General features: G+C 71.6%; 56 protein-coding genes, 1 pseudogene and 1 riboswitch (1 of these 58 running past the window's edge). Of the genes and pseudogenes, 19 read left to right on the forward strand and 38 right to left on the reverse strand.

The genetic code is table 11. From position 1 onward, the window contains the following. From VGH85_12475 to VGH85_12515, 9 genes are all read right to left on the reverse strand, one after another. On the reverse strand, positions 1-623 hold a 623-nt coding region (locus tag VGH85_12475; protein ID HEY2174614.1), incomplete at its 3' end, for an ABC transporter ATP-binding protein. Beyond that, positions 620-1,624, reverse strand: coding sequence for an ABC transporter substrate-binding protein (locus VGH85_12480; GenBank protein HEY2174615.1), 1,005 nt, complete (start codon positions 1,622-1,624; stop codon positions 620-622). The genes VGH85_12480 and VGH85_12475, both read right to left, overlap by 4 nt. After that, positions 1,621-2,436 (reverse strand): ABC transporter permease, encoded by an 816-nt coding sequence (locus VGH85_12485; GenBank protein ID HEY2174616.1) that lies wholly within the window; start codon positions 2,434-2,436, stop codon positions 1,621-1,623. The genes VGH85_12480 and VGH85_12485 overlap by 4 nt, the downstream gene beginning before the upstream one ends. Then, positions 2,433-2,717 (reverse strand): thiamine-binding protein, encoded by a 285-nt coding sequence (locus tag VGH85_12490; protein ID HEY2174617.1) that lies wholly within the window; start codon positions 2,715-2,717, stop codon positions 2,433-2,435. Before VGH85_12490 ends, VGH85_12485 begins: the two co-directional genes overlap by 4 nt. Then, complete coding sequence (locus VGH85_12495) at positions 2,714-3,406, reverse strand: thiamine diphosphokinase (GenBank protein ID HEY2174618.1); 693 nt, start codon at positions 3,404-3,406, stop codon at positions 2,714-2,716. The genes VGH85_12490 and VGH85_12495 overlap by 4 nt, the downstream gene beginning before the upstream one ends. Further along, positions 3,393-3,517, reverse strand: a riboswitch (TPP riboswitch). It overlaps the preceding gene by 14 nt. A 35-nt stretch (positions 3,518-3,552) precedes the next feature. Beyond that, a complete protein-coding gene (locus VGH85_12500; GenBank protein ID HEY2174619.1) occupies positions 3,553-4,530 on the reverse strand; it encodes a hypothetical protein in 978 nt (325 codons plus the stop codon). A 35-nt stretch (positions 4,531-4,565) separates the two neighbouring features. Beyond that, positions 4,566-6,518, reverse strand: a complete 1,953-nt coding sequence (gene dxs, locus VGH85_12505; GenBank protein HEY2174620.1) for a 1-deoxy-D-xylulose-5-phosphate synthase — start codon at positions 6,516-6,518, stop codon at positions 4,566-4,568. 348 nt (positions 6,519-6,866) lie between these two features. Continuing rightward, positions 6,867-8,138: a TRAM domain-containing protein gene (locus tag VGH85_12510; protein ID HEY2174621.1), complete on the reverse strand. Its 1,272-nt coding sequence runs from the start codon at positions 8,136-8,138 to the stop codon at positions 6,867-6,869. Then, positions 8,135-10,210: an APC family permease gene (locus VGH85_12515; GenBank protein ID HEY2174622.1), complete on the reverse strand. Its 2,076-nt coding sequence runs from the start codon at positions 10,208-10,210 to the stop codon at positions 8,135-8,137. The genes VGH85_12510 and VGH85_12515 overlap by 4 nt, the downstream gene beginning before the upstream one ends. A 96-nt stretch (positions 10,211-10,306) precedes the next feature. On the opposite strand from VGH85_12515, the gene VGH85_12520 reads away from it, so the two are divergent. Together VGH85_12520 and VGH85_12525 are read left to right on the forward strand one after the other, a co-directional pair. Beyond that, on the forward strand, positions 10,307-10,972 hold the full coding sequence (locus tag VGH85_12520) for a TrkA family potassium uptake protein (protein HEY2174623.1): 666 nt from the start codon (positions 10,307-10,309) through the stop codon (positions 10,970-10,972). After that, on the forward strand, positions 10,972-11,646 hold the full coding sequence (locus tag VGH85_12525; GenBank protein HEY2174624.1) for a TrkA family potassium uptake protein: 675 nt from the start codon (positions 10,972-10,974) through the stop codon (positions 11,644-11,646). Before VGH85_12520 ends, VGH85_12525 begins: the two co-directional genes overlap by 1 nt. A gap of 8 nt (positions 11,647-11,654) precedes the next feature. Here VGH85_12525 and VGH85_12530 read toward each other — a convergent pair whose 3' ends face one another. The 6 genes from VGH85_12530 to VGH85_12555 form a co-directional block, all read right to left on the reverse strand. Then, positions 11,655-12,305, reverse strand: a complete 651-nt coding sequence (locus VGH85_12530) for a DUF3159 domain-containing protein (GenBank protein HEY2174625.1) — start codon at positions 12,303-12,305, stop codon at positions 11,655-11,657. A gap of 68 nt (positions 12,306-12,373) precedes the next feature. Then, on the reverse strand, positions 12,374-12,769 hold the full coding sequence (locus tag VGH85_12535) for an OB-fold nucleic acid binding domain-containing protein (protein HEY2174626.1): 396 nt from the start codon (positions 12,767-12,769) through the stop codon (positions 12,374-12,376). A gap of 91 nt (positions 12,770-12,860) precedes the next feature. Continuing rightward, positions 12,861-13,643, reverse strand: coding sequence for an alpha/beta hydrolase (locus tag VGH85_12540; protein HEY2174627.1), 783 nt, complete (start codon positions 13,641-13,643; stop codon positions 12,861-12,863). Between the two features lie 10 nt (positions 13,644-13,653). Further along, entirely contained in the window at positions 13,654-14,298 is a 645-nt protein-coding gene (locus VGH85_12545) for a DUF3710 domain-containing protein (protein ID HEY2174628.1), read from the reverse strand. Beyond that, positions 14,298-14,816, reverse strand: a complete 519-nt coding sequence (dut, locus tag VGH85_12550; GenBank protein HEY2174629.1) for a dUTP diphosphatase — start codon at positions 14,814-14,816, stop codon at positions 14,298-14,300. Before dut ends, VGH85_12545 begins: the two co-directional genes overlap by 1 nt. A gap of 59 nt (positions 14,817-14,875) precedes the next feature. Further along, a complete protein-coding gene (locus tag VGH85_12555; protein ID HEY2174630.1) occupies positions 14,876-15,178 on the reverse strand; it encodes a DUF4193 domain-containing protein in 303 nt (100 codons plus the stop codon). 292 nt (positions 15,179-15,470) lie between these two features. Between VGH85_12555 and VGH85_12560 the strand changes: the two genes are divergently transcribed. The 5 genes from VGH85_12560 (at position 15,471) to VGH85_12580 (ending at position 20,089) form a co-directional block, all read left to right on the forward strand. Beyond that, positions 15,471-16,019, forward strand: coding sequence for a LytR C-terminal domain-containing protein (locus VGH85_12560; GenBank protein HEY2174631.1), 549 nt, complete (start codon positions 15,471-15,473; stop codon positions 16,017-16,019). Positions 16,020-16,143: 124 nt separating this feature from the next. Then, on the forward strand, positions 16,144-16,914 hold the full coding sequence (locus VGH85_12565) for an ROK family protein (protein HEY2174632.1): 771 nt from the start codon (positions 16,144-16,146) through the stop codon (positions 16,912-16,914). Positions 16,915-17,112: 198 nt separating this feature from the next. Then, positions 17,113-18,486 (forward strand): RNA polymerase sigma factor, encoded by a 1,374-nt coding sequence (locus VGH85_12570; GenBank protein ID HEY2174633.1) that lies wholly within the window; start codon positions 17,113-17,115, stop codon positions 18,484-18,486. Between the two features lie 277 nt (positions 18,487-18,763). After that, positions 18,764-18,949 (forward strand): hypothetical protein, encoded by a 186-nt coding sequence (locus tag VGH85_12575; GenBank protein ID HEY2174634.1) that lies wholly within the window; start codon positions 18,764-18,766, stop codon positions 18,947-18,949. Between the two features lie 87 nt (positions 18,950-19,036). Next, entirely contained in the window at positions 19,037-20,089 is a 1,053-nt protein-coding gene (locus VGH85_12580; GenBank protein ID HEY2174635.1) for a YihY/virulence factor BrkB family protein, read from the forward strand. On the opposite strand, the gene VGH85_12585 is transcribed toward VGH85_12580, so the two are convergent. Next, positions 20,073-20,405 (reverse strand): DUF3099 domain-containing protein, encoded by a 333-nt coding sequence (locus tag VGH85_12585; GenBank protein HEY2174636.1) that lies wholly within the window; start codon positions 20,403-20,405, stop codon positions 20,073-20,075. The genes VGH85_12580 and VGH85_12585 overlap by 17 nt on opposite strands. A gap of 72 nt (positions 20,406-20,477) precedes the next feature. Beyond that, complete coding sequence (locus VGH85_12590) at positions 20,478-21,065, reverse strand: HhH-GPD-type base excision DNA repair protein (GenBank protein ID HEY2174637.1); 588 nt, start codon at positions 21,063-21,065, stop codon at positions 20,478-20,480. A 78-nt stretch (positions 21,066-21,143) separates the two neighbouring features. On the opposite strand from VGH85_12590, the gene dtd reads away from it, so the two are divergent. Together dtd and sigB are read left to right on the forward strand one after the other, a co-directional pair. Further along, entirely contained in the window at positions 21,144-21,566 is a 423-nt protein-coding gene (gene dtd / locus VGH85_12595; GenBank protein HEY2174638.1) for a D-aminoacyl-tRNA deacylase, read from the forward strand. Between the two features lie 34 nt (positions 21,567-21,600). Continuing rightward, a pseudogene (gene sigB / locus VGH85_12600) lies at positions 21,601-22,776 on the forward strand (RNA polymerase sigma factor SigB). A gap of 52 nt (positions 22,777-22,828) precedes the next feature. Here the strand turns inward: sigB and VGH85_12605 are convergent. Next, positions 22,829-25,507, reverse strand: a complete 2,679-nt coding sequence (locus VGH85_12605; GenBank protein HEY2174639.1) for a GNAT family N-acetyltransferase — start codon at positions 25,505-25,507, stop codon at positions 22,829-22,831. Between the two features lie 2 nt (positions 25,508-25,509). Then, entirely contained in the window at positions 25,510-26,691 is a 1,182-nt protein-coding gene (locus tag VGH85_12610; GenBank protein HEY2174640.1) for an acetoin utilization protein AcuC, read from the reverse strand. Between the two features lie 98 nt (positions 26,692-26,789). Here VGH85_12610 and VGH85_12615 point away from each other — a divergent pair, with 98 nt between their 5' ends. Further along, on the forward strand, positions 26,790-27,422 hold the full coding sequence (locus tag VGH85_12615) for a hypothetical protein (protein HEY2174641.1): 633 nt from the start codon (positions 26,790-26,792) through the stop codon (positions 27,420-27,422). Between the two features lie 10 nt (positions 27,423-27,432). On the opposite strand, the gene VGH85_12620 is transcribed toward VGH85_12615, so the two are convergent. Beyond that, positions 27,433-28,266, reverse strand: coding sequence for a sulfurtransferase (locus tag VGH85_12620; protein HEY2174642.1), 834 nt, complete (start codon positions 28,264-28,266; stop codon positions 27,433-27,435). Positions 28,267-28,319: 53 nt separating this feature from the next. On the opposite strand from VGH85_12620, the gene VGH85_12625 reads away from it, so the two are divergent. Then, positions 28,320-29,009, forward strand: a complete 690-nt coding sequence (locus VGH85_12625; GenBank protein HEY2174643.1) for a metal-dependent transcriptional regulator — start codon at positions 28,320-28,322, stop codon at positions 29,007-29,009. A gap of 270 nt (positions 29,010-29,279) precedes the next feature. Beyond that, the gene (locus VGH85_12630; protein HEY2174644.1) at positions 29,280-31,256 is read left to right on the forward strand and encodes an alpha/beta fold hydrolase; all 1,977 of its coding nucleotides are present in this window, start codon (positions 29,280-29,282) and stop codon (positions 31,254-31,256) included. A gap of 30 nt (positions 31,257-31,286) precedes the next feature. Here the strand turns inward: VGH85_12630 and VGH85_12635 are convergent, their stop codons facing one another. Further along, complete coding sequence (locus VGH85_12635) at positions 31,287-32,333, reverse strand: DUF4192 domain-containing protein (GenBank protein HEY2174645.1); 1,047 nt, start codon at positions 32,331-32,333, stop codon at positions 31,287-31,289. Between the two features lie 193 nt (positions 32,334-32,526). Between VGH85_12635 and VGH85_12640 the strand changes: the two genes are divergently transcribed. Then, the gene (locus VGH85_12640; GenBank protein HEY2174646.1) at positions 32,527-32,868 is read left to right on the forward strand and encodes a hypothetical protein; all 342 of its coding nucleotides are present in this window, start codon (positions 32,527-32,529) and stop codon (positions 32,866-32,868) included. Here VGH85_12640 and VGH85_12645 read toward each other — a convergent pair. Beyond that, a complete protein-coding gene (locus VGH85_12645; protein ID HEY2174647.1) occupies positions 32,849-33,904 on the reverse strand; it encodes a Gfo/Idh/MocA family oxidoreductase in 1,056 nt (351 codons plus the stop codon). The genes VGH85_12640 and VGH85_12645 overlap by 20 nt on opposite strands. Positions 33,905-34,060: 156 nt before the next feature. Here VGH85_12645 and VGH85_12650 point away from each other — a divergent pair, with 156 nt between their 5' ends. Continuing rightward, positions 34,061-34,516 (forward strand): DUF1579 family protein, encoded by a 456-nt coding sequence (locus VGH85_12650; GenBank protein ID HEY2174648.1) that lies wholly within the window; start codon positions 34,061-34,063, stop codon positions 34,514-34,516. 182 nt (positions 34,517-34,698) lie between these two features. Here the strand turns inward: VGH85_12650 and VGH85_12655 are convergent, their stop codons facing one another. From VGH85_12655 to VGH85_12665, 3 genes are all read right to left on the reverse strand, one after another. Further along, the gene (locus VGH85_12655; protein HEY2174649.1) at positions 34,699-37,530 is read right to left on the reverse strand and encodes a vitamin B12-dependent ribonucleotide reductase; all 2,832 of its coding nucleotides are present in this window, start codon (positions 37,528-37,530) and stop codon (positions 34,699-34,701) included. Between the two features lie 102 nt (positions 37,531-37,632). Then, positions 37,633-38,091 (reverse strand): transcriptional regulator NrdR, encoded by a 459-nt coding sequence (gene nrdR / locus VGH85_12660; GenBank protein ID HEY2174650.1) that lies wholly within the window; start codon positions 38,089-38,091, stop codon positions 37,633-37,635. Positions 38,092-38,390: 299 nt separating this feature from the next. After that, on the reverse strand, positions 38,391-38,879 hold the full coding sequence (locus VGH85_12665; GenBank protein HEY2174651.1) for a LysM peptidoglycan-binding domain-containing protein: 489 nt from the start codon (positions 38,877-38,879) through the stop codon (positions 38,391-38,393). A gap of 451 nt (positions 38,880-39,330) precedes the next feature. On the opposite strand from VGH85_12665, the gene lexA reads away from it, so the two are divergent. Further along, positions 39,331-40,011 carry a transcriptional repressor LexA gene (gene lexA, locus VGH85_12670; GenBank protein ID HEY2174652.1) on the forward strand — a complete coding sequence of 227 codons (681 nt, stop codon included), beginning with the start codon at positions 39,331-39,333 and terminating at the stop codon, positions 40,009-40,011. Position 40,012: 1 nt separating this feature from the next. On the opposite strand, the gene VGH85_12675 is transcribed toward lexA, so the two are convergent. From VGH85_12675 to VGH85_12690, 4 genes are all read right to left on the reverse strand, one after another. Further along, positions 40,013-40,621 carry a phosphatase PAP2 family protein gene (locus VGH85_12675; protein HEY2174653.1) on the reverse strand — a complete coding sequence of 203 codons (609 nt, stop codon included), beginning with the start codon at positions 40,619-40,621 and terminating at the stop codon, positions 40,013-40,015. A 106-nt stretch (positions 40,622-40,727) separates the two neighbouring features. After that, positions 40,728-41,009, reverse strand: a complete 282-nt coding sequence (gene tatA, locus VGH85_12680) for a Sec-independent protein translocase subunit TatA (GenBank protein HEY2174654.1) — start codon at positions 41,007-41,009, stop codon at positions 40,728-40,730. Positions 41,010-41,124: 115 nt separating this feature from the next. Beyond that, positions 41,125-42,540 carry a GTPase HflX gene (gene hflX, locus VGH85_12685; GenBank protein ID HEY2174655.1) on the reverse strand — a complete coding sequence of 472 codons (1,416 nt, stop codon included), beginning with the start codon at positions 42,538-42,540 and terminating at the stop codon, positions 41,125-41,127. 54 nt (positions 42,541-42,594) lie between these two features. Continuing rightward, complete coding sequence (locus tag VGH85_12690) at positions 42,595-43,125, reverse strand: helix-turn-helix domain-containing protein (protein HEY2174656.1); 531 nt, start codon at positions 43,123-43,125, stop codon at positions 42,595-42,597. Between the two features lie 66 nt (positions 43,126-43,191). On the opposite strand from VGH85_12690, the gene VGH85_12695 reads away from it, so the two are divergent. After that, positions 43,192-44,514, forward strand: a complete 1,323-nt coding sequence (locus VGH85_12695) for an MFS transporter (GenBank protein HEY2174657.1) — start codon at positions 43,192-43,194, stop codon at positions 44,512-44,514. Here the strand turns inward: VGH85_12695 and dapF are convergent. Together dapF and miaA are read right to left on the reverse strand one after the other, a co-directional pair. Further along, complete coding sequence (dapF, locus tag VGH85_12700) at positions 44,433-45,332, reverse strand: diaminopimelate epimerase (GenBank protein ID HEY2174658.1); 900 nt, start codon at positions 45,330-45,332, stop codon at positions 44,433-44,435. The genes VGH85_12695 and dapF overlap by 82 nt on opposite strands. A gap of 35 nt (positions 45,333-45,367) precedes the next feature. Continuing rightward, positions 45,368-46,267 carry a tRNA (adenosine(37)-N6)-dimethylallyltransferase MiaA gene (gene miaA, locus VGH85_12705; protein ID HEY2174659.1) on the reverse strand — a complete coding sequence of 300 codons (900 nt, stop codon included), beginning with the start codon at positions 46,265-46,267 and terminating at the stop codon, positions 45,368-45,370. A 193-nt stretch (positions 46,268-46,460) separates the two neighbouring features. On the opposite strand from miaA, the gene VGH85_12710 reads away from it, so the two are divergent. Beyond that, positions 46,461-47,684, forward strand: a complete 1,224-nt coding sequence (locus VGH85_12710; protein HEY2174660.1) for a DUF349 domain-containing protein — start codon at positions 46,461-46,463, stop codon at positions 47,682-47,684. Positions 47,685-47,693: 9 nt separating this feature from the next. On the opposite strand, the gene miaB is transcribed toward VGH85_12710, so the two are convergent. From miaB to VGH85_12730, 4 genes are all read right to left on the reverse strand, one after another. Continuing rightward, on the reverse strand, positions 47,694-49,130 hold the full coding sequence (gene miaB, locus VGH85_12715; protein ID HEY2174661.1) for a tRNA (N6-isopentenyl adenosine(37)-C2)-methylthiotransferase MiaB: 1,437 nt from the start codon (positions 49,128-49,130) through the stop codon (positions 47,694-47,696). Positions 49,131-49,226: 96 nt separating this feature from the next. Continuing rightward, complete coding sequence (locus VGH85_12720; protein ID HEY2174662.1) at positions 49,227-50,087, reverse strand: amidohydrolase family protein; 861 nt, start codon at positions 50,085-50,087, stop codon at positions 49,227-49,229. Then, the gene (locus VGH85_12725) at positions 50,084-51,076 is read right to left on the reverse strand and encodes an aldo/keto reductase (GenBank protein HEY2174663.1); all 993 of its coding nucleotides are present in this window, start codon (positions 51,074-51,076) and stop codon (positions 50,084-50,086) included. Before VGH85_12725 ends, VGH85_12720 begins: the two co-directional genes overlap by 4 nt. After that, positions 51,073-51,915 (reverse strand): fumarylacetoacetate hydrolase family protein, encoded by an 843-nt coding sequence (locus tag VGH85_12730; GenBank protein ID HEY2174664.1) that lies wholly within the window; start codon positions 51,913-51,915, stop codon positions 51,073-51,075. The genes VGH85_12725 and VGH85_12730 overlap by 4 nt, the downstream gene beginning before the upstream one ends. Before the next feature lie 146 nt (positions 51,916-52,061). Between VGH85_12730 and VGH85_12735 the strand changes: the two genes are divergently transcribed. Together VGH85_12735 and VGH85_12740 are read left to right on the forward strand one after the other, a co-directional pair. Continuing rightward, a complete protein-coding gene (locus VGH85_12735) occupies positions 52,062-53,366 on the forward strand; it encodes an L-fuconate dehydratase (GenBank protein HEY2174665.1) in 1,305 nt (434 codons plus the stop codon). After that, positions 53,363-54,112, forward strand: a complete 750-nt coding sequence (locus VGH85_12740; protein HEY2174666.1) for an SDR family oxidoreductase — start codon at positions 53,363-53,365, stop codon at positions 54,110-54,112. The genes VGH85_12735 and VGH85_12740 overlap by 4 nt, the downstream gene beginning before the upstream one ends. Before the next feature lie 2 nt (positions 54,113-54,114). Here the strand turns inward: VGH85_12740 and rny are convergent, their stop codons facing one another. The 3 genes from rny to recA form a co-directional block, all read right to left on the reverse strand. Continuing rightward, positions 54,115-55,917, reverse strand: a complete 1,803-nt coding sequence (gene rny / locus VGH85_12745) for a ribonuclease Y (GenBank protein HEY2174667.1) — start codon at positions 55,915-55,917, stop codon at positions 54,115-54,117. Positions 55,918-56,281: 364 nt separating this feature from the next. Further along, positions 56,282-56,917: a regulatory protein RecX gene (locus VGH85_12750; protein HEY2174668.1), complete on the reverse strand. Its 636-nt coding sequence runs from the start codon at positions 56,915-56,917 to the stop codon at positions 56,282-56,284. Between the two features lie 4 nt (positions 56,918-56,921). Then, positions 56,922-57,671, reverse strand: the 3' portion of a protein-coding gene (gene recA, locus VGH85_12755) for a recombinase RecA (protein ID HEY2174669.1). 300 nt of this gene lie beyond the right edge of the window; the window shows 750 of its 1,050 coding nt (coding positions 301-1,050); the start codon falls outside the window, past its right edge — the gene reads right to left on this strand; the stop codon is at positions 56,922-56,924.

A 57,671-nucleotide genomic window follows, 5' to 3' on the forward strand; every position in this document is an offset into this window, starting at 1 on the left:
AGCACGATCACGCGGTCGGACAGGTAGATCGCCTCCTCGACGTCGTGGGTGACGAAGAGGGCGGTACGCCGGTCGGCGAGCCACACGTCCTGCAGCCAGGCATACATCCCGCGGCGGGTGATCGCGTCGAGGGCGCCGAACGGCTCATCCAGGAGAAGGACGTCCCGATCCAGCAGGAAGGTCCGCAATAACGCGAGGCGCTGGCGCATTCCGCCGGAAAGTTCTCCCGGCCAGGCCGCTTCGAATCCGGTGAGCCCGAAGCGCTCGAAGAGCGACCGGGCGCGGTCGCGGGCCTGATCACGGGGGGCCCCGGTCACCTCGGCGCCGAGGACCGCGTTGTCCAGCGCCCGGCGCCACGGCAGCAGCAGATCGCGCTGCGGCATGTAGGCGACCAACCCGGTCTGGTCCTCCACCGACATGCCGTGCACCCGCACCGCGCCTTCGGACGGCGGCAGCAGCCCGGCGATGACGCGCAGCAGAGTGCTCTTGCCACAGCCGCTCGGCCCCACCAGACTGACGAACTGTCCTTCTTCGACGGCGAGGTCGATCCGGTCGAGGACGAGCCGCGGCGGCCGCCCGCCGTAGCTGTGCCGGAGACCGTTGATCTCGACGGTCGTGGTCATTCGCCGAGAAAGCGGTTCGTGAAAGCCTTGCGCACGTCGACTTTTCCCTCCACCATTCCTGCGTGGCGCAGGAACGCCGTCATCCGGGTCCAGACTGCGGTGTCCTGCCAGCCCCAACGTGCAGCGTGATCGGCGTAGCGGGAGGCGAGGTAGTGGGCAGAGAGACGCACCAACCTGGGATCAAGGTCTGGCGCGGCCTTCAATAGCGCGCCGGCGGCCTCGTCCGGATGAGCCATCGCGGCCTGGTAGCCCCGCCGGGTCGCATGCATGAACGCCGACACTGTTCCGGGGTCGGCGTCGATCAGGGAACTGCGTGCCGCGATCAATGGCGTGTACCAGTCGGGAATGCAGCGCTGGTAGCGGATGAACGGGAAGCTGACCGTCTTCAGATGGTCGATGTGGTTGAACTGCAGGCCTTCCCATCCGTCGAAGGTCCAGACGAAGTCGTAGAAATGCTTCGTCAGGCCGACCCGGTAGTCGGCGTCGCCGACCTGCACATACTTGATCCGCGAAGCATTTCCCCCGTCGCATTTGACCATTGTCTGGACAAGGGCCTTTTCCAACTGACCCCCGAAGCCGCCGTAGGTCAAGGTCGCGAGGTCGCGGGGCCGGCGTACCCCGGACGACTGCAACGCAACGAGGCTCGACGTGTTGTGCTGCAGGATCGCGGCGACCGACTCGACGGGAAGCCCCTGTGCGACGGCCGGAGTCAAGTCCTCCTCCGTGCTGATCGCGAAGTCGGCCTTCCCGGTCGCCAGCATCTGCAGGACGTTGCTGTTCTGGCCCGGCTCGATGATCCGTACGTCGAGCCCAGCCTTGCGGTACCAGCCCTTCTCCTGGGCGAGGTAGATGCCGCTGTGATTGGTGTTGGGGGTCCAGTCGAGAAGCATGGTGACCTGCTTGCGGCCCTGTTGGTCGTGCTTCACCGCACCGGCGTCGGCGCAGCCGGCGAGGAGGACCGCGGCCGCGGCGAAGAGAGCGAGGATCCGCCGGCGTTTCACGGGGCGACCTCCCGATCCGCCGCGCCCGCGGCGTAGCGCCACGGCGACGCGAGCCGAGCGCCGAGCCCGACCAGCGCGAACAGCGCCATGGACAGCAGCGCGATGATCACGACGGCGACGAACACCCGGTCGACGCGGAACGACGCCTTCGACCGGTCGATGAAGATGCCCAGCCCGCTGCTCGCGCCCACCCACTCGCCGACCACCGCACCGGCGACGGCGTACGCCGCGGAGATCCGCAGGCCGGAGAAGAAGGCCGGTACGGCGGCCGGGACGAGCACGATCCGCAGGACCTGCAGGCGGCTGGCGCCCATGCCGCGCACCAGGTCCACCATCTCGCCGTCGACACCGGTCAATCCGGCCACGGTGCTCACCACGACCGGGAAGAAGACGATGAGCGCTACCACCACAACCTTCGGCGCCAGGCCGTAGCCGAACCACAACACCAGCAGCGGGGCGAGCACGATCATCGGCACGGTCTGGCTGGCGACCAGCAGCGGGTAGAGCGCCCGCCGCACCACCGGGGCGGCGGCGAGCGCGATCGCGAGCAGCGCCCCGACGGCGGCGCCGATCAATAGCCCGGCGACCGCCTCCTCCGTCGTGGTGAGCACGGGAGTCGCCAGCAGCGCCCGGGCGCCGACGAAGGCATCGAGGATCCGCGACGGTGCCGGCAGCAGGTAGGGCGCGACACCCCGGGTGGTGACCACCACCTGCCAACACCCGATCAAGGCCGCCAGGAGCACCAGTGCAGGCAGCAGACCGCGGACCCGGCGGAGCGCCGGGCGGGCCGGCGGCAGGGACGGGCGGGTCATGGCCGGAACTTGCGGGTCAGGTCGTCCATGCCCTTGCTGATGCCTTCGGCAATCTTGACCACCGCGATCGAGCTCTGCGCGCCGGCGGCGAGGCAGGCCTCGTGCGCCTGCCGCAGTACCGGCCACACCTCGTCGGGATCGCCTTCGAGCGTGGTGCCGAGCGGTCCGACCTCGTAGTGCAGTCCCGATGCCACGATGACCGCGATCGCGGCCTCGACGTGGGCGTGCGGATCGTCGGGACGCCCGGCCGGGGTGGGCAGGCACTGCAGTTCGACGATCATGGGGTCTCCTCGGGTGCGGTGCCGGCATCTCCCGGCCGTACGGCGATCAGCACGCCGCCGGTCAGCCGGACGTCGGCGCGGGTCTCGGTGAATTCGTTGCTGACCCCGCGGGTCGAGCCGGGCACCAGGTCCTCGCCCGCGAGCGGGTAGCGCAGGCCCACAGTCGTGACCCCGGTGGCGATTCCGTGCACCGGAAGCAGCGTGAGCAGTTCCCCCGGCCGTCCGGTCATGGTGAGGCTGCGCCGTACGACATGGACGGTGGCGGCGCCGAGGAAGGCGGACACGTCGAGCCGCGCGTAGGCCGGCGCGGCGAGCAGGAAGGCGGTGGCCAGCAGGTGGTCGAGCCGGCCGCCGGATCCGCCGACGACCACGATCCGGGCGGCTCCGGTGCGGACGGCCGTGTCGAGGGCGAGTTCGAGGTCGGTGGCGTCCTTGGCGGCCGGGTGTACCTCGACCGGGATGCCCGCGGCCTCGGCCGCGGCGCGGGCCGCCGGGCTGACCGAGTCGAAGTCCCCGACGGCATGGTCGACGGGCAGGCCCAGCGCGGCAGCATGGTCGAGTCCGCTGTCGGCGGCGATGACATAGGCGGGCGACGGCAGCCGGCCGACGACGGCAGCGTCCGGCGGGTCGCCGCCGGTGATCACCACGGCGGTGGGCCGGCACGTCGCCGGCCTCTGCCCCACGTCCATCGCATGCCTCCGCTGGCATTACCCAGGTCAGGTCGTGCGGGTCGGTGGCGCTGCCCGTAACGGGCCGGCCACCCTCTCAGCCCGGCTGCCCGAGCTCCCCGGCGTCATCTGCGCGGTCGACTGTACGCGCGCGGGGCGCGCCGGGCTCAGCCGGGCGAGAGGCGCCGGATGGGCGCGGGCGCGCGAAGCCTCCGGCCCGCCGCCGTACCGAGGTGGTAGGCGACCGGCCGTCCGTCCGGCCGTACGGCGAGCACCGTGTCGGCCGAGGTCCACACCGGCCCGGTCTCCGGCGCCCCGGTACCGCCGTCGAGCGGCAGCACCGTGAGGTCGCGTCCGCCGGCGGCGCTCACCCGGCCGACGATCAGCCGCGGCCGGACGCCGGTCCTCGCCAACGCAGCGAATGCCCGCCCGTCGGGCGCGAGGGCGCCCGGCCCGGCCGGTCGTACCGCCAACAGGTGCGGCAACCAGCGCACGGCCCGGCCGGGAAGATCGACGATCCCCAGCCGCCCGGCCCGGATCAGCAGTACCCGCCGGCCCGCCACGGCCAGCGCCACGCCGGCGGCGATCCGCCGTGAGCCGGTCGCCGAGACCACCCGGACGGCGTTGGCGGTCCGGGCATCCGCGGTGTCGACGACCAGCCCGGCCGCAGTCGCGCCGGCGATCCGGCTACGGGGCGGCAGGACTATGCGTTCACCGGTCGGACGACCGGTGGCGTCGACCGCCCGGGCGGCACCGGCCCGGATCAGCCACGCCCCGGTGCCGGCCGCGTCGGGCACGATGTCCTGCACCGGGCCCGATACCGGATCGAGCCGACGGAGCGTGCCGGCGGGCGCGCGACGATAGGCCGCTCCCGCGGCCCGGTCCAGCAGGAACAACGCCGCACCGGACGACGCGAGCACCGCGCCTGCGCGCACCCCGTCCGGGAGGCTCACCGCCCGCACCGTTCCGTGGTCGAGATCGATCAGCCGTACCCCGGCGGGGACGACGGCCAGCGCCCGGCCGCCGCCGGACACGCTGCTCCCGCCGGCCCGGACCGGGATAGATCTACCGCTCGCCGGCGCCGCGGGTGGCGGCTGGCCCGACGCCACGGCCACCGCGACCGCGACCGCCGTCGCGGCGAGCACGACGACCGCTCCCCCGCCAGATCGGCGGGGTGGGGTCAGGACTCGGCGGAGTCGTGCGATCGGAGCTCTGCGTCGACGGTCGACGACGACCCTCCGTCGATCCGGGACACCCACTCGACCACCTGACGGCCGATGTCCTGCGCTGTCAGGCCGACCTCCGCGCGGACGTCCGCGACCTTCCCGTGCGCCAGGAAACGACGCGGGATACCCACATCACGGGCGGGTACGTCGACGTTGGCGTCGCGCAGCGCCTGCGAGATCTGGGAACCGATGCCGCCGGCGCGACCGCTGTCCTCGACGGTGACGACCAGCCGGTGCCGGGCGGCCAGCCCGACCAGCTCCGGAGCGACCGGGATGACCCACCTCGGGTCGACCACGGTCGCGGCGATGCCCTGGTCGGCGACCCGGTCGGCCACCTCGAGCGCGAGCGGCACCGTCGAGCCGACGGCGACGACGAGCACGTCGCCGCGGCTGGAGCCGTTCTGCACCGCGGCGTCGGGGTGCGCGTCGCGCAGGACGTCGACCCCGCCGACACTGCGCACGGCCGGGATGTCGTCGGGAAGCGTCGTCTTGGAGTAGCGCAGCACCGTGGGCCCGGCCGACCAGTCGACCGCCTCCCGCAGCTCCGCCCGCAGGGTGGCCTCGTCACGGGGGGCGGCGACCCGGATCCCGGGCACCACACCCAGGATCGACAGATCCCACATGCCGTTGTGCGACGCCCCGTCGTCGCCGGTCAGGCCGGCCCGGTCGAGGGCGAAGGTCACCGGCAGCCGGTGCAGCGCGACGTCCATCAGCACCTGGTCGAAGGCGCGGTTGAGGAAGGTGGCGTAGACGGCGACCACCGGGTGCAGTCCCCCGGTCGCGAGGCCGGCCGCCGAGGTAGCGGCGTGCTGCTCGGCGATGCCGACGTCGTAGAGCCGGTCCGGGTAGGCCTCGGCGAATGCCGCCAGGCCGGTGGGGTGCAGCATCGCCGCCGTGATCGCGACGACGTCCGGCCGGTCGGCGCCGATGCGGACCATCTCGTCGGAGAAGACCGACGTCCATTTGCGCCCGCCGCTGGCCAGGAGCTGGCCGGTGAGCGGGTCGAACGAGCCCGGCGCGTGCAGACAGTCGGTCTGGTCGTTTTCGGCCGCTTCGTAGCCGTATCCCTTGCGGGTCAGGCAATGCACGATCACCGGGCTGCCGAATTCGTGGGCCCGCCGCAGCGCCGACTCGACCGCCTCGACGTCGTGCCCGTCGACCGGTCCGACGTATTTCAGGCCCAGGTCCTCGAACATGCCCTGCGGCGCCAGCAGGTCCTTCAGGCCGACCTTCGCACCGTGCAGCGCGTCGTACAGCGGCGCCCCGAAGACGGGAGTCCGGCCGAGCGCCTCCTTGACCATGGACAGCGCCCGCTCGTAGCCCGGGCGCAGCCGCAGTGCGGCCAGATAGTCCGCGAGGCCGCCGATGGTCGGCGAGTAGGAGCGGCCGTTGTCGTTGACCACGATCACCACGGGGCGGTCCTGGGCCACCGCGATGTTGTTCAACGCCTCCCAGCACATACCCCCGGTCAGTGCCCCGTCGCCGACGACGGCGACGACGGCCCGCTTCTCCCCGCGTACCGCGGCGGCCTTCGCGAGGCCGTCGGCGTAGGACAGCGCGGTCGAGGCATGGGAGTTCTCGATGATGTCGTGCTCGGATTCGGCCCGGCTCGGGTAGCCGGACAGGCCACCCGTCTGCCGGAGGGTGTCGAACCCGGCCTGTCGCCCCGTGACCATCTTGTGCACGTAGGCCTGGTGACCGGTGTCGAACAGGATCCGGTCGTGGGGCGAGTCGAAGACGCGGTGGATCGCCAACGTCAGCTCGACGGCCCCGAGGTTGGGTCCGAGGTGTCCCCCGGTGCGCGACACCTTGGCTACGAGGAAGCCCCTGATCTCCGCGGCGAGCGCCGGCAGCTGCTCTGGGTCGAGCGCCCGGACGTCGCCTGGAGAGCGGATCCCCGCGAGCAACCCCGGCTCCGCACCATGGGCACGCTGGTCTGGGTCTTGTCGCTGGTCTGCCACGGTCGCCACTCTAGCCGCGCCGGGCACCGGGACGGGGCGAGGACGCACCACATTCGCGAGGTTCGACGGGTCGTGATCTGCGCCTCATCGGCCGCTGGGAAGACACGCACGGTGTGCGGTTGATTCCGGCCCGGAGTATTCGGCGGCGGCGCGACCGGGTCGTACCCGGAATCACCACCAGATCGACCCATTTTCCCCGCGAGTCACATCAGTTTGTGGGCATCCGGTGGCCTTTTCGGCAACACTGGTAGGTGTCTCCGCGCCTCGGTCCCCCCATGCTGGGGCGCGGAGGCCTCACCTGCCCGTAGGCCGGTCGGCGGCGTCGTTCGGCGGAGCCTCGGCGGCCGCCGGCGTGAGAAGGGCGACGCACTCGACGTGGTGCGTTTCGGGGAAGAGATCGAACGCACGGAGCGCAGCCAGTCGGTAGCCGCCGGTGATCGCCGCTCTGAGGTCCCGGGCCAGCGCGGCCGGATCGCAGGCGACGTAGGCGACGGCCCGCGGCCCGGTGGCCAGGATCGCCTCGACGACCGGCGGGCCCGCGCCCGTCCGGGGCGGGTCGAGTACGACGAGGTCGGCGCTGACTCCGGACAGCGCGGCGGCCGTCACCGGTTCCTGGCGCACCGTCACCTGCGCAAGGTCGGCCAGGTTGGCGGCGGCGTCTGCGGCGGCGACCGGATCCGACTCGAGGGCGACGACCCGACCTCTCGCGCCGACCGCGACCCCGAGGACGCCGGCGAACAGGCCGACCCCGCTGTAGAGGTCGAGCACCGCGTCGCCGTCGTGCGGGCGGAGCAGATCGAGCACGACACCGGTCAGGGTGTCGGCCGCGGCGGGGTGCACCTGCCAGAACGAGCCCGGGGAGACCTGCCAGACGCGGTCGGCCGCCCGCTCGTGGAGCACCGGTCCGGTGGCCGGTACGGCGGTCCGGCGGCGCGTCCCGCGGACGTCGACCGCCACCTCCCCGGCACCGGACACCGCGACCTCGACGAGAGCGCGGGGTGGCCACGGCTGCGCCTGCACCGTCGCGTCGACCCCGGGCGTGACGAGCGGGCAATGGGCCACGGGGAAGACGTCGTGGGATCGGTGCCGATGCAGTCCGAGCCGACCGGCGTCGTCGACCGCGAACTGCGCGCGGGTGCGCCACCCGAGCGGACCGCCGGGCAGCGGTTCGACCACCACTTCGACGTCGGCGAGCCCGCCGATCCGCCGTAGCGCGTCGCTGATCACGTCGGCCTTCAACCGCCGCTGCGCGTCCGGTGCGGCGTGCTGCCAGTCGCAGCCGCCGCAGCGGGCCGGGCCGGCCGCCGGACAGGGCGCGGCGACCCGGTCGGGTGAGGGCGCGAGGATCTGCACGGCGTCGGCCCGGCAGAACGACCCGCCGTGGTCCTCGGTGACCCGCGCGATCACCTCCTCCCCCGGTAACGCATGTCGGACGAAGACGACCCGGCCGTCGTACCGGCCGACGCAGTGGCCGCCGTGGGCGGCGGGCCCGACGGTGAGCGGGATGTCGCGGTGGGCCAACGGCCCGTCGGGGCGCGGGCGGGAGGCCGATCGGCGACGGGTCACGATGGCGGTCGACCGCCGCGCGATCCGGTCGGGGCGGAATCGTCGTCGGAGTCGGGCGGGTTCTCGTCCGGTGCGGCCGACGCGCCACGGAACTCGGCGCGCATGGCGCGTCGCCACCGATCGCGGCGGTAGACCCGCTCCCGGGAGGCGACCTTCTGGCCGGTCGACTCGAGTTGCCAGGGAACGTTGGTGACCATCACGCCCGGCTCGAACAGCAGGCGACTCTTCAGCCGCAGCGCGCTCTGGTTGTGCAGCAGGTTCTCCCACCACTTCCCGACGACGTACTCGGGGATGAACACGGTCACCAACTCGCGCGGGCTGGTCCGGCGGATCGACCGTACGTAGTCCAGGACGGGGCGGGTGACCTCGCGGTAGGGCGAGTCGATCACGGTCAGCGGCACCGGCAGCCGGCGCCGCTCCCACTCGGCCTGCAGCGTCCGGGTGTCGGCATCGTCGACGTTGACCGTCAGCGCCGTCAGGGTGTCCGGCCTGGTGGCCCGGGCGAACGCGAGCGCCCGCAGGGTCGGCTTGTGCACCTTGGACACCAGCACCACCACGTGGTTGCGGGAGGGCAGCACGTCCATCTCGTCGGTGGGCTCGAGCTCACGCGCCACCCGGTCGTAATGAGACCGGATCCCGCGCATCGTCATGTAGATCACGGCCATCGCCAGGATCGCGATCCACGCGCCGTGGGTGAACTTCGTGATCAGGACGATGACCAGGACGATGGCGGTCATACAGAGGCCGAACGCGTTGATCGACTGGGACCGGCGCATCCGCCGCCGCACGACGGGGTCGCGCTCGGTGCGCAGCAGCCGGTTCCAGTGCCGGATCATGCCGGCCTGGCTGCAGTTGAACGACACGAAGACGCCGACGATGTAGAGCTGGATGAGCCGGGTGACGCTGGCGTCGAAGCCGATGATCAGGATGCTCGCGAAGAGCGCGAGCAGCAGGATGCCGTTGCTGAAGGCGAGCTTGTCGCCGCGGGTATGCAGCTGGCGCGGCAGGAAGCGGTACTGCGCGAGGATCGAGCCGAGGACCGGGAATCCGTTGAACGCCGTGTTGGCAGCCAGCACCAGGATGATGCCGGTCGCGGCGGTCACGAAGTAGAAGCCGAACGGGAAGGCGTGGAAGACCGTCTTGGCGATCTGCGCGATGACCGTCTTCTGCTCGTAGCCCGGCGGGGCGCCGATCAGGTCGGAGGACGACTCGGCGATCTTCACCCCGGTCGAATGGGCGAGCAGGATGATGCCCATCAGCATCGTGACCGCGATGAGGCCCATCAGCAGCAACGTGGTCGCGGCGTTCTTGCTCTTCGGCTGGCGGAACGCCGGTACGCCGTTGCTGATCGCCTCGACGCCGGTCAGCGCGGCCGAGCCGGAGGAGAAGGCGCGCAGCACGAGAAAGGCCAGCGCCAGCCCGGTGTAGTGGCCCTCCGCCCGGAGCCCGAAGTGCGCGGTCTCGGCGTGCAGATGGGAGCCGGTCGCGATCTGGATCGCGCCGTAGATGATCATCCCCAGGACACCCACGATGAACGCGTAGGTCGGGACGGCGAACCACGCGCCGGCCTCCCGCACGCCCCGCAGGTTGAGCGCGGTGAGCACGACGATGATGCCGAGGGAGATCACCACCTCGTGGCCGGTGAGCGACGGGACGGCGGAGGTCACGTTGGCGACGCCGGAGGACACCGAGACGGCGACGGTCAGGACGTAGTCGACCATCAGGGCGCTGGCGACGACCATCCCCCACCGCCGGCCGAGGTTGGTCGTGGCCACCTCGAAGTCGCCGCCACCGCTGGGATATGCGTGCACCGTCTGCCGGTAGGACGCGACGACGGTGAGCATCACCCCGGCAACGACCAGGCCGATCCACGGCGAGAAGGCGTACGCCGACAGGCCCGCGACGCTCAGGGTGAGGATGATCTCTTCGGGGGCGTAGGCGACCGAGGAGAGCGCGTCACTGGCGAAGACCGGTAGCGCGATCCGCTTGGGGATCAGCGTCTCGCCGAGCCGGTCACTGCGGATGGGGCGGCCGACGACCAGACGCTTGGTCAGTTGGGTGAACCAGGACACGGCGTAAGGGTAGGGCGGCGGGCAGACTTCGCTGCGAGCGCGGGGCGTGTACCGTCCCGCGAGAGACGCGGCAGAATGGCCTCAGGAGGGGCGAGGGTGCACATCGTTGTGATGGGCTGTGGCCGGGTCGGATCGGGTGTCGCCCGTCGACTCGAGCAGCTCGGCCACTCGGTCGCGATCATCGACCAGAATCCGACCGCCTTCCGACGGCTCGGTGCAGACTTCGCCGGCCGGCAGATCACCGGGGTCGGTTTCGAACAGCGGACGCTGATCGAAGCGGGCATCGAGGAGGCCGGGGCGTTCGCCGCGGTGAGCAGCGGAGACAACTCCAACATCATCTCCGCGCGGGTTGCCCGCGAGACCTTCGGCGTCGGCCACGTCGTCGCGCGCATCTACGACCCCAAGCGGGCGGCGGTCTACGAACGGCTCGGCATCCCGACCATCGCCACCGTGCCCTGGACCACCGACCGGCTGCTCCGGGCGCTGCTGGCCGAGGGCACCGCCGAGGACTGGCGGGACCCCTCCGGCGCGGTCGCCCTGGTGCAACTCGCCTTGCACGACGGATGGATCGGCCGCTCGGTCGGTGCGCTGGAGCAGGCGACCGGAGCCCGGGTGGCGTTCGTCACGCGATTCGGCGAAGGCACCCTGCCGACCGACTCGACGGTGATCCAGCACGGCGACCTCGTGCACATGCTCGCCACCGACGACATCCTGCCCGCGATGACCGAGGTCGCCGCCGCCGAGCCCGAGGAGGCGAACTGATGCGGGTCGCCATCGCCGGGGCCGGCAACGTCGGCTGCTCCATCGCCGGCGAACTGGTCGACAACGGCCACCAGGTGATGCTGATCGAGCGCAACCCCAAGGGGATCCGGCCGGACGCCGTACCCGGCGCCGAGTGGGTGCTCGCCGACGCGTGCGAGCTGGCCTCGCTGGAGGAGGCCGGGCTCCAGCGCTGCGACGTGGCCATCGCCTCGACCGGGGACGACAAGGTCAACCTGGTCGTCTCGCTGCTGGCGAAGACCGAGTTCGCGGTCAACCGGGTGGTGGCCCGGGTCAACGACCCGCGTAACGAGTGGCTGTTCAACGAGTCGTGGGGCGTCGACGTGGCGGTCTCGTCGCCGCGGGTGCTCGCCGCGCTGGTCGAGGAGGCGGTGTCGGTCGGTGACCTGGTCCGGCTGATGACCTTCCGGCAGGGGCAGGCGAACCTCGTCGAACTCACGCTGGCCGAGGAATCGCCGTACGTCGGACAGCCGGTGCGCGACCTGCAGCTCCCCCGCGACGCGGCGCTTGTGGTGATCCTGCGCGGCGGGCGGGTCATCGTCCCGAGTCAGGACGAACCGCTGGAGTCCGGCGACGAACTGCTCTTCGTCGCCACTCAGAACGTCGAGCAGGAGATCCGCGCGACGCTGGGCGACCCGCACACGCCGACCGACTGACGGCCGCCTCAGTCCTCGGCGATCCGTCCCGCCGGTTCTGCGGATTCGGACACCTCTGCGGGCTCGGCGGCCTCGTCGGTCGGCGGGGTCACCTTCCGGCGGGCGCGGCGGATCGCCCAGACGGAGATCACCCCGACGACCGCGAAGAGCGGATATCCCATCGCCAGCGATGTCGCGGCCAGCCACCCGGTGGCGTTGCGTTGGTAGAAGAAGTGCTGGACCAGGGTGCGGGAGAAGAAGACCGCGGCCCAGAGCAGCGTCGTGGCGGTGTAGGTGCGCATCATGGTGCGGTTGTGCCGCCAGGCCTGGCCGCGTCCTTCGAGGTACTCCCAGGCGAGACCCAGCAGCGGCCATCGCACGAGGACCGAGAGAAGGAACACCGCACCGTAGATCAGGTTGCGCCAGATCCCGAAGAGGAAGTAGCCACGCGCCTGACCGGTGCGGGCGGCGATGAACGCCGCAATCGCCACGGCGAGTAGGCCGCCGATGGCCTGCTGAACCGGTTCGCGACGCGCCAGCCGTACGACGAACAGCAGCACGCCGGCACCGATCGCCGACCAGATGGCCACCCGCAGACCGCCGATCGCGTTGGCCACGACGAAGACGATCACGGGGAGCCCGGAGTCGACCAGACCCCGCCAGCCGCCGATGGCCTGCATGATCAGCTGATGCCCCTGCCCTTCGCCCGCAGGGGTGGTCCGGCGGGAGTCTTCAGGGCGGTGATGACTCACGAAGAAGTCGGCTTCAGTTCGTACCAGGGGTTGAAGAGCACGCTGGTGCCGTTCTTCTCGGCCAGCCGGCCGCGGGCCACGATGACCCGCCCCGGCTCGATGCCGGCGATCTGCCGGCGACCCATCCAGACGAGGGTGACGCACCCGGAACCGTCGAAGAGCTCGGCCTGCAGCGTCGGCACGGTCTCGTGCGGCTTGAACATCACCGACTTCAGCCGGCCGGTGATGGTGACCTCCTCGCCCCGGCAGCACCGGGACACGGCCATCGCGCCGCTCTGCTCGACGTCGCTCTGCAGCTCCTCGGCGTCGAGATCAGCGTCGTCGGCGACCAGCCGCCGCATTGCGCGGGAGATCCAACTCCGCTCACGCGGTGCCTGAGCCTGGTCGGTCATCGACGACTCACTCCCTCGTTGCGCCGGCACCCTCGATCACCCTCCAGGGTAGCGGGCCGAGTCCAACCCTCTGGCCACCGTTCGGGGGTGCTCAGCGGTGCGCCCAGGCCTCCAGCTGGGTCAGGACGGCCGCCCACCCGGACGAATCCGGCTCGAGGAGCGAGAAGTGACCACCACCGACCAGCCGGAGATCGCACGAATCGCCTGCCAGTGCGGCCGCGTGCGCGTAGCGCTCGCTCTGGCCGACGGGCACCGTGTCGTCGGCCCGGCCGTGCACGCAGAGCACGGGGACGCCGATCGGTAGTCGGCGGATCGGTGACGCGCAGGCGTAGCGGTCCGGAACCACGTCGGGCGGCCCGCCGAGCAGGTCCTCGACGGCTCCCGCTCCGAGCCGGTCCCACGCCGCATCCTCCAGGTCCAGGACTCCGGCCTGCGCCACCGCACCCACCAGGCGCACCCGGGGTCGCGCCCCCGGCAGACCGGCCCCGAGGGTGTGCCGCGCCGCCGACCACACGGCGAGCTGCCCGCCCGCCGAATGCCCGACCGCGCTCACCTGGCCCAGATCAAGCGGCTGGGATGCGGCCAGGGCCGCCAGCTGGTCGATCCCGGCACCGACGTCGGCGAGCGTCGTCGGCCAACCGCCGCCCCCGCCGACCCGGCGGTATTCGAGGTTCCACGCCGCGAACCCGTGCCGCGCCAGGTCCCGCGCGAGCGGTGCGCCGAGTCCGCGGTCATACGCCGCCCGCCAGAAGCCGCCGTGCAGCACGACGACCACCGGATGCGGGCCCGCCCCGGCGGGCAACCAGAGGTCCCCGACCTGAGCCCGGTCGGCGCCGTACCGCTCGGTGAGAACGGGCCGGCCCCGCCGGGTCATCGGCGGCGGCTCAGTCCGGCGCGCCGTCGGGCAACTGCGCCTCTATCTGCTCGGCCACGTCGCGGGGAAGCTGAAGGGGGAGCGGATCGCGCACCGGCATCGGGTCCTGGCCGCGGGCGACGACGACTTGACGGAGCGCGTCCTCGAACTCGCCGGGCCGCCCACCCGCCTCCGCCGCCGGTCCGCTCACCACGGCGCGCAGGAACCATCGTGGACCGTCGATTCCGATGAAGCGGGCCGCCTGGTGTCCGTTCTGGGCGCGCACCCGGGTCGTCAACTCGCGGCCCCACGGCCCGTCCTGCTCCTGGCCGGTGCCGCCGTTGGCGGAGATCTCGGCGAGGATCTCGCGACGGACCGAGTCCCAGATCCCGCCGGTGCGGGGAGCGGCGTAGACCGCAAGCTCGATGGCTCCACCCCGCGACGTGATCGTGGCCGCGACCGGGATCCCCTCCGGGCTCATCCCGAGTTGCACCTCGCAGCCGGGCACCAACGGCACCTGCAAGGCGCCGAGGTCGAGCCGCTCGACGTCATCCGCCGGCGCATCGGCGACGTCCCACGGCCCACTGGTGGGCTCCTGCGGATGCTCCCGGTGCTCCTGCCCCGGCATCGTGGCGTCGAGCTTGTTGCGGTTGCGCCGCCGGCGTCCGAACGCCATCAGCCCTCATCCGGCACGATGACGAGCTCCTCCGGCGCCGCGAACAAGCGGTGCCCCCCGGTCGATCCGTGTCCGCCCGTGCCGCGCTCGGACGGCGGGAGAGCGTCGACCACGCGGAAGGCCGCCCGCTCGACCCGCTGGATGACGAGCTGGGCGATCCGGTCGCCACGATCCACCCGGACCGGCTCGCGGGGGTCGAGGTTGATCAGGTTGACGCGGATCTCCCCCCGATACCCGGCATCGATGGTTCCGGGCGCGTTGACCAGAGTCACCCCGCACCGCGCCGCCAGGCCGGAACGCGGATGGACGAAACCGGCGTATCCGTCCGGCAGCGCGATCGCGATACCGGTGCTTATGACGGCACGCTCGCCGGGCTGCAGCTCGACGGAGACGGCCGCGACCAGGTCGGCACCGGCGTCGGCCGGGCGCGCGTACGCCGGCAGAGCGAGGTCCGGATCGAGCCTGGTCACGAGCACGTCGACCGTGCCGTCGGGCGGTGGTTGCGGGGTCGAGGACACAGCGCGCAACGCTACCCTCGGCACCCCGTCACCCGCGCCGGGTCACCCGCGCCGCCCGCTCAGGCGGCGCAGTCGCGGCAGATCGGCCGGCCGTTCTTCTGGCCGGCGAGCTGACTGCGGTGATGGACGAGGAAACAGCTCACGCAGGTGAATTCGTCCTCCTGCTTGGGCAGCACCTTCACTGTGAGTTCTTCGGTGGACAGATCGGCACCGGGCAGCTCAAATGACTCGTTCAGTTCGGCTTCATCGGTGTCGACGGTTGCAGACTGTGCCTCAGCGCGCCGGGCCTTGAGCTGCTCGAGAGAGTCCTCGCCGAGCTCGTCGGTCTCGTTACGCCGAGGGGCGTCGTAATCGGTTGCCATGTGTTCGTCACTCCTGCCGTCAAGATATGGCGCGTGGGTAACGCGCCGCCCCGCCCATATGTGCCCGATCGGCGTAGGTTTTTGGTGACGTCCCCCACGTTGCCGCCAGGCGCTCTCCCGGTCGCATTGCCGACCGGGGGCGCAGAAGGCTACAGGAGTGTATGTCAGGGGCTCGCATGCCTCCCCGTTTCGCGACAATCGGGCACGATCGGCGGTGCGTCGGCCCGTCGGTTGTCGCCTGTGGTGGGCTTGGTAGCTAGAGTCCCGTTGTGTCCGGGAGATGCCGGTGTCGATGATGAGCCCGCTCGGGCAGGTGCCGCAGCGGCGGCCGCCCAGGCGGCGGCGACGTCGCCGGGCGTGGCCTTTGGTGGTCTTCATCCTGATCTTCGCGCTCGCCGCCGGTGCGGTCTGGTGGCGGATCTTCTCCGACAACTCCCACTCGTCGACCGCCGCGTGCTCCTCGAGCCAGGTGTCCCAGGCCGACCTCAACCCGCATGACATCTCCGTGCGCGTCTACAACGCCACCAACCGCAGCGGCCTTGCGGGGCGGGTGACGACCGGGCTCCGGCAGCGGGGGTTCGTCGTCATCGCCACGACGAACGACCCCACCCGCCGCACGGTCACCGGGATCGCCGAGATCCGCTACGGGTCGGCCGGAGCGGCGGCGGCCCAGCTGATCGCCTCCGTCGTCCCCGGAGCGACGCTCGTCTCGGACAAGCGCACCGACGCCGCCGTCGACCTCGCTCTGGGTCCGAAGTATTCGAGCCTGGCCACGACCGGGGAGATCCGCGAGGCGGTGCGCCGGCTGCGCGCGCAGCCGTTGAAACCGGCCGGCTGCTGAAGTGCGGCATGAGTATGTGCCCCGTGAAACCGATGCGTCGTGAGTCGATCAAACCTGCGGACGCCGCCGCGGCGCTCGGCGTAAGGTCCGTCCGTCGAGACGCTGATCGACCGGGGAGGTGCGGATGACCACCAGCAACGCCGACCGGGCGACCCGCGGATTCGGCATCGACATCGGCGGCAGCGGCATCAAGGGTGCCGTGGTCGACCGGCGTACGGGTGACCTGTTGTCCCCGCGCCACCGCATTCCGACCCCGTCCCCCTCGACGCCGCACGCCGTAGCGGGTGTCGTGACCCAACTCGTGGACGGTGAGAACTGGACCGGCACGGTGGGGGTCACCTTCCCGGCCGTGATCAAGAACGGCGTGGCCCGCTCCGCGGCCAATGTGGATCCGAGCTGGATCGGCACCGACGTCGACAAGACGTTCACCGAGGCGACCGGCCGCGATGTGACGGTCCTCAACGACGCCGACGCCGCCGGGCTCGCCGAGGTCCGCTTCGGCGCCGCGAAGGGCGTGCGCGGCGTGGTGATCGTGCTGACCTTCGGGACCGGCATCGGCAGCGGGCTTTTCGTCGATGGCCGGCTGGTCTCCAACACCGAGCTCGGCCATCTCGAGTTGGACGGGCACGACGCGGAGAAACGGGCCGCGGCCTCGGCCCGGGAGAACCACGATATGTCCTGGTCGAAGTGGGCCCATCACATGCAGCACTACCTCAAGCATGTCGAGTCTCTCTTCTCCCCCGACCTCTTCGTGATCGGCGGAGGGGTGAGCAAGAAGTCGGAGAAATGGCTGCCGCACCTGAAGTTGCACGCTGCGGTCAAGCCGGCCGAACTGCTCAACAACGCGGGCATCGTCGGCGCCGCGCTGGCGGCCGCAGAGCGCCGGGATGGCTGACTCGGGCGGCGTCGGAACGGCCGATCCAGGCGTGTCGGGCCGCCCGCGACCCGCCGGGGAGGCGCAATCGGCCGCGGCGAAGTTACACTGGAACACACGGCGCGGGCGGCCGGGCCCCATCTCCCGGAAGCGCTCCTTCCGGCCGACCGGGCCTGTGGGGTCGCAACTGCGTCGAACCCTGCCGTGACAGGCAACCGCATCCGTGGAAGGGCCTTCGTGCGATCAGCAGACTCACCCTCTCGATCAGCCGAGTACGCCGCCAACGCGGCGACCGACGACTCCCCGGTCACCGCTCCCCGACGCGACGCGCCATCGCCACGCCGCGCCTCCGCCGCGTCGGCCGCGGCCCGTTCGTCGGTGACCCGCCGGGCGGCCCCCGCCGGGCGGCCCGCCAAGGCGACCAAGTCGCCGAAACCGGCCGGTGAGGCGTCGAAGACCGGCGCGAAGCCCAACGGCAAGAACGGCGTCGCCAAGAGCGCCGGCAAGGGCGCCGCACCCGCGGACGCGAAGGGTGGCAAGGCCGAGGGCCTCGCCATCGACGAAGAGGTCGAGATTCCGGTGACCCCGGGGGACGAGGACTCCCCCGACTTCACCTGGGACGAGGAGGAGTCCGAGGCGCTGCGCCAGGCGCGCAAGGACGCCGAGCTCACCGCCTCCGCCGACTCCGTCCGCGCCTACCTCAAGCAGATCGGCAAGGTCGCGCTGCTCAACGCCGAGGAGGAGGTCGACCTCGCCAAACGCATCGAGGCCGGGCTCTACAGCGCCGAGCGGCTTCGCCAGGCCGAGGACACCGGCGAGAAGCTCGTGGTCTCGATGCGCCGCGACCTGCACTGGATCGTGCGGGACGGCGAGCGCGCGAAGAACCACCTGCTCGAGGCCAACCTGCGGCTGGTCGTCTCGCTGGCGAAGCGCTACACCGGCCGCGGCATGGCGTTCCTGGACCTCATCCAGGAGGGCAACCTCGGCCTGATCCGTGCGGTCGAGAAGTTCGACTACACCAAGGGCTACAAGTTCTCGACCTACGCGACGTGGTGGATCCGGCAGGCGATCACCCGCGCGATGGCCGACCAGGCCCGCACCATCCGTATCCCGGTGCACATGGTCGAGGTCATCAACAAGCTCGGCCGCATCCAGCGTGAGCTACTCCAGGACCTCGGGCGCGAGCCCACCCCGGAGGAGCTCGCCAAGGAGATGGACATCAACCCGGAGAAGGTGCTGGAGATCCAGCAGTACGCCCGGGAACCGATCAGCCTCGACCAGACCATCGGCGACGAGGGAGACAGCCAGCTCGGAGACTTCATCGAGGACTCCGAGGCGGTCGTGGCCGTCGACGCGGTGAGCTTCACCCTCCTGCAGGACCAGCTGCAGTCGGTCCTGCAGACCCTCTCCGAGCGGGAGGCGGGCGTCGTACGCCTGCGGTTCGGCCTCACCGACGGCCAGCCGCGCACCCTCGACGAGATCGGTCAGGTCTACGGCGTGACCCGGGAGCGGATCCGCCAGATCGAGTCCAAGACCATGAGCAAGCTGCGCCACCCCTCCCGCTCGCAGGTACTGCGGGACTACCTCGACTGAGCCATCCGCAGCGCGTTCGTCATCGGCACGAAACATGCCTGGTACGCCGAGAGTGAACACTGCATCTCGTGCGGGCGACCGAAGCGATCCGACCGGCGCTTCCGCACGGGCCGGATAGCCCATTCGGGTGGCCGCTTCCGCCCAAGCGGGCGCGGCACGCGCCGACCACGGCCCGATGTGATGTTGACTGCAGTGCAGACGGGAACGTCGGCGCGTGTGCCTCGGTTGTGCAGGGGTACGAAGAGAATGGCTACACGTACACGAAGAAGGGAACGCCGTGACTCCGACCGCAACAACGACGCCGGCACCTCCGTCGGCCGCCGACCGCTGCGACCGGTGTGGCGCAGCGGCCCAGATCCGGGTCGTTCTTCCCGGCGGCGGCGATCTCGTCTTCTGCGGACACCATGCCCGCACATACCAGGAGAAGCTGCGCGAAGTGGCCACCGAAATCGTGGGCGAGTGATCCGCTCGGCCTACAGCGCCCGATCATCACCGCGTCGGCGAGGTCATTGACGACCTACGCGCCGGCGACGGTGCATCCTGAATAACCGTGGCCGCTCCTCATGACCCGGCGTCTCGCCGGGACTTTCCGCAGGCAGCGCGGCGGGCCGTGGAGCGGGCCACCGCCGAACAGCACCGTATCCGCGAATCGGTCAAAGACACCGTCGCGGACACGGTCGGCCCAGTCGTCCGGCACCGCCCGATCCGGGTCCTCCGCCGTACTCTCGCGAAGGCCTGGCGGGACCGGGTGCTCGGTCTCTCCGCCGAGGCGGCGTTCTGGCAGCTGTTGTCCATGCCGCCACTGTTCCTCGCCCTGCTGGGCAGCCTGGGTTACATCGGAGGGCTGTTCGGGCCGACGACCGTGCACTCGGTCGAGACCCGGCTGATCTCCTCGATCGAGCGGGTCCTCACCCCCAACGTCGTCCAGCAACTCGTCGTCCCGACCGTGCACGGGGTCCTGCAACACGGACGGGCGGACGTCATCAGCATCGGGTTCGTGCTGGCCCTGTGGGCCGGGTCCTCGGCCACCGCGACGTTCGTCAACACCATCACCATCGCCTACGGCATGCGGGACATGCGGGGCGCGATACGCAGCCGGCTCATCGCGTTGTGGATCTACCTCGTGTCGGTCCTGATCGGGGTGCTCCTGCTCCCGGTCCTCGTCCTCGGCCCGGCCAAGATCGTCGACTTCGCCCCCGGGCGCATCCGGGGCGACGTCGCGACGTTCGTCAACGCGCTGTACTGGCCGGTGGTCGTGGTCATCCTGATGATCGGCCTGACCAGCCTCTACCATTTGGCGCTGCCCAAGCGGCTGCCCTGGCATCGCGGCATCCCGGGCGCGGTGTTCGCCGGCTGCATCTTCCTGCTCGGCAGCTACGGCCTGCGGATCTACATCGACTCCGTCGTCCGCCGCGCCTACCTCTACGGCGCACTCGCCTCACCGATCGCCGCGCTGCTGTTCCTCTTCCTGCTCGCACTCGCCGTCCTGCTCGGGGCCGAATTCAACGCGGCAATCGAGGAGATGTGGCCGTCACGTCCGAGTGGTCATACCCGACGGGCCGCCCGCCGTCGCGCGAAGGCGGCGGCTACTCGTCGTCAATGACCCGCGCGGGGTCCGAGCCGGGCTCGAGCCCCCGCTCGGGCGCCAGGCCGACGTAGCGCTGGAACCGCGAGGGCTTGTTGGGGAGCCGGTCATTGGCCAGCACCACCGCCACCCACGGCAGGATGATCGCGCCGGCCGCGAAGACGGGCCAGAGCCAGACGATGTGGTAGAACGCCGCCGCGAGCAGCAGGCAGACCACCCGCATGCCCATCGTGATCGCGTAGCGCCGACGCCGGTAGTCAAGTTCGGCCTGCGGACTCGGCGGGGCCGCGGTGATCAGGACCGGCGGATTCTTGTGGTGCCTGCGCAACCTCACCACGTCCTCTCCGCCGAATTGCGTCCGGCGTTTCCATCGTCCCACCGGTGCATCCCGACCGCACCCACGGCCTCAGCGATCAGCCGCGGCCTTCGCGGCCGCCTTGCGCTCCTTCTTGTAGGCCCGCACCCGGACCAATGATGCGTCGTCGGTGATGTCGGCGACCGAGCGGTAGACGTCCTTCTCGCCGTAGTCCCCCGCCGCCTCGCGCCAGCCCTGGGGCGTGACGCCGTACTGCTTGCCGAGCAGCGCGACGGTGATCCGCGCCTTGGCATCACCGAAGCCGGGCAGCGCCTTCAGCCGGCGGAACAGGGTCGCCCCGTCCGGTACGTCGGACCAGATCCGGTCGGCCTGCCCGCCGTAGTCGTCGACCAGTAGTCGACACATCGCCTGCACCCGGCCCGCCATCGAGCCGGGGAATCGGTGCAGCGCCGGTGGGCGGGCGAACACGGCGGCCAACTCCTCGGGATCGGCCCCGGCGATGTCCGCGGCGTCGAGGTCGTGACCGAGGCGGGCGGAAAGCTCGTACGGCCCGACGAAGGCCTTCTCCATCGGCACCTGCTGGTCGAGGACGAGGCCGATGAGCAGGGCCAGCGGATCGCGGCCCAGCAGATCGTCGGCCGGGGCCGACTGGGCGAGCACCATCTTTCGCGACGTCATGCGGCTAGCCTGGCACGCCGACCGGCAGAATGCTCCCGTGCCAGGGACCGGATCTGCGACCAGCCTGCCGGACACCCCATGAGAGCCGTGGTGCAGCGGGTCACCTCGGCCGGCGTTTCCGTAGCGGGTGACGTCATCGCCGAGATCGGCACCGGCCTCGTCGTCCTCGTCGGCGTCACCCACGACGACAACCCGGAGAAGGCCGCGACGCTCGCCCGCAAGGTGCACGAGTTGCGGATCCTGCCCGGGGACCGCTCGGTCGCCGACCTCGGTGCCGAGGTGCTGGTGATCAGCCAGTTCACCCTCTACGCCGACACCCGCAAGGGCCGCCGGCCCTCGTGGTCGGCCGCCGCCCCGGCCGCGGTCGCCGAGCCCCTCGTCGAGGCCGTCGTGGCCGCCCTCCGCAGCCGCGGGGCCAGGGTGGCGACCGGCCGATTCGGCGCCCACATGACGCTCAGCCTGGTCAACGACGGGCCGGTGACCGTTCCGGTCGAGGTCTGATCACCGGGTCGGACATTCCGTGTGACCAAGCTCACAAGGGTCGGCGGAGGCGAGGCTGCCTGCCGCGTGCCCACGCGGGAACATCGCGGGGCCGCCGACGTTGGAGAAGGTGACTGACGAGATCACAGCACGAGGGGAGGCAGTCATGGCCGAGACCCACACTTCACCGCCGCGCCGCACCGCGGCTGTCGAGCCCAGAATAACTTCACGACGCCACCGCACCCAGCGCGGGACACCACTGACCGGAGCGGGCGTCAACGGGGATACCACGTCGACGGCGGTCGACGACGCGCCGGCGGCCTCCGCCGACCTGGTCCGCGTATACCTCAATGAGATCGGCAAGGTCACCCTGCTCACCGCGGAGCAGGAGGTCGACCTGTCCAAGCGGATCGAGGCAGGCCTCTACGCCGCACACCTGCTCGCCGACGACGAGACCACGAAGACGCGCGCCAAGCGCCGCGATCTGCAGACCCTCGTCACCGACGGGTCGCGGGCGAAGGATCACCTGCTGGAGGCCAACCTGCGGCTGGTCGTGTCGCTGGCCAAGCGTTACACCGGCCACGGCATGCCGTTCCTGGACCTCATCCAGGAGGGCAACGTCGGCCTCATCAGGGCGGTCGAGAAGTTCGACTACACCAAGGGCTTCAAGTTCTCGACCTACGCGACCTGGTGGATCCGCCAGGCGATCACCCGGGCGATGGCCGATCAGGGCCGCACGATCCGTCTCCCGGTCCACATGGTCGAGCAGGTCAACAAGCTCGCCCGCACCCGCCGGCTGCTGCACCAGCAGCTCGGCCGCGACGCGACCGACGAGGAGCTGGCCGCCGAGCTCGACCTCGAACCGAGCCGGATCGCCGAGCTCACGGCGCACGCCCGTGACCTGGTGAGCCTCGACCAGAATGTCGGCGACGACGGCGAGAGCCAGCTCGGCGACTTCATCGAGGACACCGACGCGACCATCGCCGAGGACGCCGTGACGTTCCGGCTGATGCGCGAACAGCTCAACGACGTGCTGTCGACCCTCGAAGCGCGGGAGCAGCAGGTGTTGCGCCTGCGCTACGGGCTGGACGACGGAAAGCCCCGCACCCTCGACGAGATCGGCCGGACCTTCGGTCTGAGCCGGGAGCGGATCCGCCAGATCGAGCGCGAGACGATGACGAAGCTGCGTCATCCCTCGCGGTCACGTTCGCTCCGCGACTACGTCGAGTAGGTCGCTCCGCGACTACGTCGAGTAGGTCGCTGTCGAGTAGGTCACCTTCGCATTACCGCAAACGGCGCGGGCCGGTATCGGCCCGCGCCGTTGCTTGTCCGATCCGCGCCGTTGCGGCGAGCACGCTGAGGCCGGAGCCGGCCACCAGCACCGGATCCAGCGTCAACGAGAGCAGCTCGGGCAGATCCTCGGCCAGCCGGCCGACCCGGGCGACCAGATCCTCGGCGGCGCCGAGGTCGACCGGCTCCGCCCCGCGGTACCCGGACAGCAGCGGTGCCGCCCGGGGTGCCCGCACCAGGCGGGCCGCGTCGAGGTCGGAGACCGGCGTCGGCGCATAGGCGCGGTCGCCGAGCAGCTCCGTCGCGACGCCACCCACCCCGAAGGACACCAGTGCCCCGAACGTCGGATCGTCGATGACGCCGACCACGATCGCGACGCCGTTCGGCGCCATCGCCTGCACCTCCACCTCGGGTATGTCGCCGGGGATCCCGTGGTAGGCCGCCACGATTGCCTCGTCGTCCCCGAGATCGAGGCGTACGCCGCCCAGATCCGGGCGGTGCCGCAGCCACGCCGCGGTCGACTTCACGGCGACCGGATAGCCGACCGCACGGGCCGCGGCGACCGCGCCCTGCGCCGTATCGACGACCTGTGCCGGCCACAGCCTGATGCCGTAGGCAGCGAGCAGCCGGCCCACCTCGCCGCGGGTCAGCTCCCGCCCGGCCGGGTCGTCGGCCAGCACGGCGGCCACCACGTCCTTCGCCGTTGCGGTGTCCACCTCGGGGAGCTCGGGCACCGCACCGACGGCCCGGTCCCGCCATTCTGCGTAGCGCACGGCCTTCGCCAGGGCGATGACAGCCCGCTCCGGTGAGGGATAGGACGGGACCGAGCCGCGCACGGGTGCGCCGGTCGGGCCGAGCCGGCGCAGCTGCTGCGGCACGCCTTCGGCGGCGAGGAACGTCGAGGCGACCGGCTTGCCGCAGTCGTCGGTGACCTCCCGGATGACGTGCGCGAATTCGGCGCCCGAGGTGATCAACGCGGGGGCGAACACGACCACGATCGCATCGACCCCGTCGTCGGCGACCACGGCCCGCAGCGCGGTGGCGAAGCGCTCCGGGGTCGGGTCCGGCCCCAGGTCGACCGGGTGACCGGAGGCGACCTGCAGACCGGATCCGAGGGACGCGTCGACCACGAGTGTCCCGAGGGCCGAGGAGTTGCCGACGACGCCGACCCGCCGGCCCGCAGGCAGCGGCTGGTAGGCCAGCAGCTGCGCGACGTCGAGCAGGTCCGCGACGGTGTCGACCTGGACGACCCCGATCTCGGCGAACAATGCGTCCACGCTCGCCTCGGGCACGCTCGGAACCTGCCCGGCAGTCCCGGCCGACGCGCCGGCCTGCCGCCCGCTCCGGACCACCGCCACCGGCTTCCGGCGGGCGAGCTGGCGGGCCAGCCGGGCGAACTTGCGCGGGTTGCCGAAGCTCTCCAGCCACAGCAGGACGACGTCGGTGGCCGGGTCGCGGGCCCAGTACTGGAGCAGGTCGTTGCCGCTCACGTCGGCCCGGTTGCCCGCCGAGACGAACGTGGAGAGACCGAGACCCCGCTCGGTCGCCGCCGCCAAGGTCGCGATGCCCAGTGCCCCGGACTGGCAGAAGAAGCCGACGGAGCCCGCGGCAGGTGCAACCGGCGCGAGGCTGGCGTTGAGCCGGACCGCGGGGGCGGAGTTGATGACACCGAGGCAGTTGGGTCCCACGACCCGCATTCCGTTGGCCCGCGCGGCGGCGACCAGGGCGCGCTCGGCCTCCCGCCCGGCGGGGTCGCGTTCCCCGAACCCGGCCGACACCACCACCAGCGCCCGGACCCGCTTGCGGGCACACTGCCCGACCACATCGGCGACCACCGCGGCCGGAACGGCGACCACCGCGAGGTCCACGTCGTCGGGGATGTCGAGCACGCTGGCGTAGGCAGGGACCCCGCCGACGTGCCGCGCCTCGGCGTTCACCGGGAACACCGGCCCGGCGAACTCGTAGCCCAGCAGGTGGGCGAGCACGATGTGCCCGACCTTGCCCGGGTCGGCGCTGGCGCCGATGACCGCGACCGAGCGGGGCGTCAGCAGCCGTTCGATCGACCGCGCCTCCGACCGCTGCTCCCGCTCGAAGGCGACCGCGACGGAGGTGTCGGTCGGCTCGATCGGGAAGGTCAGCCGGACGACCCCGCTCTCGTACGTGCGGCTGGCCGAGTAGCCGGCGTCGAGGAAGATCCGGACCATCCGCGGGTTCTCCGCGAGTACGTCGGCGACGAACCGGCGCAGCCGGCGTTCCCGGGCGGCGGCGGCCAGGTGTTCGAGGAGCACCGATCCCAGGCCCCGGCCCTGGTGGGCGTCCTCGACGACGAACGCGACCTCCGCGTCGGCGGTCTCCTCGATCCGCTCGTACCGCGCGACCGCGATCAACGCCGTGCCGAGCTCGGCGACCAGGGCGACCCGGTCGGTGTGGTCGACGTGGATGAACCGGTGCAGGTCCTTGTCCGGGATCCGCGGGTAGGCGCCGAAGTAGCGCAGGTAGCGGGTCCGTTCCGACAGTCGTCCGTGCAGCGCGCGGATCCGCTCGCCGTCGTCCGGCCGGATCGGCCGCAGGTGCACCGTGCCGCCGTCGGAGGCGACCACGTCGGCCTCCCAGTCCGGGGGGTAGGCCGGACCGGACGGATCCGTGACGACGCCGGCGCCACCCCCGGACATCGTCAGTCCCGCGGATCGTCCGGGTCGAGGCCGTGCAGCGGGAACACCGCCCGGCGGGTGGCGCCGATCGCCCGGTCGACGGCGTCGACCCCGTCCGGCTGCCAGGGCGTCCAGGACAGGTCCCCGTCGTCGGTCATCCGGGTGGGCGGCTCGGCCCGCAGCCCGCGCCGCCGTACCCCGTCGGCCCAGGCCGCGGGAATCTCGGTGGCCGGGTCGATCGGGTCGCCGGTGACCTCGGCCAGCAGGTGGGTCCAGGCCCGGGGCACGCAGCGCACCAACCCGTATCCGCCGCCGCCGAGCGCCACCCACCGGCCGCCGCACAGCTCGTGCGCGAGCCGGTGCAGCTCGGCGTAGGAAGCCCGCTGGCCGTCCACGGTCAGGGCCAGGTTGGCGAGCGGGTCCTCGCGATGGGTGTCACAACCGGACTGGGTGACCAGCACGTCCGGCGCGAAGGCGCGGAGCAGGCTCGGCACCACCGCGTGGAAGGCCCGCAACCACCCCCGGTCGTCAGTACCCGCCGGGAGCGCGACATTGACCGCCGTTCCGGCCGCCTCGCCGCGCCCGACCTCGTCGGGAAAGCCGGTGCCGGGGAACAGCGTGAGCGGGCTCTCGTGCAGGCTCACCGTCAGCACCCGGGGGTCGTCGGCGAACGCCTCCTGGACGCCGTCGCCGTGATGGACGTCGACGTCGACGTAGGCGACCCGGGCCGCACCCCGGCGGAGCAGGCCGGCGATGGCCAGCGACGCGTCGTTGTAGACGCAGAAGCCCGATGCCGCGGCCGGCATCGCGTGGTGCAGGCCGCCGGCGATGTTGATCGCGTGCTGGACCGCACCGGACCAGACCAGCTCACCGGCGGCGACGCTGCCGCCGGCGATGAGGGCGGCCGAATCGTGCATGCCGGGGAAGACGGGATTGTCGGGGGTGCCGAGACCGGACCCGACGTAACCGGGGTCCGTGCTCGCCTTGCGCACCGCCTCGACGTACGCCGGGTCGTGGACCATCGTCAGCGTCTCGTCGGTGGCCGGCTCCGGCGTGATCATCCGCACCGCCGGCCGGTCGAGGACGCCGTAGCCGCGGGCGAGTTCCATGGTCAGGGCGAGCCGCACCGGGTGCAGCGGGTGGGTCGGCCCCATGTTGTAGGCCAGGTACGCGTCGTCCCAGAACACCGCCACGGAATCGCTCACGGGATCGACCGTACCGGGACCGAACGTCGCGATTCGCCGCATCCGCCCGGCGGGCCACCTACGATCCAGATCACGGACGACTGCGGAACGGACCGGCTGTGACGCACCGATGGAAGCTCCTCGCCGCTGCAGCACTCGTGACCGCGGCCGCCACCGGCTGCGGCACGGCGGTCGCCGGGGCCGGGACGTTCGTCGCCGGCCCGAGCCCGTCGAGCGGGCCGAGCGGCGGCGGGATCGACACCTCGCACCCGTCGGCGAGCGCCGCGCCGTCCGTGTCACCCTCCGCCTCGCCGTCCTCGGTACCGGCCGCGTCGCCCTCCGCCGGGTCGACGCCGACACCCTCAGCCGGCGCGTCGGGCGACCTGCCGAACGGCGCGATCTGCACGATGGTGAGCCCCGCCGATCTCCGGCAGATCTTCGGGACCACCCCGCAGGCCAAGCGGTCCACCTTCGGCGCCGGCTGCACCTTCTCCGGCGCCGGGGTGTTCGTAATCGTCGACGAGTTCAGCACCTTCACGGTCGCCGAGCAGAAGTCGGAGAACAACGGGCGCGACACGACCGTGTCCGGGCATCCGGCCGCGGTCCTCGACGGCGGCGACATCGTCGTCGCCGAAGGCAGAAGCGCCACCGGTGAGGGCGTGCTCAAGGCCTACACCGACACCGATGCGACCTCGCAGCGGATCGGTCGAGCCCTGCTGGAGAAGGTGCTCCCGCACTTCGCGACGAACTAGCGCGGGACGCTCAGGGCTGGTCGCCGGTGGCGACGGGTCGGTCCGGGTCGCGCACCCATTCACTCCACGACCCCACATAGAGCGCGGCCGGCACGCCTGCGAGTCGCAGCGCCAGTACCTCGTGGGCGGCGGTGACCCCCGACCCGCAGTAGGCGCCGGTCGAGACGCCGTCGGACGCCCCGAGTACGCCGAACCGTTCGTGCAACTGCTCCGGCGGGAGGAACCGTCCGGTCGCGTCGACGTTTCCGGTGGTCGGTGCGTTGCGGGCACCGGGCACGTGTCCGGCCACCGGGTCGACCGGCTCCTGCTCGCCGCGGTAGCGCTGCGGGCTGCGGGCGTCGAGCAGCAGCCCGGTCCGTGCGACGTCCGCGGCCCCGGCCGCATCCAGGGTCGGCATGTCCCCGGGTCGGACCGAGACGTCGCCGGCCGGCGGCGTGGGCACCTCGTCCACCACTGGTCGACCGGATCGCAGCCAGGCCCCGAGGCCGCCGTCGAGCACCCGGACCGGCTGGTGGCCGGCCCAGCGCAGCACCCACCAGGCCCGGGCGGCGCTGGTCGAGTCGGCGGCGTCGTAGACCACCACCGGCGTGCCGGCCGAGATGCCCCAGCGGCGCATGGCGTCCTGCAGCGGCCCGGGGTCGGGCAGCGGATGGCGGCCGCGGGCCCCTGGCCGGCCGGCAAGGTCCCGGTCGAGGTCGACGAACACCGCGCCGGGCAGGTGGCCCTCGGCGTACTGCTGTACGCCGGGCGGACCGGTCAGGCTCCAGCGCACGTCGAGCAGGACCGGGGGGTGCGGCGTGGCCAGGGCCGCCGCGAGCTCGTCCGGATCGATGAGGTCGTCCACGGCCGACAGTCTGCCGCACGCGGCGGGTCGCGCCGCGCCGTACCATCGCAAGGGTGAGCGACCTCATCGACACCACGGAGATGTACCTCCGGACGGTGTATGAACTCGAAGAAGAGGGGGTCGTGCCGCTGCGCGCCCGCATCGCCGAGCGGCTCAAGCAGAGCGGTCCGACCGTCAGCCAGACCGTGGCCCGGATGGAGCGCGACGGCCTCGTCGCGGTCGAGGGCGACCGGCACCTCGTCCTGTCCCCCACCGGCCACAGCCTCGCCGTCGCGGTGATGCGCAAACACCGGCTCGCCGAACTGCTGCTCATCCGGATCATCGGCATGGACTGGGAGGACGTCCACACCGAAGCCTGCCGGTGGGAGCACGTCATGTCCGAGCAGGTCGAGCGCAAGATCTACTCGCTGCTCGACAACCCGACCGAGTGCCCGCACGGCAACCCGATCCCGGGTCTGGCCGACCTGGGCGGCATCGACCTGCCGAAGACCGCGAAACACCTCACCACCCTGCGGGCGGCCGCCGTCGAGGGCGGCGCCTCGGTCGTCGTACGGCGGATCAGCGAGCAGATCCAGCCGGACGCGGCGATCATGCACGCGCTCCGGGAGGCCGGCCTGCAGCCGGATCAGCGGGTGAAGGTGCACCCGGACACCCGCGGCGGCGTACGGGCCAACGCCGACGGACACCCCGAGGCCACCTTCGACGACGTCGTGGCCACCCACGTGTTCGTCACCGCCGACTGACCGGCGCGGGGTGGCGCCGGGACTTTTCGGGTGACCGGCAAATCGGTGATCAGTAACGTGTCGCGTAGTGGCGTCACAACCGAGGAGTGGAACTTGCCTTCGCACCCAGCCGACCCAGCCCCCTCAGGACGCACCACCGCCTCCGCCGGCCCGGAGGCTCCGCCGGCGCCGGCCGTCTCCCCGGTCGACGCGAAGCGGGATCACCGCGACGCGGCACCCGGGTCGGCATCGGCCGGCCACGCCTTCGCCGATCTCGCCGACTACGTCGCGATCCCCCGCCTCGGCGGTCTCGCACTGTCGCCGGACGGCACCCGGCTCGTGACCAGCGTGTCGACCCTCTCCGCCGACAAGAAGAAGTACGTCACGGCGCTGTGGGAGATCGACCCGGCGGGCGCGCGGTCGCCGCGCCGGCTCACCCGCTCGGCGCCCGGCGAATCCCAGCCGGTCTTCCTGTCCGACGGCGGTCTGCTGTTCACCTCGAAGCGCCCCGATCCGCAGGTCGACGACCCGGACACCGACCGTCCCGCGCTCTGGCTGCTTCCCGACGGGGCCGGTGAGGCCCGCCAGATCGCCGCGCGCCCGGGCGGGATCGGCTCCGTCGCGGCGGCCCGCGACGCCGCCGCGATCGTCTTCAGCTCCGACGTCCTGCCGGGTGCCGCGACCAGCGACGAGGACAAGGCGAAGCGCACGGCCCGCAAGGACGCCGGCGTGTCGGCGATCCTGCACCGCAGCTATCCGGTGCGTTACTGGGACCACGACATCGGCCCCGCGCAGACCCGGGTGTTCGCCGCCGACGCCGTACAGCAGGCCGACGAACGGCTCGACGACCCGCGCGACCTGACGCCGACCCCCGAGGGCCGGGTGGGCGGCGACATCGTCATCAGCCCAGACGGAACACTCGTCGCCTACGGCTGGGACGTCGACGACGAGGCGGGATCGCGCCGGGCGACGATCGTGATCGCCGACCGGGCGACCGGGGATCGCCGTACCGTCGTCGACGACGCGGGATTCGAATACGGGCAGCCCGCGTTCAGCCCCGACAGCAGCACGCTGGTCTGCGTCCGCGACACGATGCCCACGTGGTCCGACGCCCCGCGCACCTCGCTCTGGCAGGTCGATCTGGCGACCGGCGACGGCCGCGCTCTCGCGTCGTCGTTCCCCGGCTGGCCGATGCACCCGACGTTCTCGGCGGACGGTACGGCGGTGTTCTTCCTCGCCGACGAAGCCGGCCACGCTCCGGTCTTCCGCCTCGACCTGACCACCGACGTCGTGACCCGGCTGACGGCCCACGGGGCGCACAGCGACCTGGTCGTGTCCCGGGACGGCGCGCATCTCTACGCGATGCGCACGAGCTACGCCCAGCCGGCGACACCGGTCCGGCTGGATCCGTCGACGACGGATCAGGAGGGTGCGACGCTGTCGGGCCCGGGCGACGTCGGCACTCTGCCCGGCACCGTCGTCGAGGTGTCCACGCACGCCGACGACGGCACGCCGCTGCGGGCCTGGCTGGTGCTTCCGGACGGCGCCTCCGCGACCGCCCCCGCACCGCTGCTGCTGTGGATCCACGGCGGCCCGTTGTCGAGTTGGAACGCCTGGTCCTGGCGCTGGAACCCCTGGCTGCTCGCCTCCCAGGGCTACGCCGTCCTACTCCCCGACCCGGCCCTGTCCACCGGTTACGGACAGGACTTCATCGATCGCGGATGGGGAACCTGGGGCGACCGGCCGTTCACGGACCTGATGTCCATCACCGACGCCACCTGTGCACGGGACGACATCGACGACACGCGCACCGCGGCCATGGGCGGCTCGTTCGGCGGCTACATGGCCAACTGGGTCGCCACGCACACCGACCGGTTCAAGGCGATCGTGACGCACGCGAGCCTCTGGGACCTCGAAGGATTTTCCGGCACCACCGACGTCGCGTGGTACTGGCAGCGGGAGTTCGGCGACCCGCTCGCGACCAAGGAGCGCTACGAAGCCAACTCCCCCCATCTGTTCGTCCGCGACATCCGCACCCCGATGCTGGTGGTGCACGGCGACAAGGACTACCGGGTTCCGATCGGCGAGGGTCTGAAGCTGTGGTGGGACCTCGTGCGACACCAGGTCGATTCGTCGTTCCTCTACTTCCCGGACGAGAACCACTGGGTGCTGACGCCCGGGAACGCGAAGGTCTGGTACGACACGGTGCGGGCATTCCTGGCCCACCACGTCCTCGGCGAGCCGTGGCGTCAGCCCGACATGGTGTGACGGGAGCAGCCGGACGGTAGACGCGCTGAGTCATCGCGGGTCGCGCCACACGGCGGGGTCGATGCCACAGTCCAATGCCTGCTCCAGCAGGGTCGCGAGCGCGTAGCCACCGTCGCTGCGTAATGCCCGTTCGACGGCGATCCGGGCCAGGGCGCCGTTGCCGTCCCGCCAGGCGCACCATGCCAGGACCGTGTACGGAGCGACGTCGTAGGGTGCGGTGGCCCGCCGGGCGAGCTGCATCGACAGCGACTGCATCGCCGCCGAATCATCTCCCGCCGCGTAACCACAACAGTGGTCCCGGATCCCGATGTCACGAAGCGCTACGAGCAGGCGCGCCGCCCCGTCGTCGTCGAGTCGCGTCCGGCCGCTCCGCTGCCCGGCGACCGCGGCTGCCACCTCATCGACCACGCCCGCCCGGTAGCGGCGATCGTCATCGCCGCCGCGGGCGTCGGCGCGGGCCTGCGCGTCGGCGACGAGTGCGGCGACGGCCGCCCGGTCGGCGGCGGCCGCCGGCTCGACCGAGCGCTCCAGACTCCCGCGATCGGGTGCGGCGACAAGACCGGCGACGGTGGCCGCGGCGACGACCGGAGACGGGCGGTCGGCCGGGGCGATCCGATGACCCTCCGGTGGGCAGCACGATCGGTCGTCGCAGAGGTAGGACCACCAGCGGTCCCTGGTCACCAGCAGCGCCTCGTCGACCTCGATGCCCCGCATGCGGACCTTCCGCGTGACGCGGTCGGCCAGGCGGGCGTCGGGCAGCGCCCGACGCGCAGTACCGGCTTTGCCGGCGTCGGTCCCGCTCACCTGGTCGCGGTAGATCAGGACCATCACGCCGCGCGCGCCGGCTCGGGCCAGGTGGGTCGCGCAGCTGTCGAGGGCCTCCGATCCAGATCGCACGCCGTCGAGGTCGATCCGCAGGGTGAGACCCACCCGGCGCTTGGAGCCGCGGAGCGACACCAGCACCAGACTCTCGGTCGGCCAGAACCCCACGAGGTAGGGCACGAGGTCCACCAGATCGCGCGGGCAGGTGATGCGGATGACGGGTTGGTCTGTGGACGGTGCTTCGGCTGGGGTCATGGCCAGCACGCTGCTCCGCGCACCCCGACGGGACCAGATCGGCGGCGCATCGGTGGATGCCGTCGCGGACTGTGGACGGGCGGTTGCCGATGGGCGATGCGTGCGGTCAGGCTGGGGAGTTTGCCTGTAGCGCCGGCGCGCAGAACCCCCACCTCCCCGGCCCGGTGGCCCGGGCCCGTGCGATGCTGCGCGCATGAGCGATCCCAGGACTGTGCCCGCGATCGGCGTACGCGACCTCCGCCTCAAGGTGCTCCGGCACCTCGAGGAACTGGTTCGCGAGGCGCTGGACAACGACCAGCTTGATCTCGGCTCCGCAGCGCGGATCGCCGACGCATTGTTGTCGCTCCTCGACGCCTCCGACGACCTCGACGCGCGGGGCCGGGTGGCGGTCCGCGGGGCGATCGACTACTTCGTCCTCAACCGGGACGAGCAGCCCGACCTCGACAGCCGGAGCGGGTTCGACGACGACGCGCGCATCGTCAACGAGACCTGCGACGCGGTGGGTCTGCCGGAGCTCAAGATCCGGGTCGGCTGACCGGATCGCCGTCCGACGCGGAGCTACGGCGGATCGCGTCGAGTGCCGCCGCGTTGCCGAACGCGTCGTCGACGGCGAGATGTCGCGGCGCTTCCTCCCCCCGCAGGACCGCATGGATGTGCTGGATCGCCGCGGTGAAGGGCGGATCCGCCTCGCCGGACCGCTCGATGACGATCGTGCCGTCCGGCCGGCGCAGCTGGATCGTGTCGGTGATGCCGCCGTGGAACGGGCTGGTCAGGCGCATTTCACCGGCGGTGCCGAGCACCCGGGCCGTCGTGTCGCGCGCCTTCGTGAAACTGCAGGAGAACAACAACCGCCGCCCACCGGGGAAGTCGAGCGTGCCCCAGGTCTCGGCGTCCACGCCCGTTTCGGCGAGCACCTGCGACGTCTTGGCGGACTCCGGTTCGGCGCCGAACACGAGCCGCGCCCACCGAACGGGGTAGCAGCCCACGTCGGCGAGCGCGCCGCCGGACAGGTCGGCGGAGAACCGGATGTCGGCCCGATCGCCGAGGTCGAAATGGAAGGCGGAGTGGATCTCGCGGATCTCGCCGATCGCGCCGTCGTCGATCAGGCTGCGCACCCGCGCCGTCTGGCTCTGGAAGGGAAAGACAAACGCCTCCCACAGCGGGCGCTCCGCGGCTGCCGCGGCAGCGAGCACCTGCTCGGTCTGCTCGACGTCGTCGCAGAGCGGTTTTTCGCAGAGCACCGCCTTGCCCGCCTGCAGCGCGGCGATGGTCCATCGGGCGTGCAACGCATTCGGGAGCGGAACGTAGACCGCGTCGACGGCCGGATCGTCGATCGCCGCCCGGTAGTCGCCCGCGGTGCGTCGTACGCCGTGCCGGCGGGCGAACGCGTCGGTGCGACCCGGGTCGCGGCCGGCGACGACCTCCGCGATCCCGCCACCGGCGGCGTCGAGCCCGGGGACGAAGGACCGGGCGGCGATCCTCGCCGCACCGAGAATCGCCCAGCGGACCGGGTCCTGCCGCTCGCCCTCGCCGACCATCGACTCCTCCTCGCGTCCGGTGTCGGCAGTCACGCTATCGGCCGGCGCCACGAATACCCATCGACCTGTCCCACGCCGGTATCGGTGTCATGCTGGCTGCAGGACGCGTCAATGGGGAGGCGGCACGCCATGGCCACACTGAGCCCTGGCCTGACTGCGGTTCCCCAGCCCGCGGTTCCGAGACGGCAGATGGACGCCCTGTCGCGGTTCTACGGCAACGTGACCTGGACCGGCACGATCGAGGCGGGCGCGACCGGACCGGGCACACCGGCGATGACGGTGGCCGGACGCGGTGTCCAGCACCACATCCAGGACGGTCTGTGGGTCGTCGCAGACTACGAGCAGGACCAGTTCCTGTCCGACGGAACCTTCGTCCTGACGTGGAAGGTGCACTGGGTGACGGGCTGGGACGCCCAGGCGGGCGAATACCGCGCGGTGCTGACCGACAACAACGCCCAGGCGGCCATCATGCGCGGCCGTATCGACGGAGACGTGCTCACCTACGAGACGTTCGGCGACGGTCCGATGCGGCTGCGGCTCCGCTGGGACGGGACGGCGGCGCCCGACGTGAAGTTCACCAGCGAGATGTCGCGAGGTGGCGGGCCGTGGTCGCTCGCCGAGACCTACACGATGACGCCTGCATAACCCAAACCACGGCCATCAGACGGCCGACCCCGCCATCATCGTGCGCGCTACTCGCAAACCCGGGCCGACTGTGCGAGTAGGACGCACGATGTCGCGTGCGACCTCGACGCAGCGATGCTGCCCCGGTCCCCTCCAGGAGGACCGGGGCAGCATCGGCGTACGGGCGGTGTGCTGAGGTCCGCTCAGCTGCAGCCGCTGGTGGAGCCGCATCCTTCACAGACGTAGCAGGAACCGGCCGGGCGCATCTTCGTCCCGCAGGTGAGGCACAGCGGGGCGTCGGCGGCCTTTCCCTGCACGGCCTCGATCAGCTCGGTCGAGGAATGCACCCCCGGGTCGCTGACCTCGGTCGCCCCGTCGGTCCCGGTCGTCGCAGACCGCTCCACCGGTGCCGACGCCGCGGCACCTTCCCGATCGAACTCCTCATCGTCGCCACCCGACCCGTAGGTCGTGGCCACCTGTGCGGAGCGCTCGGCGGCGGTGAAGATGCCGAGCTCCGTGCGCTGCTCCAGCGACAGGTGGTCGAGCGCGAGCCGCCGGAAGATGTAGTCGATCACCGACTGCGCGATGCGGATGTCGGGGTCGTCGGTCATCCCGGCCGGCTCGAACCGCATGTTGACGAACTTGCGGACGTAGCTCTCCAGCGGCACGCCGTACTGCAGCGCGATCGAGATCGCGATGGAGAAGGCGTCCATCACGCCGGCCAGCGTCGAACCCTGCTTGCCGAGCTTGAGGAAGACCTCACCGAGCCCGTCGTCGGGGTAGGAACCGGCAGTCATGTAACCCTCGGCCCCACCGACGGCGAACGACGTCGTGTTGCTCGGCCGGGACTTCGGCAGCCGGGTCCTGGTCGGGCGGGCCACCTCGACGATCTGCGGGTCGGCGGTCGCCTTCTTCGCCCGCGCGTCGGACAGCGGCTGACCGACCTTGCAGTTGTCGCGGTAGATGGCGAGCGCCTTCACCCCGAGCCGCCAGCCCTCGGAGTAGATGCGCTCGATGTCCTCGACCGCCGCCGCCTCCGGCATGTTGACGGTCTTGGAGATGGCCCCGGAGATGAACGGCTGTACGGCGCCCATCATCCGCACGTGGCCCATCGGGGAGATCGACCGCTCACCCATCGCGCAGTCGAACACCTCGTAGTGCTCGGGCCGCAGGCCCGGTGCGTCGACGACATGCCCGTGCTCGGCGATGTATTCGACGATCGCCTCGACCTGCTCCTCCTGGTAACCCATCCTGCGCAGCGCCCGCGGCACCGTCTGGTTGACGATCTGCATCGAACCGCCGCCGACGAGCTTCTTGAACTTGACCAGAGCCAGGTCGGGCTCCACCCCGGTCGTGTCGCAGTCCATCATCAGGCCGATGGTGCCGGTCGGGGCGAGGACGGACGCCTGCGCGTTGCGCCACCCGTTCTTCTCACCGACCTTCAGGCCACGCCGCCACTGAGTGGTCGCCTCACGCAGCACGGCGGCATCGTCGGTGCCGACCGCACGGACCTCGTCGTTGGCCGCGGCGTGCTTGCGCATCACCCGCTGGTGCGCGGAGGAGTTGCGGGCGTAGCCGTCGTAGGGGCCGACGACGCCGGCCAGCTCCGCGGAGCGCCGGTAGGCCGTGCCGGTCATCAGCGACGTGATGGCGCCCGCGAGCGCCCGCCCGCCGGCGGAGTCGTAGGCGTGCCCGGTGGCCATCAGCAGCGCGCCGAGGTTGGCGTAGCCGATGCCCAGCTGCCGGTAGGCACGGGTCGTGTCGCCGATCGCCTCGGTGGGGAAGTCGGCGAAGCAGATGGAGATGTCCATCGCCGTGATCACGATCTCGACGGCCTTGACGAACGTCGCTGCGTCGAAGGTCCCGTCGTCCCGCAGGAACTTCAGCAGGTTGAGCGAGGCGAGGTTGCAGGACGAGTTGTCCAGGCTCATGTACTCCGAGCAGGGGTTGCTGGCCGTGATCCGGCCGGTCTCGGGGTTGGTGTGCCAGTCGTTGATGGTGTCGTCGTACTGGATCCCCGGGTCGGCGCATTCCCATGCCGCCGTGGCCATCTTGCGGAACAGCGTGCGCGCGTCGACCTTCTCGAGCACCTCACCGGTGAGCCGTCCCCGCAGCCCGAAATCCGTGCCGTCCTGCACCGCCCGCATGAACTCGTCGGAGACCCGCACCGAGTTGTTGGCGTTCTGATATTGCACGCTCGCGATGTCGCGGCCACCGAGATCCATGTCGAAGCCGGCGTCGCGCAACGCGCGGATCTTGTCCTCCTCGCGCGACTTCGTCTCGATGAACTCCTCGATGTCGGGGTGGTCGACGTCGAGGACGACCATCTTGGCGGCCCGGCGGGTCGCTCCGCCCGACTTGATCGTGCCGGCCGAGGCGTCCGCGCCGCGCATGAAGCTGACCGGGCCGGACGCCGTCCCGCCCGAGGACAGCAACTCCTTGCTGGATCGGATGCGCGAGAGGTTGAGCCCCGAGCCGGAGCCGCCCTTGAAGATCAGTCCCTCTTCGCGGTACCAGTTCAGGATCGAGTCCATCGTGTCGTCGACGGCGAGGATGAAGCAGGCCGAGACCTGTTGCGGTGCGCTCGTCCCCACGTTGAACCAGACCGGCGAGTTGAAGCTGAACACCTGGTGCAGCAGCATCCAGGTGAGCTCCTGGGCGAAGATCTCCGCGTCGCCCTCGGACGCGAAGTAGCCGTTGTCGACTCCGGCCGCGTGGTAGCGCCCGACGACCCGGTCGATGAGCTGACGCAGGCTCACCTCGCGCTGCGGTGTGCCGACCGCGCCCCGGAAGTACTTCGTCGTGACAATGTTGGCCGCGTTGACGCTCCAGAACTCGGGGAACTCCACGCCCCGCTGTTCGAAGTTGACCGTGCCGTCGCGCCAGTTGGTCATCACCACGTCGCGCCGCTGCCAGGTCACCTCGTCATAGGGATGCACACCCTCCTGGGTGTAGACGCGGTTGACCCGAAGCCCGTCCGAAGGGCGGGCAGATCCGTCGGAGCGGGTCGATGGGCGGCCGGTGGTCTCGGTCATGACCGGGTTCCCTTCGTCGTGGCAGCGGTCTCGTCGGTGGCGCAGTTCGGTGGTGCTGGTTCAGCACTGCAGGTCATCGGTGGTACTGGTCTTGCGGGCGCCCTACGGAGTCGGCGTCGACTGTCGGCGCAGGGTCTGGATCTCGGCCTCGAAGTCCGCGATCGAGTCGAACGAGCGGTAGACGCTGGCGAAGCGCAGGTAGGCCACCTCGTCCAACTCGCGGAGCGGGCCGAGGATCGCCAGGCCTACCTCGTGGCTCGGGATCTCGGCCGATCCGGTCGCCCGGACGGCGTCCTCGACGGACTGGGCGAGCAGGGCCAGGGCGTCCTCGTCGACCGGCCGGCCCTGGCAGGCCCGCCGTACGCCGTCGACGACCTTGGTGCGGCTGAAGGGCTCCGTGACGCCGCTCCGCTTGATCACGGCCAGGGTGGGCTCCTCGACGGTGGTAAACCGTCGCGAGCACTCCGGACACGACCGACGGCGACGGATCACCTGACCGTCGTCGACCTCGCGGGAGTCGACCACCCGCGAGTCGCCGAACTTGCAGTACGGACAGCGCATGGTTCCTCCTCCCCCGATCGGCGGGCCGTCTCGCGGCGGTCTCGCCCGGTCAGCGCTGGTCAGTCTGTGTGGTGTCCGCCGGCCCCGTTGTGGATAACACTGCGGACAACCTGTGCACCGGCTGAGGACAACCCAACCCAACCTGTGTACAACTTACACCAGTGTAACCACAAGATGTAGTAGTGGACAGTAGGCCGCCATCTCCCGCTGCGCAACCCCGGCGCGCCCGCTGCAACGGCCCGATTTCGGCAGCACGGTGGCCGTCGATCCACCGTGGCGGAAACCCCGGGGAACCTCGCTCAGGGGACATCTCGCGGCACCGCGAGGCGCTCACCCGGTCGCAGCGCGGCACTGGAGAGGTGATTGCGGGCCCGCAGCGCGGCCACGACGTCCCGCGGGTCCCGATCGGGTGCAACGGAGTGCGCGATCGACCACAGCGTGTCTCCGGCGCGCACGACCACCGCCGTGGACGACGCCGGCGTCATGCCCGGCGCCGCATCGGTCCGGGTCGCCAGCGCGTGCCCGCCGACCCCGAGGGAACCGACCACCAGGGCCCCGATCGCCGAGGCGGCGAGCCGGCGGCCACGCCGGGTCAACCGGACCGGATGCCGGTGCGGATGCCGGTCGGCCCGCGGCGGGTGCGCCGCGGGCGCCGAGCGGAGGGCGGTGACCGGAACCGGAAACTCGATGATCACGCACTGCCCTCCGGGCGAGGGCGAGGGCGACGCGGCCGGACGCGGCCGGGCCGCCGATGAGCCGGAGAGGCGGATGTCGCAGGCGATGGACACGATGACTCCCTGCCGTCAGAGCCCGACCTGGCGACCTGCTCGACGGGTCGAGCGGCCGATCGGTCGAACGGGTGTTCGATTCGAACGCCTGTGCGATGTCTACCACGGGGCTCCGACAACTCCGAGTCGTCCCGGCGTGTCGTTCGAACAGATGTTTGGATCGCCGGGCGAAAGTCGCTACCGTTCAGGGCACGCCGGAAGAGACAAACCGGATGATCCCGTCCGCCGGCTCGGTCGAGCGCCGTCCATGGCAGCCGACCGGGTGGCGGGCGATGGGCAGGGAGGCAACGTGAGCGGCCGGTCGCAGAACACCCGTGGAGCTGGCGCCGAGGACGGCGGCCGGAAGAGCAGCCCGCGCGCGTCGGGTGCCCCGAAAGCACGCCGGAAAGCACCTCAGAAGGCAACCGCTGCCAAGAAACCGTCGGGCGCCGGGGCGCGGGCGACGTCGGCGGTGCGGTCGCTCCCCGATGGTCCGGCGGACGCGAGCGGCCTGACCACGCGGCAACGGCGGGTGCTCGAGGTGATCCGCGACTCGGTCGACCGGCGCGGATATCCGCCCAGCGTCCGGGAGATCGGGGAGGCGGTCGGCCTCACCTCGACGTCCAGCGTCGCCCATCAGCTCACGACGCTCGAGCGGAAAGGCCTGCTGCGGCGCGACCCCAACCGCCCGCGGGCGGTGGACGTCCGGATACCCGGGGCGGCCGCCGCGTCCGTCGGAGCGGATTCAAGTGCGCCGACGGCCGACGATCAGCACCCCACCCCCACCTACGTCCCGGTTGTGGGCCGGATCGCCGCCGGAGGTCCGATCCTCGCCGAGCAGGCCGTGGAGGACGTCTTCCCGCTGCCGCGGGCGCTGGTCGGCGAGGGCACCCTCTTCCTGCTGCGGGTCGCCGGTGACTCGATGGTGGACGCCGCGATCACCGACGGCGACTGGGTCGTGGTGCGCCAGCAGCAGGTCGCCGAGAACGGCGACATCGTTGCGGCGATGATCGACGGCGAGGCCACCGTGAAGACCTTCCGGCGGCGCGACGGCCATGCCTGGCTGCTGCCGCACAACCCGGCCTACGCACCCATTCCCGGGGACGAGGCGACCATCCTCGGTCGCGTCGTGACCGTGCTCCGCAAGGTCTGATTCAGGCGGGCAGCACCCGGCGCCGGTCGAAGATGCGGTGCAGCACCCACAGCAGGACGATGCCGACGGCGCCGCCGGCCACCAGGTCCGACAGCCAGTGGTAGTTGAGCAGCAGCATCCCGACCGCGGTGAGCACGGGCGCGACATACCGGAGCCGATCGAGCATCCGGCGTAGCACGTCGGGAGCGCCGTAGTCGGCCGCCAACCAGGCCGCCAGGCCCCACATCACCACCGCATTGGGCACATGGCCCGACGGATAGGACTCGCCCCCGGCGTGCAGCAGATCCGTCGTCGGCGCCGTGCGGCCCACCCCGAGCTTGAACGCGTAGACGGTGAGCGTGAGCAGGATCAGGGCGGCCACGAGACGGGACAGCGGCTCCCAGGTCCGCCGGCGCCAGGCGAGCAGCGACGCGAATCCCCCGACGACGATCAGGACCTCCGCCCGGCCACCGAACAGGGTGAGCGCATAGAGCACGTCACCGGGCCAGGGCCGGTTTCGAAGTCCCGACCCGGCCAGCTGACTGCTGATCGAGGCGTCCAGTCGCGTCCACGGCCCGCGGAGCAGCACATCAGCGCTGATCCAGGCGACAAGAAGCAGACACACCGCCACCAGCCGCCGCCCGGGCGGATGGGCCGGCCCGGCGCCTCCCGGCGCACGACGAACATCCGCCGGCGCCCCGGTCGCGCGGACCGGACGTGCCGCGGGGGAAGGTCGGCTAGGCGCCACTCGCCGGTGGCGCGGGCGGCGTCCCCGACTCGGCGGCGCTCGACTGCTGCGCTGCCGCGGTCGGTGCCGGCTTCGCCGCTTCGATCACCGGCGGGGTCTTCGCGGTCGACTCACTGGCCGGTTCCTCGTCGTGCATGCCCTTCATCTCGGACTTGAAGATGCGCAACGACCGCCCGACTGAGCGGGTGGCGTCGGGCAGCTTCTTGTATCCGAAGAGGGCCAAGAAGACCACGGCAACGATCAGCAAGTGCCACGGGCTGAGCTCACCCAGCATTAGCCTGCTCCTGTCGGTTCGACGTGCCTGCCCGCTTACAGTACGCCGACCACGGCAATCGGCGCGATGGCAGAGGCCGACAGTTCTCGCTTTTCCGTCGGTTCGGCCATCCTCAGCGCGGTACGGCGACCGCGTAGCACTCCAGTGCCGCGGCGAGCTCCCCGTGGACCCGGGCGTGCAGCAGGGTCCCGTCCGCCGTGTGATCGCTGGCCAGTACGTCGCCGGCGTCGTGCACCCGTGACACGAGGTCACCACGCTGATACGGCACGAGCACGGTCACCTCGACCTGCGGGTGCGGGACCCGGTCCTCGAGCATGTCCAGCAGCGTCTCCAGCCCGGCGCCGGTGCGGGCCGAGACGTAGACCGCGTCCGGGTAGAGGCGGCGCAGCCGGCCCAGCACGTCGGGGTCGGCCGCGTCGATCTTGTTGACGACGAGGACTTCCGGCACCCGAGTGGCGTCGATCTCGCCGAGTACCTCGTGCACCGCGGCGATCTGCGACTCCGGGTCGGGATGCGAACCGTCGACGACGTGCACCAGCAGGTCGGCGTCGGTGACCTCGTCCAGGGTCGAGCGGAACGCCTCGACCAGCTGGTGCGGCAGGTGTCGGACGAACCCGACGGTGTCGGTCAGCGTGAACTCCCGGCCGTCGCGGGTGTGCGCCCGCCGTACGGTCGGATCGAGGGTCGCGAAGAGGGCATCCTCGACCAGTACGCCGGCACCGGTGAGGCGGTTGAGCAGGCTGGACTTGCCGGCGTTGGTGTAGCCGGCGATCGCGACGGCCGGAACCTCGCGGCGTACCCGTTCCTGCCGTTTCGTACCCCGGACCTGTGACATTCCGGCGATCTCGCGGCGCAGCTTGGCCACCCGCGCCCGGATCCGCCGCCGGTCGGTCTCGATCTTGGTCTCGCCTGGTCCACGGGTCCCGATGCCGCCACCGCCGGCGACCCGGCCGCCCGCCTGACGGGACATCGACTCGCCCCAGCCGCGCAGCCTCGGGATGAGGTACTGCAGCTGAGCGAGCTCGACCTGCGCCTTGCCCTCCTTGCTGCGGGCGTGCTGGGCGAAGATGTCGAGGATCAGCGCGGTCCGGTCGATCACCTTGACCTTGACGATCGACTCGAGCTGGCGCAGCTGACCCGGGGTCAGCTCACCGTCGCAGACGACGGTGTCGGCGCCGGTGGCCACCACCACGTCGCGCAGCTCGCGGGCCTTGCCGGAGCCGATGTAGGTCGCGGGGTCCGGCCGGTCCCGGCGCTGGACCAGCGCCTCGAGCACCTGCGACCCGGCCGTTTCGGCCAGAGCGGCGAGCTCGACCATCGAGTTGTCCGCCGATGCGGCTGTGCCGTCGGTCCATACCCCGACCAGGACCACCCGTTCGAGGCGTAGCTGGCGGTATTCGACCTCGCTGACGTCGGAGAGTTCGGTCGCGAGTCCGGTGACGCGGCGCAGTGCCTGGCGCTCGGCGAGCTCCAAGCCCTCGCCGTCAGCTTCGAAGAGCGGCCTGTGTGCCGCAGCGGGTTCAGTCATCTGTACGTCAATGGTGCCACGGGCGGCGGGGGAAGACACCTCCATTAGCCGGAGCTACTCCGGGTGTACCCCGCGCCGATCGCGGTGCATGGCGAAGAAGACCGACCATCGGATTCCGTCGGGATCGGGCGGCCGGCGGGCATATTCGTCGAACACGTCCTGCAGTCGGTCCAGGAACTCCTCGAGCTGCTCCGGGCCGAGGGTCAGGCCGAGCCGTGAGGCGCTCTTCAGCGTGCCCGCCTCGGCCGCCTCGGCCAGGAACGCCTGCAGCATCGCATCGGAGGATTGACCGACCACTTCGACGTCGCTCTGGGAGAGCTCCCAGGATTTGCGGGTCGCCCGGTAGGGCCGCTCGCGCGCTCCCCGACGTCCGCGGCGGGGCGGCAGCGCCTGCAGGAACCCGTCGTCGACGAGGCGCCGGACGTGGTGCAGCACCGACGCCGGATCGCGGCCGAGCCGGTCCGCGATCTCCTTGTTGGTCAGCTCGTCGTCCAGGCACAGCCGGAGGATCCGCAGCCGCACGGCCGACGCCAGGGTGCGTGCCTCGGATTCCGTCGCCGGACGGCGAACACGGTCCGTCGCCATCTACACAGCCTAGGGGGCGCCTGAAGCAAAGTCATTGACATTTCCCAATCACTCGCTCAGGCTGCAATGGTGCGCCATCGTGCCGGGGCTCAGAGCCTGATCCACCACCGCGACTTCGTCCGGTTGTGGTGCGGCGACACGGTGAGCCAGTTCGGGACGCAGATCACCCTGCTCGCCGCCCCGTTGCTCGCCGTCACGGTGCTGCACGCCTCACCGTTCCAGGTCGGCCTGCTGACCACGTTCGAAACGCTCGCCTTCCTCGTGGTCGGCCTCCCCGCCGGGGCCTGGGTCGACCGGATGCGCCGCCGCAACGTGATGATCGTCGCCGACCTCTGCCGCGGAGTCGCCCTCGGCTCGGTGCCGGTGGCCGCCTACCTCGGCGTACTCACGATCGGGCAGCTGTACGTCGTCGTGCTGGTCAACGGCGTCTTCACCGTCTTCTTCGACGTGGCCTACCAGAGCTACCTGCCCTTCCTCGTCGGTCGGGAGCACCTGGTGGAGGGCAACGCGAAGCTGCAGGCGAGCCAGTCGGTCTCGATGGTGGCCGGACCGAGCATCGGCGGCCTGCTCGTCCAGGTGCTGAGCCCGGCGACCGCGCTGCTCGCCGACGCCGCGAGCTTCCTGTGGTCGGCGCTCTGGGTGGGCCTGATCCGCCACCGCGAGGTCCGCCCGCAGCGGGCGCCCGACGCGCATCTCGGCCGCGAGATCAAGGAGGGAGTCGCCTTCGTCGTACGGGATCCGCTGCTGCGGGCCATCGCGGCGACCACCGGCAGCTCGAACCTGTTCTCCGCCATGAGCGGGGCGATGATGATCGTGCTGCTCGCCCGGATACTGCACCTGTCCGCCGGCCTCATCGGTGTGCTGCTCAGCGTGGGCGCCGTCGGCGGCCTGCTCGGGGCGCTGCTGGCCCGGCGGATCGCCGATCGCTACGGGCAGGGTCAGACGATCTGGAAGAGCGTGGCGGTGTCGGGGGTCTTCGCGCTGCTGTTTCCGCTGGCCGGGCATGGCTGGCTGCTCGTCCTGCCCGCCGTGGGATTCTTCGTCACCTTCGCCGGCTCCACCGTCTACAACATCACCCAGGTCAGCTTCCGCCAGGGACTGTGCCCCGACCGGCTGCTCGGCCGGATGAACGCCAGCATGCGCTTCATCGTCTGGGGCACCATGCCGGTCGGTGGGCTGATCGGCGGCGTACTGGGTTCGGCCATCGGTGTGCGCGAGACGGTGTGGGTGGCGTCCGTGGCTTCGCTGTTCGTCTTTCTTCCGGCCTATCTGTCGCCGCTGCGCAGGATGCGCGAACTGCCGACCGGCTACGACCCCGAGCCGGAGCCCACCGAACCCGATTCCACCGGCGCCGAGCCGGAGCTGGAGTCCGTCGACGGCGAGGTATGACCCGCCTGCCGCAACCACGCCGCGGACAGCCGGCCACTGCCGACCAGGACCGCCGGGCCGCGCAGCAGGACGGTCCCGTCGGTCCGCCACGACACGGTCAGGACGCCGCCCGGGACCTGCACCTGAAACTCGTCACCGCGGCCGGTGCCGTCGGCCGCGACCGTCGCCACGACCGCGGCGCAGACCCCGGTGCCACATGAGCGCGTCTCCCCCACCCCGCGCTCGTGCACCCGCATCGTCAGGCGCCGCCGGCCGCTGCGCACGACGAACTCGACGTTCTGTCCGTCGGGCAGCGCCGGTTCGACAACGGGAGGCGAGGACAGGTCCAGCGCGTCGAGAGAATTCTCGTCGTCGACCCGGACCACGACGTGCGGGTTGCCCATCGAGATCGCGACGCCCGGTCGACCGGCCACGACGGGGCTGTCGGTGAGTAGCTGCGGGGTCCCCATGTCGACCGTGACGTCACCGGTCTCGGGTACGCGGACCGCGCGCAGGCCGCCGCGGGTGGCGAGCATCAGCTCACCCGGCTCGGCCATCCCCGCATCGACGAGGTACCGCGCGTAGACCCGCACCCCGTTGCCGCACATCTCCGCGATCGAGCCGTCGGCGTTGCGGTAGTCCATGAACCAGCGGGCGCCCGAGCCCTCCGCCGCCGGCACGACCCGCAGCACGCCGTCGGCCCCGATCCCCGCCCGCCGGTCGCACAGTGCCCGGACCAGCTCCGGCCGCAGGTCGAGGCGATCGCCCGGATCGGGTAGCAGGACGAAGTCGTTCTCCGTCCCGTGTCCCTTCACGAACGTCACGAACCCGTTGTCCACGCCGTCTCCCTCGTCACTCCTCGACGCCCGACCGTTCAGTCGAGCGTACGGCGCAGGGCCTCGTCCTCGAGCGTGGGCGAGTCGGCGGAGAGCCAGATCACCCGCGGATCGCGGCGGAGCCAGGACCGCTGCCGGCGGGCGAAGCGCCGGGTCGCAAGCTGCGTCTGCTCCCGCGCCTCGTCCGCGGTGCACCGGCCGGCCAGCAGGTCGAGCACCTGCGCGTAGCCGAGTGCGCGGCTCGCGGTGCGTCCCTCCCGCAGGCCGACGGCGAGCAGTCCGGTGACCTCGTCGACCAGCCCGCGGGCCCACATCCGGTCGACCCGTGCCTCGATCCGGGGATCGAGGTCGACACAGTCGAGACCGATCTGCCGGCACCCCGGCCGGTCGTCGTAGGAGGGCAGCGTCGCCGAGAAGGGCCGCCCGGAGATCTCGATCACCTCGAGTGCGCGCACGATACGGCGGCCGTTGCTGGGCAGAATCGCCTCGGCCGCGGCCGGGTCGACGCCCGCCAGCCGCCGATGCAGCGTTTGCGCGCCGACGTCAGCGAGCTCGCGCTCCAGGCGGTTCCGGACATCGGGGTCGGTGCCCGGAAAGTCGATCTGGTCGACCACCGCCCGTACGTAGAGCCCGGAACCCCCGACGAGAACCGGGATCCGGCCCCGGCCGCGGATCTCCGCCACGGCGGCGAGAGCGAGTCGCTGGTATTCCGCCACGCTGGCCGCCTCGGTGACGTCCCAGACGTCGTAGAGGTGGTGCGGCACGCCCTGGCGCTCGGCGGCCGTGGGTTTCGCCGTTCCGATGTCCATGCCCCGGTAGATCTGCATCGAGTCGGCGTTGACGATCTCGCCGCCGATCCGCTGCGCCAGCCGGACCGCCAGCATTGACTTCCCGACGGCGGTGGGCCCGACGACCGCGATCAGTGGGGGCGCGCTCACCGCCGTCGCCGCGTAGGCCGGTCGGCCGAATGACCGCCGGTGTGGTCGGGCGCCCGCATGTCTGAAAGGCTAATCGGTGCGGAGGCCGGTGACCGCGGCGCAGGTATCACCGTGGCCGTGCGGCCGCCGAACCTGTGAGAATGCCCGCACCGGCACCTCTTGCAGGGTCGGGTGTGGAGGAGGAGCAAACCCGATGACGCCAGGCACCGACCGATCGGCCACCTCGTGGGGTCGCATCGACGACGACGGCACGGTCTACGTGCGCACGTCGGCCGGTGAACGCAGCGTCGGGTCCTGGCAGGCCGGCGACCCCCAGGCCGGCTTGGAGCATTTCGCCCGGCGCTACGCCGACCTGGTCACCGAGGTGGAGCTGCTCGAGCAGCGGCTGGCCTCCGGCGCGGGCGACCCGGCGGCCACGGGCAAGCACGCCCGCGACCTGCGCAAGGGCCTGCCCACCGCCAGCGTCGTCGGCGACCTCGATGCCCTCGACCAGCGGCTGGAGCGGCTCATCGAGTCCGCCCGCGGCCGCGCCGACGCCCGTGCGGCCGACCGGACCGCGGCCCGGGAGCGAGCGGTCGCCGCCAAGGAGGCCCTGGTGGTCGAGGCCGAAGGGCTCGCCACCCACGACTCCGGCTGGAAGACGACCGGCGACCGGTTCCGGACGATCGTCGAGGAGTGGCGCGAGATCAAGGGCGTCGACCGGCGTACCGACGAAGCACTGTGGAAACGGCTGCGGACCGCCCGCGACACCTTCACCCGCCAGCGCGGCGCGCACTTCGCCGCCCTCGACGTCGAACGCGACGCCGTACGCGAGCACAAGGAGCGCCTGATCACCGAGGCCGAGAGCCTGGCGGAGTCGAGCGACTGGGGACCCACCGCGTCGCGCCTGAAGGCGCTGATGCGGGAGTGGAAGGACGCCGGGCGCGCGGCGAAGTCGGTCGACGACGCGCTGTGGAAGCGGTTCCGCGCCGCGCAGGACACGTTCTTCGGCCGGCGGGCCGAGCTGCTACGGGCCCGGGACGCGGAGAAGCTGGACAACCAACGCACCCGGGAGGCACTGATCGGCGAGGCCGAGGCTCTCGATCCCGATCGCGACCGGCAGGGCGCCCGCGCCGCGCTGCGCCGGATCCAGGAACGCTACGACGCCGTCGGCCCTGCTCCGCGGGAGTCGGCGCGGGCCCTCGACGACCGCATGCGCGGAGCCGAGGAACGGGTCCGTGCCGCCGCCGACGAGCGGGCCCAGGTCACGGCGAGCAACCCACTGCTCGACCAGATGCGCCAGGCGGTGGAGAAGGCCGAGAACGCGGTCACCCGGGCCCGGGCCGCCGGCGACGACCGCCGGGTCGCCGAAACCGAAGCCGCCCTGGCCGCCCGGCGCGACTGGCTGGCCGAGGCCGAGCGCACCACCAGCCGCTGACCACCCGGATCAGCTCGCCGGCGCACCGACCGTCGGCATGCCCAGCAGCACCCCAGGAGTCGCCGGACGCAGCCCCGCCTCACTCGCGTCGCCGGCGCGGGTACGCCGGTGCGCTTGCACCGGGCCGTCGGCGACCAGGTGGTGCGGCGCGGCGTAGGTGACAGCGGTGTGCACGACGTCGCCGGGCCGGACCTGCGGCGATCCGGCGAAGTGCACCAGCCGGCCGTCCCGCGCCCGGCCGGTCATCCGGTGCGTCGCCGCGTCCTTGCGTCCCTCGCCGGTCGTGACGAGCACCTCGACCACCTCGCCGACGAGCCGCTTGTTCCCTTGCCAGGCACCCTCTTCGACGGCCTCGACCAGTCGGTCGTACCGCTCCTGCACGACCGGCTTCGGGATCTGATCAGCCATACCCGCGGCCGGCGTACCGGGCCGCGGCGAGTACTGGAAGGTGAACGCTCCGGCGAATTCGGCCCGGCGTACGACGTCCACCGTCGCCGCGAAGTCCTCCTCCGTCTCGCCCGGGAAGCCGACGATGATGTCGGTCGTGACGGCCGCGTCCGGCATCGCGGCGCGCACCTTGTCGAGGATCGCGACGTAGCGGTCGCGCCGGTAGGAGCGCCGCATCGCCTTGAGCACCCTGTCCGAGCCCGACTGCAGTGGCATGTGCAGCTGGTGGCAGACGTTGGGCGTCTCGGCCATCGCCGCGATCACGTCGTCGGTGAAGTCCCGCGGGTGCGGGCTGGTGAAGCGGACCCGCTCCAGCCCGTCGACGTCGCCGCAGGCCCGCAGCAGCCGGCCGAAGGCGAGCCGGTCACCGAAGCTGCGGCCGTAGGAGTTGACGTTCTGCCCGAGCAGCGTGACCTCCAGGACGCCCTGCTCGACCAGCGCTCGGACCTCGGCGAGCACGTCGCCCGGGCGCCGGTCGGTCTCCTTGCCGCGCAGCGACGGCACAATGCAGAACGTGCAGGTGTTGTCACACCCGACCGAGATCGACACCCACCCGGCGTAGGACGACTCCCGCCGGGTCGGCAGGGTCGAGGGGAACACCTCGAGCGACTCGGCGATCTCCACCTGCGCCTCGTCGTTGTGCCGGGCCCGCTCCAGCAGTGCCGGCAGCGACCCGATGTTGTGGGTGCCGAAGACCACGTCCACCCAGGGCGCCCGCCGGGTGATCTCGCCGCGGTCCTTCTGAGCCAGGCAGCCGCCCACCGCGATCTGCATGCCCGGGTGGCCGGACTTGACCGGGCGCAGCTGGCCGAGGTTGCCGTAGAGCCGGTTGTCGGCGTTCTCCCGGACCGCACAGGTGTTGAGGACCACGACGTCGGCGGAGTCCGCGGCGGCCGCGGGGGTGTAGCCGGCCTCCTCGAGCAGCCCGGCCAGTCGTTCGGAGTCGTGCACGTTCATCTGGCACCCGAAGGTGCGGACCGTGTAGGTGCGTGCGTTCACAATCGTCCCGGACTCGGTGTCTCGTCGTCGCGCCGTCGGGAGTCGAGGGTACGCGAGCGGTCGCCGGCGGCCCGCCGGATCGGGCTGGCAGCCGCCTCAGGCGAGGCGGTAGACCCGCCGCGCGGTGTCACCGAACACCGCCGCCCGTTCGGTCTCGGAGAGCTGGCCGGTCAGGTCCTCCGCCGCCGCCATGACCCGGTCGTACGGCGCGGCGAGCGTGCACACCGGCCAATCCGAGCCGAACATCAACCGCTCCGGGCCGAACGCGTCGAGCACCACGTCGGCGTAGGGGCGCAGGTCGTCGACCGTCCAGGCGCCGCGGTCGGCCTCGGTGACCATCCCGGACAGCTTGCACACGACGTTGTCCTGCGCGGCCAGCGCCCGGATCCTGGTCTCCCAGGGCTCGCGGTCCCCCGAGGCGATCGGCGGCTTCGACAGGTGGTCGACGACGAAGCGAAGATCGGGCTGGTCGATCACGGTGCGCACGGCGGCGGGCAGCTGCCCGGGGAGGGTGAGTAGGTCGTAGACGAGCCCGGCGTCGGCGACGGCGCCCAGCCCGCGCCGGACTTCGGGCCGGCACAGCCAATCAGGGTCGGGCTCGCCCTGGACCCCGTGCCGGAAACCCACGAGCCGCGCGCCGCCGGTGCCGGCGCGCAACGCCGTAATCCGATCGCCCACATCGCCCTTGGTCAGGTCCACCCAGCCGACGACGCCGGCGACCACGCCCGGGCCGTCGGCGGTCTCGAGCAGGTCGGCGGTCTCCTCCGCGATGTCCACGGCCTGCACCACGACGGTCTGCGCGACGCCGGACCGGTCGAGCAGCGGGGTGAGGTCGTCGAGGGCGAAGGTGCGCCGGATGGGGGCGCAGGCCGGATCGTCGAGCCACGGGTAGTCGCGACGGGTCACGTCCCACAGATGGTGGTGGGCGTCGATCCGCCCGGGCCGCGCGCCGCTCACGCCGGCAACAGCCCGTCCGCGATCAGCTCCGCCCACAGGTCGGCGGGCACCGGCGTCGCCAGCGCGGCGGCGTTGGTCTCGAGTTCGGCCACCGATCGCACCCCGGTGAGCACCGAGGCGACGGCCGGGTGCCGCAACGGGAACTGCAGCGCCGCGGCGGCCAGCGGCACCCCGTGCCGGCGGCACACGGCGTCCAGCCGCCGGGCCCGGTCGAGGACCTCCGGCGCGGCCGGGCGGTAGTCGAAGCGGGCGCCGGGGCGCGGATCGGCGAGGATGCCGGAGTTGTAGACGCCGCCGACGACGACCGACACGGTGCGCTCGAGGCACAGCGGGAGCAGCTCGGTCAGCCCGGACTGGTCGAGCAGGGTGTAGCGCCCGGCGAGCAGCACGCAGTCGATGTCCGTCTCGCGCACGAACCGGGCCGGGATCTGCGGGCCGTTCATGCCCACGCCGATCGCCGACACGACGCCTTCGCTGCGGAGCTGGTGCAGCGCCGGGTAGGCCTCGGTGAGCGCCTGCTCGACGTGGTCGTCGGGGTCGTGGATGTAGACGATGTCGACCCGGTCGAGCCCGAGCCGCTGCAGGCTCTCCTCGAGGGATCGGCGTACGCCGTCCGCAGTGAAGTCGAAGACCGGCATGGTGTCGCCGGCGACCGCGAAGTCACCGGTGTCGGCGCCGCTCGCCGGTCGGATCAGCCGCCCCACCTTGGTGGAGAGCCGGACCCGGCCCGGCGGGAGCCCGGCCAGTGCCGCGCCGGTACGCCGTTCGGCGACGCCGTGGCCGTAGAACGGCGCCGTGTCGACGTAACTGAGCCCGAGCTCGACGGCCCGACGTACGGTCGCCGTCGCCTCGTCGTCGGTGACCTCGGTGAAGAGGTTCCCGAGCGGTGCGGTGCCGAGCGAGAGCGCGCTGACCGTGAGGTCGGTGGCGCCGAGCGGGCGCTGCTCGTCGACCCGCCGGCCGGTCGTCTCCGCCACCGTGTCGCTCACGCCTGGCCGACCTGCTGCCGCTGGCGGCCGAGACCGTCGACCTCGAGCTCCATGACGTCGCCGGCCCGCAGGTAGGGCTGGTCGGGCATTCCCATCGCGACGCCGGCCGGCGTACCGGTGTTCACGACATCGCCCGGGTCGAGCACCATGAACTGGCTGAGGTACCAGATCACGTAGTCGACCGCGAAGATCATGTCCTTGGTGGTGCCGTCCTGCCGCGTCTCGCCGTTGACCGACAGCCGCAGGCCGAGCGCCTGCGGGTCGGGAACCTCGTCGGCGGGGACCAGCCACGGCCCGAGCGGGTTGAAGGTCTCGCACGACTTGCCCTTGACCCACTGCCCGCCGCGCTCGAGCTGGAAGGCCCGCTCGGAGACGTCGTTGCTGATGGCGTAGCCGGCGATGACGGCCCGGGCGGCCTCCGGCGACTCGAGGTAGCGGGCGGGCGCGCCGATGACCACGGCGAGCTCGACCTCCCAGTCGGTCTTGACGCTCCCCCGCGGGATCAGCACCTCGTCGTAGGGGCCGATGACCGTGTTGCTCGCCTTCGTGAACACCACCGGCTCGCCGGGGATGTCGGCGTGCGTCTCCGCGGCGTGGTCGCGGTAGTTGAGGCCGATGCAGACGACCTTGCCCGGGCGCGACATCGGTGCCCCGACGCGGAGCCCGTCGGTCTGCGCGGCCGGCAGGTCACCGGCCCCGACGGCCGCCCGGATCCGGTCGAGACCGCCGTCCCTGATAAAAGCCGGGTCGATGTCGGCGGTGACCGGCCGTAGGTCGAGCAGCCGGCCGTCGTCGGTGCGTACGACCGGCGTCTCCCGGCCCGGATCCCCGAACCTCATGAACTGCACGTCGCTCTCCTTCTCCTCGGATGACCGTGCCCGAGGCTACCGGCCGGCCCGCCCCCGCCACCTCTCGGCGCCGGTCGGCTGGTATACCTGCCTGCACCGAATCACGGCTCGAAGGACCCGGCCCCCGGGAGCTGCCTGTGCCCTCGCGCGTCACCGCGCTGGAGACGACCGACATCCGTTTCCCGACCTCCCGCGATCTGGACGGGTCGGACGCGATGAACCCCGACCCCGACTACTCCGCGGCCTACGTCGTCCTGCACACCGACGACCCGGCCGGGCTCGCCGGGCACGGTTTCGCGTTCACCATCGGCCGTGGCAACGACGTGGTCGTGGCCGCGATCGAGGTGCTGCGCGACCACCTGGTCGGCCTGTCGGTCGAGGAGATGGTGGCCGACATGGGCGCCTTCGCCCGCCGGCTCACCCATGACAGCCCGCTGCGCTGGCTGGGCCCGGAGAAGGGCGTCATGCACATGGCGATCGCCGCGGTCGTCAACGCGGCGTGGGACCTCTACGCCCGCCGCGAGGGCAAGCCGCTGTGGAAGCTGCTGGCCGATCTGAGCCCGCAGCAGGTCGTCGACCTCGTCGACTTCCGCTACCTGTCCGACGCCCTCCCCCCGCAACGCGCGTTGGACATCCTGCAGGCGGCCGAGCCCGGAAAGGCCGACCGCGAGCACCGGCTTCGGGGCGAGGGATATCCGGCGTACACCACGAGTCCCGGCTGGCTCGGCTACGACGACGCCAAGCTCGCCCGGCTGGCCCGGGAGGCCGTCGACCAGGGCTTCACCCAGATCAAGCTCAAGGTGGGCGCCGACCTCGACGATGACATCCGCCGGCTGCGGACGGCCCGGGCGGTGGTCGGCGACAAGGTCCGCATCGCGGTCGACGCCAACCAGCGGTGGGACGTCGCCGACGCGATCGCCTGGATGCGCCGGCTGGCCGAGTTCGACCCGTGGTGGATCGAGGAACCGACCAGCCCGGACGACATCCTCGGCCACGCCGCCATCCGGCGGGGCATCGCCCCGATCCGCGTCGCCACCGGTGAGCACGTGCAGAACCGCGTCGTCTTCAAGCAGCTCATGCAGGCCGAGGCGATCGACGTCTGCCAGATCGACGCGGCACGGGTCGGCGGCGTCAACGAGAACATCGCGATCCTGCTGCTGGCCACGGCCTTCGGCATCCCGGTCTGCCCGCACGCGGGCGGCGTCGGGCTGTGTGAGCTGGTGCAGCACCTCTCGATGTTCGACTTCGTCGCGGTCAGCACGACCATGCAGGACCGGGCGATCGAATACGTCGACCACCTGCACGAGCACTTCGTCGACCCGGTGACGGTCACCGACGCGCGCTTCCACGTGCCGACCGCACCCGGCTTCTCCGCGCAGATCCGCCCCGAATCCCTTGCCGAATACCAGTTCCCGGATGGTCCAGTGTGGAAAGAGGCATGAACGACTTCGAGGGTCTGGCCGCGATAGTGACCGGTGGCGGATCCGGGATCGGGCTGGCGACCGCGTCGCTGCTGGCCGAGCGGGGCGCTGAGGTGGCCGTGCTCGACGTCGACCCGTCACCGGCGCCCAAACCGCTGCTGGGCTTCCCCGCCGACGTCACCGACGACGCCTCCGTGCGGGCGGCGGTCGATGAGGCCGTGACCGCGCTCGGCCGGCTCGACGTCGTCGTCAACAACGCCGGCATCGGCGCGCAGGGAACGGTCGAGGACAACAGCGACGACGAGTGGCACCGGGTCTTCGACGTCAACGTGGTGGGCATGGTGCGCGTCGCCCGGGCCGCGCTCCCCCACCTACGCCGGTCCGCGCACCCCGCGATCGTCAACACCTGCTCTGTCGCGGCCACCGCGGGCCTCCCGCAGCGGGCGCTCTACTCGGCCAGCAAGGGCGCGGTGCAGTCGCTCACCATGGCGATGTCCGCAGACCTCGCGCGCGACGGTGTGCGGGTCAACTGCGTCAACCCGGGCACCGTCGACACCCCGTGGGTGGGTCGCCTGCTCGACGCGGCGGCGGATCCGGCCGGCGAGCGGGCCGCGCTCGAAGCCCGCCAGCCGATCGGCCGGCTGGTCTCCGCCGACGAGGTCGCCCAGGCGATCGCCTACCTCGCGAGCCCGCTCTCGGCGTCGACCACCGGTACGGCGCTGGCCGTCGACGGCGGCATGCAGGGTCTGCGGCTGCGCCCCGCGTAGCCTCAGCGGGCGATCTCGGTGGCCCGGGATTCCCGGACGACCGTCACCCGGATCTGGCCCGGGTAGGTCAGATCGGCTTCGATCTGCTTCGCCACGTCGCGGGCCAGCATCTGGGCCCCGAGGTCGTCGACCTCCTCGGGCGAGACCATCACCCGCACCTCGCGGCCAGCCTGCATGGCGAAGACCTTCTCCACCCCGGGCCGGCTGCCGGCGATCTGCTCGATCTGCTCGAGCCGGTGGACGTAGGACTCGAGGCTCTCCCGGCGGGCACCGGGGCGCCCGCCGGAGCAGGCATCGGCGGCCTGGGTGAGTACCGCCTCGATCGTCTGTGGGGCGACCTCGTTGTGGTGCGCCTCGATCGCATGGACGACGTCGGGGTGCTCGCCGTACTTGCGGGCCAGCTCGGCGCCGATGATGGCGTGGCTGCCGGAGACCTCGTGGGTCAGCGCCTTGCCGATGTCGTGCAGGAACGCCGCCCGGGTCAGCAGGGCGGTGGGCATGTGCAGCTCGGCGGCCATGATCCCGGCGATGTGCGCCGTCTCGATCAGGTGGGCGAGCACGTTCTGGCCGTAGGAGGTGCGGTAACGCAGCCGGCCCAACAGGGCGATCAGCTCCGGGTGGATCTCGCCGACACCCACCTCGAGAACGGCCTCTTCCCCGGCGCGGAGGCACAGCGCGTCGATCTCGACCTTGCTCTGCTCGTAGACCTCCTCGATCCGGTGCGGATGGATCCGGCCGTCGAGGATGAGCTTCTCCAGGGTGAGCCGGCCGATCTCGCGGCGTACCGGGTCGAAGCAGGACAGCAGCACGGCTTCGGGGGTGTCGTCGATGATCACGTTGACGCCGGTGACCGATTCGAACGCCCGGATATTGCGGCCCTCGCGGCCGATGATGCGGCCCTTCATCTCATCGGCCGGCAGGTGCATGACGCTGACCACGCTCTCCGCGGTCTGGTCGCTGGCGATGCGCTGGATGGCGTCGGTGACGATCTGGCGGGCCCGCTGCTCCGCGGTCGCGGTGGCCGCCGCCTCCGCGTCGCGGACGACGATCGCGGACTCCCGGCGTACCTGCGACTCCAGCACCGTGAGGAGCTCGGCCTTGGCGTCGGCTGCGGTCAGCCCGGCGGCGCGTTCGAGCGCCCGCTGGTAGTCGGCGTCGAACTCCTCCAGCTCGCTCTCCCGGACGTCGAGCGCATGCTGCGTGTCGATCAGCTCCCGGTCACGCTGGTCCAGCCGGGCCCGGTCCTCGTCGAGCCGGGCCTCGCGCTCGACCACCCGCTGCTCGCGGCGTTCGGCGTCGGCGAGTGCCGCCCGGGCCGTCTCGGTGATCCGCTCGGCCTCCCGCTGTGCGTCCTGCTCGGCCCGGTGCCGGGCCCGTTGCACCACAGCAGTCGCGTCGAGGTCGGCCTGTCGGCGCAGGTTGTCGGTCTCGACCGCGAGCGCGTGCCGGGCTTCGTCGGCCTCCTGGGCGACGGTCCGCCGGACCGAGGCGGCCTCCGCCTCCGCCCGACGCCGTGCGGTCGCAGCGGACGACTCCGCCTCGGCACGGGCGGTAGCGATGATGCGGGCGGCCTCCTCCGACGCGTCCTCGCCGGCCGCGTGGTCGGCAGCCGCGGTGGCAACAGGGTCGACCGGACTCGTGGACGCCTCGGGCGGGTGCTGCGGGGTGGTTTCCGCCGGGGACTGGGTGCGACCGGCGATGGCCTTGGCCCGACTGGTCACCACCACCACGCGAATCAAGACGACGACACCGACGAGGACGACGCCAAGAAGCACCACGATGAGCGCCTGGAGGAGACCTGACACGTCAACCTCCTCTGTCGGCTTCCCACCGTGCGTGCGCACGGTGCTGCGGTACGAGGAGTCACCGACGCCGACGCACTGCGGGCGCCGGTCACCTGCCCCGGCGGCTCGTCGGCCACGACACCCGCGCCCGGAGGGCGCGACACACAGACCCCGCAGATACGGGAACACGCCCAACCCTGGGCGGTGAGAACGGTCAACCTAGATGGTGTACCTAGGCGGTGTCGGTCGGACTGCTCTATATGGGCGTATCGGACACATGCAGTGGCAGGGTTAACTCCTCGTACTCTGAGGCTAAATCCGGCCCTGGGGACGGTCAAGCTGAGGACCGGCCCGCCGGTCTCCGACACGCCAGGTCTGGCGACGGCTACGGACCGTCGCCGAGCGAGAGATCGACCGCCTCCGCCGCGTCGGGGTCGCCGCGGCCCGCGAGGTCATCGATCTGACTCCCCCGCGCCGTCAGCTCCTCCCGGACCACGCGATAGGCGAGGCCCGCGGGATAGCCCTTGCGGGCGAGCAGTCCCAGCAGCCGACGCTGGCGCGTGACCGGATCGAGCCGGGCGTCGCCGCTGCCGGCCAGCCGGCGGCGGACGAGGGCCCGAGCGGTCTGCTCCTCGGTGTCCGGGTCGAGCTCCCCCACCGCCTCCGCCGTCGTCTCGGGGTCGACCCCGCGGTGCCGCAGCTCCGCGCTCAGCGCCCGGCCGGCCAGCCCGCGACCGTGGTGCCGCGAGCTCACCCAGGAGCGGGCGAAGGTGGCATCGTCGATCAGTCCGACCTCGCCCAACCGGGCGAGCACCCGGCCCGCAGCCTCGTCGGGGACGCCACGTCGGGACAGCGCGTCCGCGAGCTGGGCCCGGGTGCGCGGCCCCTGGGTCAGCAGGCGCAGACAGATGGTCCTTGCCACCGACTCCGGATCGGCCGGCGGGCCGGTGCCGCGATCGTCGGTACGGTCGTCGGCCCGGTCCGACCGCGAGGAACGACGGGTCGCACGCCGGGTGCTCATCCGATCAGAAGTCGACCGGTGCCGGTGCCGGCGTCTCCGCGCCGGCCTCGGCATCCAGCTGGGCGCCGATCCCCATCTTCTCCTTGATCTTTTTCTCGATCTCGTCGGCGAGATCGGGGTTGTCCCGCAGGAACGCCCGCGAATTCTCCTTGCCCTGCCCGAGCTGGTCGCCGTCGTAGGTGTACCAGGCACCGGACTTGCGGACGATCGACTGCTCGACGCCGACGTCGAGCAGCGAGCCTTCCCGGCTGATCCCGACGCCGTAGACGATGTCGAACTCGGCCTGCTTGAACGGCGGGGCCACCTTGTTCTTGACCACCTTGACCCGGGTCCGGTTGGCCACGGCCTCGCCGCCGTCCTTGAGCGTCTCGATCCGGCGTACGTCGAGCCGCACCGAGGAGTAGAACTTCAGCGCCCGCCCGCCGGAGGTGGTCTCGGGCGAGCCGAACATCACGCCGATCTTCTCCCGGAGCTGGTTGATGAAGATCGCCGTGGTGTTGGAGGTGTTGAGCCCACCGGTCATCTTGCGCAGCGCCTGGCTCATCAGCCGGGCCTGCAGGCCGACGTGGGAGTCGCCCATCTCACCCTCGATCTCCGCGCGGGGGACGAGCGCGGCCACCGAGTCGATCACCACGATGTCGAGCGCGCCGGAGCGCACCAGCATGTCGGCGATCTCCAGCGCCTGCTCGCCGGTGTCCGGCTGGGACACCAGCAGGGCATCGGTGTCGACGCCGAGCGCCTTCGCGTATTCCGG

Source organism: Mycobacteriales bacterium, from assembly GCA_036497565.1.
Taxonomy (GTDB): Bacteria; Actinomycetota; Actinomycetes; order Mycobacteriales; family QHCD01; genus DASXJE01.

Coding starts and splice junctions, on each gene's coding strand:
- VGH85_12590 (HEY2174637.1), bottom strand. CDS start 21,065: ATGACGTCGCGAAAGATGGTGCTCGCCCAGTCGGCCCCGGCCGACGAT.
- hflX (HEY2174655.1), bottom strand. CDS start 42,540: ATGACTGAACCCGCTGCGGCACACAGGCCGCTCTTCGAAGCTGACGGC.
- dtd (HEY2174638.1), top strand. CDS start 21,144: ATGAGAGCCGTGGTGCAGCGGGTCACCTCGGCCGGCGTTTCCGTAGCG.
- VGH85_12555 (HEY2174630.1), bottom strand. CDS start 15,178: ATGGCAACCGATTACGACGCCCCTCGGCGTAACGAGACCGACGAGCTC.
- VGH85_12740 (HEY2174666.1), top strand. CDS start 53,363: ATGAACGACTTCGAGGGTCTGGCCGCGATAGTGACCGGTGGCGGATCC.
- nrdR (HEY2174650.1), bottom strand. CDS start 38,091: ATGCGCTGTCCGTACTGCAAGTTCGGCGACTCGCGGGTGGTCGACTCC.
- VGH85_12545 (HEY2174628.1), bottom strand. CDS start 14,298: ATGGCGTTCGGACGCCGGCGGCGCAACCGCAACAAGCTCGACGCCACG.
- VGH85_12640 (HEY2174646.1), top strand. CDS start 32,527: ATGAGCGATCCCAGGACTGTGCCCGCGATCGGCGTACGCGACCTCCGC.
- VGH85_12655 (HEY2174649.1), bottom strand. CDS start 37,530: ATGACCGAGACCACCGGCCGCCCATCGACCCGCTCCGACGGATCTGCC.
- VGH85_12565 (HEY2174632.1), top strand. CDS start 16,144: ATGACCACCAGCAACGCCGACCGGGCGACCCGCGGATTCGGCATCGAC.
- VGH85_12730 (HEY2174664.1), bottom strand. CDS start 51,915: ATGAGGTTCGGGGATCCGGGCCGGGAGACGCCGGTCGTACGCACCGAC.
- VGH85_12485 (HEY2174616.1), bottom strand. CDS start 2,436: ATGACCCGCCCGTCCCTGCCGCCGGCCCGCCCGGCGCTCCGCCGGGTC.
- VGH85_12690 (HEY2174656.1), bottom strand. CDS start 43,125: ATGGCGACGGACCGTGTTCGCCGTCCGGCGACGGAATCCGAGGCACGC.
- VGH85_12490 (HEY2174617.1), bottom strand. CDS start 2,717: ATGATCGTCGAACTGCAGTGCCTGCCCACCCCGGCCGGGCGTCCCGAC.
- VGH85_12535 (HEY2174626.1), bottom strand. CDS start 12,769: ATGACCGACCAGGCTCAGGCACCGCGTGAGCGGAGTTGGATCTCCCGC.
- VGH85_12710 (HEY2174660.1), top strand. CDS start 46,461: ATGACGCCAGGCACCGACCGATCGGCCACCTCGTGGGGTCGCATCGAC.
- VGH85_12695 (HEY2174657.1), top strand. CDS start 43,192: ATGGTGCGCCATCGTGCCGGGGCTCAGAGCCTGATCCACCACCGCGAC.
- VGH85_12540 (HEY2174627.1), bottom strand. CDS start 13,643: ATGACCCGGCGGGGCCGGCCCGTTCTCACCGAGCGGTACGGCGCCGAC.
- VGH85_12605 (HEY2174639.1), bottom strand. CDS start 25,507: ATGTCCGGGGGTGGCGCCGGCGTCGTCACGGATCCGTCCGGTCCGGCC.
- VGH85_12560 (HEY2174631.1), top strand. CDS start 15,471: ATGATGAGCCCGCTCGGGCAGGTGCCGCAGCGGCGGCCGCCCAGGCGG.
- VGH85_12495 (HEY2174618.1), bottom strand. CDS start 3,406: ATGGACGTGGGGCAGAGGCCGGCGACGTGCCGGCCCACCGCCGTGGTG.
- VGH85_12650 (HEY2174648.1), top strand. CDS start 34,061: ATGGACGCCCTGTCGCGGTTCTACGGCAACGTGACCTGGACCGGCACG.
- VGH85_12750 (HEY2174668.1), bottom strand. CDS start 56,917: ATGAGCACCCGGCGTGCGACCCGTCGTTCCTCGCGGTCGGACCGGGCC.
- VGH85_12530 (HEY2174625.1), bottom strand. CDS start 12,305: ATGCAGGCCATCGGCGGCTGGCGGGGTCTGGTCGACTCCGGGCTCCCC.
- VGH85_12525 (HEY2174624.1), top strand. CDS start 10,972: ATGCGGGTCGCCATCGCCGGGGCCGGCAACGTCGGCTGCTCCATCGCC.
- VGH85_12635 (HEY2174645.1), bottom strand. CDS start 32,333: ATGACCCCAGCCGAAGCACCGTCCACAGACCAACCCGTCATCCGCATC.